The following is a 57671-nucleotide window of genomic DNA, read 5'->3' as shown; positions in this document are numbered from 1 at the left end:
TCTGCTGGAAGATTTTGTAGAGCAGTCTTTCCTTCCTTATCGAAGAAAGGTTTCCCATTGACCATAATTTGGTCTACAGCTTTTCCATTGACTGTAATTTTCCCATCATTGCCTATTTCTACTCCCGGAATTTGTTTCAGAAGCTCATCAATCTGGCTGTCTGGGCGTACTTTAAGAGCTGAAGCATTGAATTCTATGGTGTCATTTTTTACTTTCACCGGAGAAACGGTAATTTTCACCTCATCAATGTCAATAACTTTCTTTTTTTCAAGTGTTATATCGCCAAGAGATAGTGACTGCAGAATTTTATCGAGTGCTTTTGAATATGATAGCTTTTCGGTATCAATTTTTAGAAAGGAAGATTCTTTTACCTCATCAGTTTGTAATGAAAATTTACCTTCTTTATTGGTTGCTGTATAATTGATTATGGTGGAATCTTTTGCCTTCAGCAGATAGATGGTCGCATTTTCTACTGGCTTTTTTTCCGGATCAGATACTTTTCCATCAATATGGAGTCTTTGGCCATATGCAATCAGGAAGTTGCATACCAAAAACACGAATAATAAGATTTTCTTCATTGAGCGTTCCAAAACGTAAAAATAAAAAAACATCCCAATATAGGGATGTTCCTTGTGAATATTTCAAAAAATATTTTTATGCTCTTAAATATCTTGAATACGCATATCCTTCCTGACCGTCAGCAGTTTTTACTTTCCACCAGTCGTCAGAAGTCTGCTCAATTAAAGTTACAGCAGAACCTTTGGCAGCTTTTCCTACTACAGCAGCTTCAGTAGAAGGCTCCTGTCTAATGTTCAGATTAGACTCATCTGTAGCTACAGTAAGAGAAGCACCTGAAGCAAGACCTGCAACCTGTACATCGATATTGATATCTGAAGCAGAATAAGTAGAATCAATAGCTCCTAAAGCATTCCAAACTGCATCTTTTGCTGCTGTATTGGAAGCATCTCCGGAAACATATAAAATTCCGTCCTGTTCCTGAACCTGTAGGTTTGAGATCCCAGCAGACTGAGCTGCTGAAACTACGCTTGAATATTTATCTTGTAATGTACTCATCTTAATTTAATTATTTTACTGTGTAGTTAAATTTAACTTTACCAACTTTTAAAGCATCCACAGACTGCTTAATTTTTTTAGCCTGCTCTTTAGAAACATTTCCTGTAAGGGTAAGTTCGTTATTAATAACTTCTACTTTTACTGTTGGGAAATCTTTTACTGCATCCTGAACTTTTTTCTGAATGGCAGGATCTACAGCAGATTTAGTTTCAACAGGTGCCGGAGCCGGAGTTACTTCTACTTTAGACATATCCATTACGTCTTTTACTCCTTTAATTGCTTTTAATTGTGCAATCATAGCATCTTTAGACGCCTGATCTGCGAAAGTTCCGCTTAAGTGAGCCACACCTTCTTTTACTTCAACAGAAGCATTGGGATTAGAAGTTACCACAGTTGTAGCCTGAGTCTGAAGATCGGCATCAGAAACTTTTTTCTTACAAGAAACTGCCCCGAAAGATACAGCTACAGCTAATGCAGCCATTGCGATAGTTTTTTTCATATTGTATATTTATTAATGTTGTTATACAATCAAATGTAATAATAAAATTTGTACCAAAAGAATAAAAAATCAATAAATGTTTCTTAAATTTTTTACAATATTTTCGGAACCAGCGATTTAATTTTTATATTCCGAAAACTTAATATGGCCTTAGTATGATTAGAATAAAATATTCTGCCAATTCAAAAACCATTATATTTGCGCAAATTGAACTATATATATGAAAGGACAGAATAAACTTTTTATAGCAATTATCATCGCACTTCTTCTGGGAGTGGGAATTGGAGGAATTGTACACGTACAGTATCCGGAAAGTGCAGAACCTTTTTCCAAGAATATAAAATTATTGGGAACGGTTTTCATCAGGCTGGTACAGATGATTATTGCACCTTTGGTTTTTACTACACTTGTGGTGGGAATTGCTAAAATGAGTGATATCAAAATGATCGGAAGAGTAGGAACAAAGGCTATGCTTTGGTTTATCTCCGCTTCTTTGATTTCTCTTTTTATCGGGTTAATCCTTGTGAACTGGCTGGAACCGGGACACGTTACCAAACTACCGATTCAGGATGCAGCTTCTGCAGAAGATCTTTTGAAAAGCAGTAAAAGCTTTTCCTTAGAAGATTTTGTAAAGCATATGATTCCTAAAAGTTTATTTGAAGCCTTTGCTACCAATGAAGTATTACAGATTGTAGTATTTGCCATTATGTTTGGAGTTGCTTTAGCTAATTTAGGAGAAGAATATTCTAAACCAGTAGTAAAGCTTTTTGATATTATTGCCCATGCTATTCTTAAAATGGTAGGATATATTATGTGGTTTGCCCCGCTGGGAGTATTGGGATCAATTGCTGCGGTAGTAGCTACCAATGGTTTTGAAATTTTTAAAGTATATGCCATCTATTTAAGAGACTTCTTCTTTGCAATAGGAGTTCTTTGGCTGGTACTTTTATTAGTAGGATACTTTATCCTGGGGAATCGTCTTTTCGATTTATTGAAGAGAATTAAAGAACCATTATTGATTGCATTCTCTACAACCAGTTCAGAAGCGGTATTTCCAAAATTGGTGGAGGAACTTGAAAAATTCGGATGTAACAGTAGAGTAGTCTCTTTCATCCTGCCTTTAGGGTATTCTTTTAACCTGGATGGAAGTATGATGTATATGACATTTGCTTCTATCTTTATTGCTCAGATCTATGGAGTAGAAATGACTCTTGGGCAACAGATTACCATGCTTTTGGTATTGATGCTTACTTCAAAAGGAATTGCAGGTGTTCCAAGAGCTTCCCTGGTTATTATTGTAGCAACCTGTTCAATGTTTGGTATTCCACCGGAAGGAATTGCTTTAATCTTACCGATTGACCACTTCTGTGACATGGGAAGAAGTATGACAAACGTATTAGGAAATACATTGGCTACTTCAGCAGTATCAAAATGGGAAGGGCAATTAACTGAGCCTTTAGATAAAATTTAAATAATGAGTTTAATAAACTTAGAACCTTATAAAAGCCATATTGAAAAATATGGCTTTTCAGTTATAAATGAAGTATTCTCTGATGCAGAGGTTGCTGAAATTATCTATGTTCTGGACAATATAGATACCTCAAAAGAGAATTTCAGAAAGTCTGAAGACCTGTTTGCCATCAGACAGTTTTTAAAAGAAGTTCCGGAAATTAAAGACCTCATCTTTAATGACAATATCAGAACAATTATCAATGAAATCTTTGGTGAGCGGTATTTTGTAGTAAAGAGTATCTATTTTGATAAACCGGAAACCTCTAATTGGTATGTTGCCTATCATCAGGATCTGACAATTTCTGTAGATAAAAAACTGGAATTATCAGGTTTTGGCCCCTGGACTACAAAGCAAAATCAGTTTGCTGTACAACCACCGTTGGATATTTTGGAGAATATTTATACGATCAGAATTCATCTGGATGAAACGGATGAAAATAATGGAGCGTTAAAAGTTGTTCCGCAATCTCATGCTAAAGGAATCTACAGACCAGAAATGATAGACTGGACAGTAGAAACTGAAGAAATCTGTAAAGTAAATAAAGGGGGAGTGATGCTTATGAAACCTCTTACATTGCATGGTTCAAACAGAACAACCAATGGAAAGAAAAGAAGAGTGATTCATATTGAGTTTTCAGATAGGGAACTTCCGGAAGTTCTGCAATGGGCAGAAAGGATGAATTAAGATATTCTCAGAATAAAAAATAGCCTCTTCAAAAAACGAAGAGGCTATTTTTTATTGCCAGTGATCAGATATTACTTCTTTGTCTGGAATATTGATATTGTGTTTATTATAGAAAAGCAATATTAAATATTCTTTTTTCTTCGAAGTATCTCTATACATTGGTGTTTCAACTCTTATGTTTCTCTTCATAATTCCTTCAATTGTTTTGTCTTTGCTGCTAAAAGCTATAACAGGCGACATTCCTTTAATTTTAAAAGAGTCATTTAAGGTTACTTTGTATATCGCAAAAGGTTGTTTAGGATTGAAATTACTGATTTTTGAGAGTTCAGATTTAGGATTATCTCCTTGTTTTTCATCGTAGTAATAAACGAATTGAGCTCCTTTAAATCTGAATTTATTTTGATTTAAATAGGAAAAAACCTTGCTTAACGTTTCAAGTTGGGAATCCTCGTCTTTGGTAGCTTTATCTTTTAATCTGGACATAGGAGAACAGGATGAGATGCCGTATTGGTTGTTAGATCCATTTAATAAAATCAAATATCTTTCATTAGGTTTTACCTCTTTTTCACAGGCTGCTGAAGATGATTTTCCAATTAATCCCCTCACATTTAAAGTGGTGAATTTTGTCCCTTTGTATACTTTTTCAAACTCCACATCAGCTTTATAGGTTCTTTGTTGGGTATTTTCATCATATACTTTCAGAATTTTTATAACCCCTACAACATTAGCTTCTAAGTAATTTTGAGCTAAATTATTCATGACACAGCTACAAGCAGCTACTTTTAAAATACCTAATAATAGAAAGAGAAATAATGATAATTTTTTCATTGATATAATAGTTTTTATTTTACAGAAATTTCATCCACAAAGATATACGTTTCACCACCTTTTTTCTGATGCCAACCGGGAAGTTTTCCGGAATAATAAGCTTTTACTTTAAGATATCTGGCTTCGGTAGGAAGAATTTCAGTAGTAAAATCTTTGGTCTGAACTTTTTCATCTTTAGGATCAATGTCATTATCGATGGTATCTAACAGAAAATAGTCTTTAGCGTTCATTGAAGCATAATATTCCACTTTTTTAGGCATCAGGATCAATAATTTGTAGTCCTGAAGAAAAGTAGAGGAGATTTGAGTGATTTGCAAAGGCGACTGAAAATCAATGACTGTTTCAAAATTCTGCCCCAAATATCCCTGCCAGTCTCCTTTTTTCCAGTCTATATCACCTTTGATTCCATCAATTAATGCAAATTTTCCGGTAGCCGTATATTGAGGATTGACTTTTGAAAGAGTTGTGATCTCCCAATAATTAGGTCTTCTGTTGAAGTTTGCCGTGATTACTGAGCTTTTGTCTCCTTTTCTTTGTGCATATGCCTGAACCTGTGTTGTTCTACTGATGGTGAAAGACTTTTTGTAAACAGTGAATTTCTTTTTTTTGTTGGCATCACCGGTATCCAGCGTCATATAGTAGATTTTATCATTTGGATTTTGGGGAGTGATTTCAACTTTGGTAAAAAAATCAAAGATTCTGTCTGCTTTAATAACCGGAGGAGCAATAGCTTCCTGAGCAGTGGATGCATGGTCTTCGGTTCCTCTAGCAGCATTTATATCTTGAGAATAATTTTGAGCATCCATAATCTGGAGCATCAGTAAAGACAATACAAGAAGTCCTTTTTTCATGTTTGATAATATAAGATGAGATTAAATCAAGTACAGTACCAAATGGTGATTTGTGAAAATAAAATTAGGGATTGAATTGGGCTGGAAGCAGGAAGAGGGGGACTGGAAGTACTGTCAGGTTATGGAGAAGTTGTAACGAATTGGTTATAGATGAATTTACAAGTTTCGAAATCTGGTTAAAAAAATACTATTTGTTTGCTGGCTTCAATAACTCCTATCTTCCAGCCTCCATCTTCCTTTCTTTTCAAATGTAATAAAACTCAGCTGTTGCTTGTCTTATATAAAACCATGATTATCAAATTACATGAAGAAGATTTTACTTTCAGCAGTTATTCTGTTACCGGCAGCTCTTTTTTCTCAAACGATGACAGGGAAAATTTCTCAAAAAGGAAAGGCTGTTTCCTATGTTGAAGTGATCGCTGTAAAGGATCAGAAAAAACAAACTGCTATTTCGGATGAAAAAGGCAATTACTCACTGAAACTTTCTGAGAACGGGAATTACAATATTAAACTGATACAGGATGGAACGGAAGCGTCTGCTACAGATGTTACCGTACAGGGTGATGTAAAACAGGATTTTTTCATTGAGGAGAAAAAAGAAAAGCAGATTGAGGGAGTAACGCTCACTGCCAGAAAAAAACTGATTGAAAGAAAGGCTGACAGATTAATCTTTAATGTTGCTAATTCTGTGGCTTCACAGGGAATGGATGGAGCAGAGGCACTCGCCACAACACCATTAGTAAAAGTAGATGAAAATGCCGGGGTTTCTATTGCTGGAAAAAGTGGAGTATCGGTGATGATTAATGACAGGATACTCAATCTTTCTTCCACAGAACTTGTTACTTATCTTAAGAGTTTAAGATCTGAGAACATCGAAAAAATTGAGGTCATTACGTCTCCACCTTCAAAATATGAAGCTCAAGGAAATAGCGGGCTTATCAATATTGTCCTGAAGAAAAATCAGAATCTTGGCTGGAGCGGAAGTCTTACGACGAGTTTTCAGCAGCAGACTTATTCTGGGTTTTCCAACAGTGCAACCCTCAATTACCAGAATGAAAAACTTCGTTCTTCTTTAAAATTAAGACAAAGCAAATCTGAAAAGCATTCCTTTGAAAATTATAGAATGACAGGAATAGAGGGGCTTAAAAGTCATGATGACAGAAGAGATTTTGGAGATGGGCTTGGAGCGAATCTGAGTGTTGATTATCAGCTAGGAAAGAAATCCAACGTAGGTTTTATTTATGATTACGGATTTGGACATTCCAATATGGATATTGAAAATACTTCGGATTATTTTCAGAATGACCATTATACCAACACCTTGTCTACTTATGCAGAACATAGAGGAAAATCCATACAACAGACCATAAGTGCTTATTATGATGTAAAGTTTGGGAAACAGGACAATAAGTTAAGTATTACAGGAAACTATTTTTCTAACCTTCCCAAGACTACTATTGATTTTACAACGATAGAAAATTCCGGAGATCAATTTATTGTAAGATCACCATCGGTGGTGGATTACAAGATCTATTCCGGACAGGCAGACCTTACTTTACCTTATGAGTTTGCCAAAACAGAAGCAGGAGTGAAGTTTACTAATTTTGATAATAATTCCAGTATTTTTTATCAGAATTTTGAAAACGGAAACTATGTGACCGATGCTTTGAAGAGTAATGAGTTTAAATACAATGAGAAAAATTATGCTGTTTATTTCAGCCTTGAAAAATCATTTAGCGAAAAGTGGTCTGCAAAAGCAGGCCTTCGTTATGAATATTCTACGGTTAATGGAAATTCATTAACCTCTGGTCAGCAGTCGGAAAGTTCTTACGGAAAATTTTTCCCAACCGCGTATGTGATGTACAAAAGCAATGAGAGTAATACCTTCAGTGTTAATTATTCCAAAAGGATCAACAGACCCGGATTTCGTGCCATCAATCCTTATCGCTGGTATATCAATGTAAATTCTTATTTCACAGGAAATCCGTTTTTACAGCCATCTATCAATCATAATTTTGAATTTTCTCATGTGTATAAAGGGAAATTATCAACTACATTGTATTTCCAGAGAACATTAGACGGATTTGGCCAATTGGCTAGTCTATCCGGAGAGAGCAGAACCAGTACTTTTTTCAATTATTATCACCAGAACAGCATAGGAGCTACCATAAATTATTCGGACACCTTTTTCAAACGTTGGGAGGCCAATTACTCTGCAGACTTATCTTATACGGATATGGGCGTTTTCACTACTGATGCTTCGTCTAAAAAAGGATATGGTTATGATTTTGATATTCAGAATAATATATCACTCAATAGCAAAAAAACGTTTCAGCTTATTGCCAACTACTGGTTTCGCCTGCCCTCCAATTCAGGAAATATACGTTGGGATTTTGTAGGAAACTTTACGGCTGGAGTAAAGATGAATCTGATGGATAAAAATCTGCAGGTTAATGTTATTGTTTCAGATATTTTCAAACAATCAAGAAGTAAGGGAGAAATATTTTATACTACAGGGTCTCATTATTTTAATAACTATTACGATGCCAGAAGGCTTACTGTGTCTGCAACCTATACATTCGGGAATAAAAAGGTAAAAGGGGCGAACCGTAATGTCAATTTTGATGAGAAAAACAGAGCAAATTAAGGCGGGACGCTGAAAGTTAATGAATAATAGTATAATGGCTGTATTGGTTCAATTTAAATTTAACGCAAAGGTTTAGTTTCTTATATTATATTCTTAGGGGAGTAAAGAATGGAGGCTGTCTCAAAAGTGTCATTCTAAATGAAATGAAATGTAATGAAGAATCTCAAACAACTGACCAACAATGAGATTCTTCCTTCGTCAGAATGACAAAAGCCAAATTATTTGACTTTTGAGACAGCCTCTTTTTAAGCGGAGGCATAATCACATAGCTTCATAAGCGACACAGTCGCTCTCTTTGCTTGCTAAAATTATTTCATTCAAATTAATCTTTGCGTTTAAAAATATAAATGCAGACGGTAGAATAGAACATTTTATACAACACAGCCCATTGAAAGCCTGAAAGAAACTTCCAGCCTCCGTTTTCCAGCCCCCTAAACCTCTCCTTCAAACAAGTCATTAAGATATTCCACCTTGTGGCTTTCGTCCTTTGTTGTTCCCAGATACTTTTTCCATGCCTGAGACTCATGGTAAACAATGCCCATTTCCCATACACAATACGTTGGGAGGTGGGTCTTACTTCTGTCCCATATCTCAAATTTTCCGGTTCCGTTGTAATAGACACTTTCCCATAATTCGTTTTCACTTCGCCAGGTACAGACCAATAGAAGGTAGTTTTCGCCACATCGGTGCATAATTACAAATCCGAGATCTTCGATATTCTGAAAATTCTCTTTGGCATTTTCAATACATATTTTAGCAGTCTGAATATCCTGTATGGAAATTTCTGCAGGATCTTTGGCCAGATCATACCATTTGAACCTGGTTTTTCCTACAGTGAATATTTCTTTTGGTAATGCATATTTAGAAGGATAACTGGCGGTTTCCATAGATTTTATTTTGATGGCGGACGATTCCTCATGATGAAAAAACAGGATAAACAAAATTTTTAACGATCTGATTTATCACCTGATATTATAGATTTTATTGATTCTAAATTACCAAAAAAAAACGTAAATTTGTAAACAATTTATATTTATATGTTGACGAAAGAAAAGGTTCAGGAATTCCTTAAAGAAATAGAAGTAGACGACTTGGTGAATAATCTTCAGATTATGGGTAACGACGTTTATATTGACATGACTGCTCATTCACCAGCAATGCATGAAAAGAAAAAACTGGAAGCTGCCATGAAGCAGGCTTTTGCCAGTGAGTTTGGAGAAGAAGTTCATTTAAAACTTAAAATCGTTTCTCCGGAACCTAGTGAAATTCAGCAAAGTCAGATCAAGGGAAAACAGATTCCTGGGATTCAAAATATTATCGCTATTGCTTCCGGTAAAGGAGGGGTAGGGAAGTCTACAGTTGCTGCAAATATGGCAGTAACGTTGGCTAAAATGGGTTTTAAAGTAGGATTACTGGATGCCGATATCTATGGACCATCAGTTCCCACCATGTTTGATACAGAAGGGGCAAAACCAATTTCTGTAGAAGTGGACGGAAAGAGCATGATGAAGCCTATCGAAAATTATGGAGTGAAAATGCTTTCTATTGGCTATTTTTCAGGAGCTAACCAAGCGGTAGTGTGGAGAGGGCCAATGGCTTCAAAAGCATTAAACCAAATGATTAGAGATGCTGCATGGGGCGAATTGGATTTCTTATTAATAGACCTTCCTCCGGGAACAGGTGACATCCACTTATCTATCATCCAGGAAGTACCTGTAACAGGAGCTGTGATTGTAAGTACACCTCAGCATGTTGCTTTGGCAGACGTAAGAAAAGGAATTGCTATGTTCCAGATGGAAAGCATCAATATTCCGGTTCTTGGATTAATCGAAAATATGGCGTATTTTACACCGGAAGAACTTCCTGAAAATAAATATTATATCTTTGGAAACCAGGGAGCGCAATATTTGGCAGAAGATCTTGGGATTCCTGTATTGGGAGAGATTCCATTGATCCAAAGCATCAGAGAAGCAGGAGACGTAGGGAGACCGGCAGCTCTTCAGGAAAATTCTAAAATTGCAGAAATTTATACTGAAACGGCAAGAAAAATGGTAGAAAGTCTGGTAGAAAGAAATAAAAACCTTCCTCCAACTGAAGCGGTGAAGATCTCCACTATGGCAGGTTGTTCGCCAAAAGCAAAATAATAATAACTTTCAATCACATTTGAAAAAACCGAATTGAACTGAAAAAAATATGGAAACAAACATAACGCACGAAGATACAGTAACAAGAGTAATGGAAGCTCTGGAAAGCATCAGACCGTTTTTGAATAAAGACGGTGGTGACATTGAGCTTATTGACGTGAAGGATAATCAGGTTTTTGTAAAACTTCTGGGTAACTGTTCCGGATGTTCGTTAAATTTTTCAACCCTAAAATTAGGAGTGGAAAATACAATCAAACAACATGCACCGGAAATTGAAAAGGTAGTAAACGTAGAATAAGACTATATCTGAGATATTGAAAAGACAGGCTTTTTTATAAGGCCTGTCTTTTTTGTTTTTTTGAGTTACATATTGTCTTTTTTTAAAACGCAAAGAAAAAATGATTCTGATGTTATATTTCAGTGAGCAAAGGGGGCGACTTTGTCGCTGATTAAGTTGTATGGCTATACTTTCGCTTCAAAAGAATCAATGAAGTTGATTCCACTCTTTGCTCCCTTAAATATATAACAGCCTAAGAATAAAAACTTTGCGTTACATTTAAATTACTTTGGTATAAATAATATTGTACTAATTATTCAGCCTTAACAAATCATCAGGAAAATATAATTATGAATTCTGAGTGAGAAATTTATTATAGTTTTCCTCATTTTCAAAATAAGCCACCTCGCCTTCATCGCTTATCATAACAATATAAGCATCTGCCTTATCTACGGTTTTTCCGCTGTACGGATCAATAGCTTCTCTGGCTGTTTTATCTGTTGGAATACGTTTTACACACATTTCACAACAGCCATAGTAAGTTTTACCATTGTGAGGAACCTCTATCTGTTTCTTTCCCATATAAGCATTGTTCACCATGCAGACGGTTTCTGTGGGAACATGACTTCCTTTTACATATTTTCCGGAAGATGCTGTAGACTGAGGTTTCTGCACGGTTACAGATTCCGGACTTTTGGGTGTTTCTTTGTTACAAGCATATAAAACGGTTGCACTGAAAAGAATGATACATGCGTTTCTGAATATTGTTTTCATATCGATATTATTTAATTAAACTTCCTTCTACAATTTCTTCACTTCCTTTTTTGATGATTAGATCACCTTCCGATAGTTCTCCGAAAACTTCAATAGAATCATTGAGAATTCTTCCTTTTTTGACGGGAATGAATTTCGCAATTCCGTTTTCTTTTTTAATAATATAAACTCCCATATTACTTTCCACCAGAGCCGATCTGGGAATAAAAAATGTAGCTTCCTTATTTTGTAAAGGAATCATAGATTCTGCAATCATAAAAGGCTTTAATTCTCGGGAATGATTGATAAAATCTGCCTCTATTTTTTCAGAACGCAGCTTAAGGTCTAAAGAACCTGACTTTCTGGATATTCTGGCTTTAAAGTTTTTTTCAGGGAGTGCATGAACTCTGAATGCTATGGTATCTCCCACGTTGAGATAAGGAACATTTGCTTCCGAAACAGATAAACTAAGCCGAAGCTTTGAGGTATTTTGAATAACCATCAAAGGGGTTCCTCCCATGGGACCTACATACGCTCCGAGATCCACATTTCTTTCTGTAATGACTCCGCTGAAAGGGGATCGGATGACCAAATAACGATTAATATCCTGAAGTTCACGATACGCTGATCTGGCAGCATTCATCTGTGCTTCATCAGAAAGTTTTCTGGCCGTAATTTGATCCAGAGCATCTTTTGCAATAGCTCCTTTCGTTTCGTTGGCTTTGTACATTCTGTTATAACTTGATTTTGTAGAGGCATAAATAGCTTCCTGTGCCTGCCACTTTGCTTTGGCATTAGCCGCCTGAGATTGTATTTCAGGAGCTTCCAACACCATAAGAACCTGCCCGGCACTTACATGAGATCCAATATCAACATTGATCTTTTTTACATAGCTCTGCACTTTAGCAAATAATGCGGTTTCCTGATCCGGAACCAATTCACCGGGAAGTTTGAGCTCTACTTTGGGATTACTTTTTTTAATAGCTACAGTTTCCATGCTGGCCATCATCATAGGCTTGACTTCTTGTTTGGAAACTGTTTTTTCTTTGCTGCAGGAAGCCGGAATAATAATAAGACTAAGGATGGCAGCTGTATATAATATATTTTTCATTGAATGTAAAATTTATGGGTTTGAATGAGAATAATGGATGCTTTCTTCATCTTCAGGATCTAAAGAAGGAGAAATAATGCTTGCATTTTTTTGCATCCATCCAAAAACTAAAGGAAGAATAACCAATACTGAGAATGTAGAGAAGATAAGTCCACCAATTACGGCACGGCCTAATGGAGAAACCTGATCTCCACCTTCTCCGAAGCCTATGGCCATTGGTAACATTCCGGCTGCCATAGCCAGCGTAGTCATAATGATGGGGCGGATACGAAGTTTAGCTGCTTCAATGGCTGCACTTACAGCATCTCCGGTTGATTTTCGAATGGTTTCCGCATTGCTTATCAATAAAACGGCATTGGCAATAGACACTCCAACAGACATAATGAGTCCCATATAAGACTGAAGATTCAAAGTAGAACCTGTCAATTTCAGTAACGTCAGTGATCCTACAATGACAAAAGGAACGGTTGTTAAGATAACCAATGAAACACGGAAGGATTGAAAAGTAGCAGCAAGCATCAGAAAAATGACTGCTGCAGCGATTAGAAGTCCTGAGGAAAGGCTGCTCATGGTTTCATCCAATACAGGAGCCATTCCGGAAACTTCAATATTTACTCCTTTCGGAAGCTCACCAAGAGATTCAATGGCTTTTTTTACATCTTTGGAAGCCTGTTCCAGATCAGTTTTGTGAAGATTAGCAGTAACAGTAGTATAGCCCATAGTTCCTAGATTGTAACTTTCTCCCAATTCTTTTGCAGAACTTATAGTTGCCACATCTCCTAAGACAGGCCTGTCTGAGTTTTTGGATAGCGGAATATTAGCCAGTTCGTCTTTGCTGTTGAGAATATTCTGAGGAGTCTGCACCTGTACATCATAAGCAATTCCCATCATTCCGCCTACCCAGAAATTTTTGTTGGTATAGCGGGTAGAAGCGGTAGCGGTCACTAATGATTTAGCAATATCCTGTGCATCCAACCCTAATTGAGCCGCTTTTACCCTGTCAATATTAATCTGTAAAGCAGGATAGTTCATAGATTGTGGGATTTGCTGATCGCGCATGTATTCAATTTCTTTCAGTTTGGCTAAAAGTTTCTCAGCATACATTCGGTTCATCTTTTTCATCATCCCTGAAATTCTTATCTCAACAGGAGTATTGGTTCCCTGACTTAAAATCTTTTCAGTAAGTTCAATAGGCTCAAATGAAATTTGAATATCCGGCATTTTTTCCTTGTAATACTTTCGCAATTCATCCTTCAGATCATCAGAATTTCCATTGAACTCTTTTAAGGCAACCTGCATTAAAGCTTCATGTGGACCAGCATTATAAAGATAAATAGGACTAACCGCAAATGTGGAAGGGTGTTGTCCGATGAATACTGATGAAATAGCAATATTATCTTTTCCCACCTTATTTTTAAGATGTTCCAAGAATTTTTTAACCTTTATTTCAGTAACTTCAATACGGGTTCCTTCCGCTGCTTTTATACGAACCTGAAACTGTCGGGAGTTTACGGCTGGTAATACATCTTTTCCCGTTATCTGATAAAGCCCGATTCCTAAACACAAAATAGCTGCAAGACTTATACTCACAATGATTTTTCTTCGCTTCATCAAAGAAGATAAAAATACAGTGAAACGATCACGGAAGCGCGTAAACCAATTCGGTTTGTGATTTTCACATGTTTTAGGATCATGCTTCATTAACCAGTTGGCCATCACCGGAACAAAAGTCTGTGATAATATAAAAGAAACAATCATCGAAAACCCTATGGCCATTGCTAATGGCATAAATAGAGATCCGGGAATACCACTCATCATAAATGCAGGAGCAAATACCGCTAGAATACAAAGCATGATAAGCAGTTTCGGGAAGGCAATTTCTTTACACGCATCCCAAATGGCTTGTGCACGGCTTTTTCCCATGGCAAAATGCTGATGGATATTTTCAATGGTAACTGTGCTTTCATCCACCAATATTCCTATCGCGAGAGCAAGTCCGGATAAAGACATAATATTAATCGACTGTCCGAATAATTTCAGAAATAATACCCCTGAAATAATAGAAATCGGGATGGTCATAATAACGATAAGAGCAGCTCTTCGGTCATTTAGGAAAAGCATCACCATCAACCCGGTCAGTAAAGCTCCCAAAATCCCTTCCACTGCTAAACTCTTCAATGCATTTGAAATATAAACGGATTGATCGAATTCATAAGAAATCTCTACATCATCCGGCATATTTCGTTGTATTTTTGGTAGAGATTCTTTCAGCTTATTCACAACTTCCAGCGTAGAAGCATTGCTGGCTTTGGCAATATTAATGTACACAGAACGTTTTCCGTCTATTAATGCATATCCGGTAGCAATATCAGCTCCATCTTTCACGGTGGCAACATCCTTGACGTAAACATTGTCTGCACTTCCTTTAAATAGAGGAATATCTCCCAATTCTTCCACCTTTTTTACCGTATTGTTAGTGGGGGTAAGATAATTAGTCTCGCCTATATAAACATTGCCTGATGGTGAGGTGATGTTATTTCTGCTGATGGCCTCTACGATCTGCTCCGGAGACAATTGATGTGCCCGCAGTTTAATAGGATCAACATTCACCTCAATGGTACGTGGACTTCCTCCAAACGGTGGAGCGGTAGTAAGCCCCGGAATGGCAATAAGAAAAGGGCGGGCATTGAAATTGGCGATATCCTGCAGTTCATTGTTCGTTTTGGTATTGCTTCGGAAGACTAATTGTCCTACCGGTTGTGATGAGGAGTCAAAACGAATAATAAAAGGAGGCGGAGCACCAGGCGGTAAAAATACCTGTGAACGGGTAGACAGTGCATTGATTTGTGCAATGGCTTCTCCCATATTGGTTCCTTCATAGAAGTTCACCTTCATGAGGGTAAGCCCTTGGGTATTTTTAGATTCGATACTTTTAATACCATTGGTGAATAAAAGCATATTTACATACATTTTGGTAAAATATCCTTCCATCTGTTGTGGGGTATAGCCATTAAAAGAATGGGCAACATATACTACAGGAAGATTCATCTCCGGAAGAATATCTACTTTCACTTCTTTGGCAGCTTTGATTCCGAAAAACAACAGCCCCAATACCAATACCATTACAGATATTGGCCTGCGTAATGCAAACTTTATAAGATTCATGTTTAAATTTTTGAATTAATAGGCAATTGCTTGGGTAATCAGTGAGATATCTCCCTTCGAAGCGGCTATCAATACAACAGCCTGCCAGGAATTGTTCTGGGCAATTTCATAGTTGATCTCAGCCCGGTTCAGAAGATATAATGCCTGAGTAAAATCTACGATAGTGGTCAATCCGTTTTCGTATAATGCTTTTTGTTGATGAAAGGCATCGGTAGCAGCCTGTAACTGGATTTTGGATTCAGTAATTTTAGACAAAGCGTTTTTATATTTCAGATCCGAGAGATTCTGTTGATTATGAAGCTCTTGTTGTAGAAGCTGATAATCAAGATCTAAAGTCTTTGTAATGAGCTTCTGTTCATTGATTCTGGAATTGTTTCTATAAAAATCAGTAAGATTCCAGCTGAGATTTAGCCCTACAATATAATTCATTCTGTCTACGCCAATTCCTTTCAGATAAGAGGGTGAATAAGCAGCATTATCCTGAACATAATTCCAGTCGAAACCTGAACCACGCCCCTGGAATGTCCCAAAAAGAGAAAGAGAAGGCAGGCTTGAGGTATTCAGATAATTTTCCTGTTGCTTACTTTTATTAATTTTTTGAGCAACAAAAAGCGTAGTGGGATGGTTGTCAAAAGATGAGGTTTCCTGCATTAAAACAGGGGCGTTTTTACTGAAATAATGATCTAATTGATAATTATTAAAATTCTCTGCCAGAAGATCAGATAACTTTTGATTATAGTCGAGAACATGATCGTTTGCATTGATAATTGCAGTCTGTGCATTGGACATTTCTGCTTTTGCCAGTGATGCATCTACTTCTGGAATTAATCCACTGTTTGCTCTAGCCTGAGCAATCGTATAAATAACTTCTGAACGTTTGTGATTTTCCTGCTGTATACTTTCAAGACGCTGGCTTACTAGAAGGTTGAAATAGGCAGCCGCAGCCTTTATCTGATGTTGAAAAACTTCCTGTTTCAGATCTGCTTTTTGAAGCTCTACATCGGCAATTTCTATATTTTCTTTAGTTTTAAGTTTCCCAAAAGTATAGACATTCCAGTTGACGTTCGCGAGATACAAACTTCCAAAAGCAGCATTCCAGTTTTGTTCTGCCAAAGGCATGGAAGTAGACGAAATACCTGAACCTCCCATATTGTACATTGGGCCATTTTGAGCATTGATGGTTCCAAAACTCTGCTGAACAGCCAATGTCACTTCCGGCAAATAATACGTTTTCTGAAGCTTAAGTCTTTCTTGTGAAGCCTGTATATTGATTGATTTCTTTTGAATAGACTGATAATTCTTTTCGGCCCTGAGAAGTACCTCCTCTAAACTCGTCAACTGAGCAAAGGACAGTGCAGGGCAACTCAGCCATAAGATAAGTGCTCTGAATGATAAATTCATAGAATATTTTTAGAATTAAAATTGAAAAATAGTTGTCCCGATTGGGATCACGGAATGGTTCAATGTATTCTAAATTCTATAAACGCAGTGAAGAATGAAAAGGGGTGGGGAATGGGGATGGTATTTTGAAGGATCAAAATAAGAAGTATGGTTTTCAGGATCAATAGTTGATCCCAGTTCAAATACAGCGCCCAGATTGTAATACGGAATGGATGCTGATAAAAACTTTACAGGAGTATTTTTGTAAGAATGAGGAAGGTTGTCTTCTTTGCAGATTTTCTTTACTTCCAGTTTACAACATCCGTTATGATTTTTCTCTTTATTGGCCTTGCATTTCGAGCAATCCAGATCAGAGAGTTTTTTCAGACCTACATGTATTTCACTTGCATTTCCTTTACATATGTGTCTGCTTGTGGTAAATCCTGAAGAAACCACGATGTACAGAAGGATAAACAGTATGTGAAAGACTCTTTTCATTTCGTGGGATAAAATTAAAATGAATAAAAGTCTTGATGTTATATAATTATGGAAGAAGTTTATACTTTAAGGGATTCTTTCTTTTTATAAATTTATTTTAGGGTAATCTTCACATTAAAGTCTTCAAAAGTTTCGATTATTGCATTGAATTTACTTTTGAGAAGATTTTTACTTTTCTGATGGTTTATCCAAATTAATTCCGAAACAGATTCTACCCCAAAACCACCGCGAAGACAGTCATAAACAGCATATAAATTACGTCCGAAATACCCTCCCGGGCCATGGATTTCCTCACCTAAAGTACAGAAGAAACTATCCAGATTATGAAATTCATTTCCATCAATCCGAACTGTAATATTGGCTTTTGATGTATCATTACTTTTAGAGTTTAAAGCCCATACAAGCCATCCCTGCAGTTCATCTTTTTTGAAGGTCTTCCAAACATTTTTTTCAGTGATCTGATTATTGATTTTCATATCCAAAGCTTTCTGAAAACCTTTGGGATGCTGCCATACATGACCAATAAAAGTGACATTATTATGCTTGGATTTGATTATCCTGATATTGCTTATGAAAGTACGTGCTACAATGGTTTTTTGTTCATCCAATACACATATGCAGCCATGGTTGTCATAAGTTTTTAAAGAACTTTCTATAGCTGATTTAAAACTGGCTATATCATTAACATTGATGAGTTTTACCTTTTTATAAGCAATGGAGTGAGAACCTTCAATATTCTTTACATCATCAATAGTAGTAATGATTTGAGAATTTTCATCTTCGTCTAATTCAAATCCAAACATATAATTTATACTGATCGTTTTATTGTTTCACAACCTTATTTCCCACTCCTGTAAGAGAGGCATTAGGCTTTCCTGATTTTGTTCCTGAACTTCTGTAATATACGGTATTGCTGCCACCTTCTATGGCAACGTTATCTACTTTATCAATATATACCTTGTTGCCTGTTCCTGAAACCGAAACTTTTTTTGCATCTCCTTTGACGGTTACTGTATTATCACCTCCTGAAACTTCAACGTTTCCACCATTAAGGGTATAATTAAGTTTATGACCTACACCATCTACCTGTATTGTTTTACCGTTAGACTGTTCCACCCCTTTCGTCGATTCTGTTTTTCTGGATTGAGAAAATACAGTACCAGTTCCCAGTAACAGAATCGCTAAAATACCTGCTGTTTTAATACTTTTCATATTGAATTTGGTTTTTTGTTGTGAGTAAATATAAGTACAAAATAATTTTCTCATTGTTAATCAAAAGTTAAATGATTGCTTTTTTTGAGGGATGAAGAGAATCTATCTCAAAAGTGGGGGCAAGGGAAGATTCTTAGGAGACATCTTTGGATATCCTTGTCAAGGTTTAAAACCTTGACAAGGATGTTAGTAGTTTCAACCTTTCTTCCTTAAATTAAAGGTATAAGCAAAAAAGCTCCTAAAAATAGGAGCTTCAATCAAACCGTAAAATGTAGATTACTTGATAATAATTCTTTTAAGATGTCCTTCTGAGGTTTTCACAAGGTAGATTCCTGTAGAAAGATTGGACGTATTTATTGTTAAGGCATTTCTTTCTTTCCCAATCAGCTTTCCGGACATATCGTATAATTCGTAGTCTTGTTTTCTGTTGAAATATAAAGTGTTTCCTTTATTGACAGGGTTCGGAAATACATTAAAGGTAGCTTTTTCAGATTGTATTTCACTTGTTGCCAAAGTAGGGGGTAGAGCTACTTCATATATGGATAAAGTTCCGCTGATCTCGTTGGCAATAATAACATAACCTTTATGAGTAGTGGTATTTTCGGGAGCAATATAAATAATTCCTTCAGGACCGTTGTCTCCACCATATGCTGAGGTAGAACGGGAGTGTTTATAATCCGTAAAAGTAGGGCTGTTTGGGTTGGTGATATTGTAAACCATCACTCCACCTGTTCTTTCCAGGGTAATGAAGGCATAGGTTTGTCCGTTGATGGTTCCAAGAGCTACCCCTTCCGGTTCAGGACCTTTTGCACGGCTTCTGCTTTTAATGGTATTAGATTCATTATCTGCATTGAAAATTAACGGGTGCTTGGCTGCAATATATCTTTCAAACTGATCTCCACTGTCATAGACCTGCTGTTTGGTATCTGCATTGAAAATAGAGAATGAGCGAGCTCCTAAAGCCGCAATTTCTTCAAAATCTGCATCACCATCCGTATTTCCTGTAGCAGATGACACTCTGAATCTTCCCAGATTGTGAGAAGCCTTTAATATATTGGCATTAGGGAAAATTGCAGGGTCCAAAGTATAATTGCTAGCTCCTACAGTTGTTCTTTCGCTGTATCCGGAAAGATCTTTTTCATCACCTTCATTTGCTGTTAGGATGTAGTTCGTATTTCCTATCTTATAATTTTGTACTGCATCCGGAAGGTAATAGGCTTTTACAGGCCAGTTGGCAATAAGAATTTCACCATTGTTGTCTGAAGCATCAAAGCCATTCCCTGGAAGACTCATATCTTTTTTACCCAAGCCCCAGATTCCGGTGATGTTTTTAGTGGTAAGATCAACCTCAGCAATGGCATTGTTTTCCTGAAGAGTTACCCATGCTTTTTGACTGTCTGAGCTAATGGTCACATATTCAGGTTCCAGATCCTGAGATAAAGTATTGTTGGTTCTCACTTTTCTTAAACCTGTAGCAGTTAAAGCAGCAACTTGAGAATCAAAATTATTAAAGTTCAAAGTACTTACATTACTTTGCACAAGATTACCAATACCTCCTGAAATGTCAATGATGCTGATGGTTCCCTCAGGATCTACAGTGTAAGCATCATTAGGTTCTCCTTCATTAGCGGTAATCACTTTTGTTCCGTCCGGAGTAAAGGTGATCATATCCGGTAAAGCTCCTACAGTTAACTGTTTCAGGAAATTTCCATTAATATCAAAAAAGACTACAGAACCGTTTTGTTGTGGATTGGTGTTCGGAGATGCAGCTGCAATAATTCCATTTTTTACGGCAATGCTGGTGATTCCACCATATGCAGCCATATTGATGGTATTAACCACTGTTGGAATGTTGGGATTACTGAAATCAATAATATCAAAAACATCCGTAAGAGAACTGATGGTGAACAGTCGCTGGGTAGCCGGATCATGAACAACAATCTCCGTTGAGCTGTTATTATTCCCGGATGGATCAAAACTTCCGATATAATTCAGCTGAATTTCATTAGAAGGAATAGGTGCCGGTTTATCATTATCTACAATATAAATAGTGGCAGAATTGTCTCCTGATATTGTTGCTCCTGTTGGGTTTTCAAGACTTACTACAAAATATTCTGCCTTTTGTTCTTCCAAGGTATCATCAATAATAGGAATATTGACTGTATAACTGGTTGTGGAAGGTGTTATATTGATAGTTTGATTGGCTAAAGTAAAATCATTACTGTCAGCAGTACTGAAAGGTGCTGGTTTTAGAACAAGGTTTACTGTTGCTGCGGAAGGATTTGCTACATTAATTTTGAAAGCCAGTGTTCCTGAATTTTCATCCACCTTGATGAAATTTTTCTCAAGAGAAATAGAGGTTCCGGCAGTGGTGAATGTAGAGGAAGTGGCAGCAGTTACGGCATTGTCACTGAAATCCTCCACAGTATTGGGTTTAAGAGCCAGATAATATGCTTGGCCCGGCACTAAGCCGGAAGTTGGGATGATGGTGATAATGTTGCTGCTAAAAGCTGTGGTAAAGGGAATCTGAGTGCCTGTAGCACTTCCAAGGCGGAATTCTACAAGATTTTGTGCATTAGAATCGTTTATCGCGGAGTTGTCTGCCAATCTTACATTTTCGTTAAAGGAAATCGTAGGATTAACAACTGTTGAAGCATTATTGGTATTATTGAGAGGAAGGTAAGTGGTTGTAGGTGGAGTAGTGTCTATGCCTCCTGTGGGGGTTGCATCCACTGTAAAGTTATCAAAACGGTTGTTACCGCCTGTTCCACCTCCTGTTGCAGAGAATTCAACCTTTAATTTAAAGTTGGGGTTATTAGAGACTTCCGAAACTGAAGAAAAATCAAAATTAATCAACTGTGGGTTGGCATCCTGAGGAGTAACGGTCTGATAGGGAATAAAGGTAGTTCCGTCTGTTGTATAAGACCAGGTTTGTGTTCCGGCTCCCTGTGCAGATCTTCTCGTTGTAAATTTTACAATGACGCTATTAAAGCCTGTTGTTGGCAGATTAAACTGTAAACCACCGCCAATAGGATTGTTGAATCTTAAATGAGTTCCGGACGCATCTCCGTTTCTTGCATTTAAATTATCAATATTAAAATTTTGTCCGGTACCGCCTGCAAAATCTATGATACTTGTTCCTCTTGCTATGAAGGAAAGAGAACCATTGACCAACGTGGATGAAGGAGCAGTGATAGAAGCCTGAGAGGCGTTATTGTTAAAGTTCCAGTAATGGATAAGTGTCTGTCCGAAAAGCCCAGTCTGAAAAAAGAATGCGGCAATGACAGACCCTTTTAAAAGGTAGTTGTTGATCATTTTTGACTTTAATTAGATAAATACAAAAATGAACTTTATGGTTGGTAACTATTTTAATGGAATTTTAAGAAATGTTTAAAAAATAGGTTTGTTTCTGATAAAAGATAAAATTAGGATACCCTTATGGAGTTTAATATTCAGCTATTTTGAAGACTTTCCGGAAAAATTTAACATTGTTCCAGATTTAGCTCCTTCCAGAGGGTGTTTCTGCATATATAAAAACCCTGAAACTGCAGTCAGCAGCAAGAGTATAAAAATAACCAGAACAATTCTTTTTAACATACCTTTCATATCGCTAAATTTTTAATATCTCGAATTTCTAAAGTTGAAGAAGGGTACCCTTTTTTTACGGTATTGATCATAGCTTTTCCAATTTCATGTAAAGTTAATGATTTTGATGGTAAAAAAATAGGAAAAATCCAAATAAAAGGTTTGAAAAACCATTTTACATTGATCTGACCATCAACAGGTTTCATAAATCCGGGTCTGAAATTGTAAACACCTTTAAAATTCATCTTTTTTAAAGTATTTTCTGTTTTTCCTTTTACCCTTGCCCACATCAATTTTCCACTTTCTGTGCTGTCGGTACTTGCTCCGGATACATAACTGAATACCATTTCAGGATTTTGGTGTAAAACAGCCTCTGCAAAATGAATGGTGGTATCATAAGTGATTTTGGTGTAATCCTCTTCATTCATCCCCACACTGCTAATTCCGGCACAAAAGAAACAGGCATCATAGCCTTTGAGATTTTCATCATTACTATCGATGGATAAAAAGTCTGAAACGAGGTATTCTTTTAGTTTAGGATGCTTTTTTCCGGCTGGTTTTCTGCTGATACTAAGGATTTCAGAAACATTCGGATTTTCGAGACATTCCATTAAAACACCTTCGCCTACCATGCCTGTAGCTCCTGTAAGAATTATTTTGATTGGATTCATTGTTTTGCTATTGATAGTTGTATGACGAATGAGGATAGGGAATTACTTTAAAGATAAAAGATAAAAGATAAAAGATAAAAGTTCTTGTCGTTAAACAACTATTATCCGTGTATATATCCATGCGGATATCAACATCACTAGGGGCGGGCTTTAGCCCTGCCGCTCAATAAATAAAATAATCAAATTCCATTGGCTTTAGCCAAAACCTAAAATAGGGTGGTTTTACATGAAATATTTCTGATTATGGTAATGATGAGATTGCTTCGCTGCGCTCGCCATGACGGTGTGGAAAAAGAAAACCGGGCAAAAAGTGTCCGGTTTTGAATGAAATTATGATTTAAAAACTATTTCTTATGCTGTAACTGGCTGTAAATATTCTGGATCAAACCATCTGCTACTGAAATCTTCGGAACAAAAATTTTATTGATATCCGACCAGGCCATTACATTATTGAAAATACTTAAGGCATGAACCAATACATCGGCTCTGTCTTCCCTAAGACTATATTTTGTCATTCTTTCCTCTACAGAAAGTTCATTAAACTCTTTATGAACCTTTTTCAGATGAGTTAATGACATGGGATTTCCATCTTTGGTTTTGCTCATGGAGAATACCTTATTGATATTTCCTCCTGAGCCAATAGCCACAATTGGCCTTTTGCTGACAATATTATTTTTGATCTCATCCTTCATTTCTTTCCAGTTATCTAGAGTAACAAGATTGTTGAGAAGACGGATTGTTCCGATATTGAAAGATCTTTCATATACCATTTTACCGTTTTCATAGAATGTAAGCTCTGTGGAACCTCCTCCTACGTCAATGTATAAATAAGCAAATTCTTTGTCAAGACCTTCAGCAACATGGTTTTCATAAATTAGGGTAGCTTCTTCATCACCGGAAATAATTTCAATATTGATTCCTGAAGTTTCCTGTACCTGTCTGATGATTTCATCACCATTGGCAGCATCACGCATGGCGCTTGTTGCACAAGCTCTATAATGATCTACTTTGTAAATCTTCATCAGATCACTGAAGATCTTCATGGAATCGATAACCATTTTTTCTCTTTCAGGACCTATTTTTCCGATAGTGAACACATCCATCCCCAATCTAAGAGGGATTCTCAGAAGGTTCAGTTTGATGAATTCCGGTTTTTTATTGTTTATCTTTACTTCATTAATGAGAAGTCTGGCGGCATTACTTCCTATGTCTATTGCTGCTATCTTCATTTTTTGCTTGTTTTAGCCTTTAAATACTTATAGGTTTCTATTTGTGATCGACATTCTTTTTTATCATTCCTTATATATTCATTGCTCAGTTTTTTATCTAAAATTCTGGCTTTTACATTATCTCTGAGCTGGATATCAAGAATGTCTTTTAATTCTTTTTTAAGGTTCTTATCAGTTATTTTGGCAGCAGCTTCAATTCTATAATCAAGGTTTCTGGTCATCCAGTCGGCAGAAGAAATGTAGATGTCTTCCGCTCCCTTATTGTAGAAATACATTACTCTGGCATGTTCCAGATATTCGTCTACAATACTGATTGCCTTAATTTTCTCTTTAAATTCCTTTTGATTAACGGCACAGTAGATTCCTCTTACAATCAGTCTGATGGTTACTCCTACTGTGGCCGCATCATATAATTTTTCAATTAATGATCTGTCACTCAGTGAATTTGCTTTAACAATGATCTCTGCTTTTCTTCCTGCTTTAGCTTCTTCAATTTCCTTATCAATATGGTGAACAATCTTTTCACGCATAAATTGAGGGCAAACTAATAAATTTTTACAAGTTTTCAAAACCGGAAGATAATCATCTTTTGGTTTTTTCAGTACATTGAACACTTTATTGATGTCTGCCATAATACCACGGTCAGAAGTCAGAAGCAGATGATCTCCATAAATTCTTGCTGTTTTTTCATTGAAATTCCCGGTACTCACAAATCCATATTGAATGGTTTTGTTGTGGGCTCTCTTTTTGATAACACAAAGCTTGGCATGAACTTTTTTGTTCGGAAGTCCTACCAAAACGGTGATTCCTTCCGGCTCCAGCATATCTTTCCATTCCAGGTTGGATTCTTCATCAAACCTTGCCTGAAGTTCAAGCATTACTGTGACTTCTTTACCATTTCTGGCTGCATAGATTAAAGCATTAATGATCTTTGAATTACTTGCCAACCTGTAAGCTGTAATCTGTATTGATTTTACATCCGGATCCATGGCTGCTTCACGCAAAAGATCAATCACAGGGTTATATTTATGATATGGGAAAGTGAGCAGTACATCTTCTTTCATGATAACATCAGTCACTCTTTCTCCATGCTCAAAAGCCTGGTGGGTGAAAGAAGTTCTTTCCACAGGTCTTGCATAGGTTTCAAAAACATCAGGAAAGTCCATGAAATGTTTAAAATTATGAATCTTTCCTCCTGGAATAATACTGTCTTTCTTGGTTAAATTCAGTTTTCTGATAAGGAGTTCCAGCAAAGCTTTATCCATATCTTTATCGAAAACAAAACGGGTAGGTTTCCCTTTTCTACGGTTTTTAAGTCCTTTTTCTATTTTTTCTGCAAAATTGGTGCGGATGTCGTTATCCAGATCCAATTCTGCATCTTTGGTTACTTTAAAAGCATTGGCTGCAAATTCATCATACCCGAAATACGAGAAAATATGTGGTAAGTTGAAGGTAATTACATCTTCCAGAAGCATTACATTCTTTTCTTCCGGATCTTCAGTAGGAAGCAGTACAAACCGGCCCACAAATCGGGATGGAATTTCTATGATGGCATAGTTACTGGAATACTGCCAGTCTTTTTTTCTCATGGCAACTCCAAGATAGAGACTTTTATCTCTCAGATAAGGCATTGGAGTATTTTCATGGAGAAGAATAGGGATTACATTAGATTCTACCACCTCATCAAAATATCTTCTGACAAAATCCTTTTGTGGGGCTGTCAGGTTTTTAGAATTTTTGATGGAAACTTTGTGGTCAGCCATTTCTTCCTGAATTTTTTTCCAGGTTTTATCGAAATTCAGCTGTTGTCTCATCACAATGTCATTGATATGCTGAAGAATTTTGGAGGGTGGTTGATAAAAGGACTCGGCAATTACCTTTTCCTTAAAATCCATGGCACGCTTTAATCCGGCAACACGCACTCGGAAGAATTCATCCAGATTGTTGGAGAAAATTCCAAGGAAACGTATTCTTAAATGTAAAGGAACTTTTTCATCCATGGCTTCCTGCAAAACCCTTTCATTAAAGGCTAACCATGTAATATCTCGTGGATTAAAGTGTAATGACATTCTTAAATGTATATATTTTATCAAAAATAAGAATTCGTCCAGTTTCTGCCTCTATTTCTTAGGTTAAACTTTGATTAATTTTAACAATTTCATTGTTGTAGTTCTATTCTCCTATATTTCTACAGATCCTCATGTGGGTTTTCTATCAGTTTGACTATATTTTGACCTTTATTATATATTAAATTGTATAGATGATTATGTCTGAAAATAATATCAAAATCAGATTTACATGAAAAAATTTCAGTATTAAAAGAACAAAAACCCTTATTATTTCAGGGTTTTTGTCTTGATTGTGTCATTTTGTCACAAAACGGGATATGGTACAAATGTTGTGAAATAGTGAGTGTAAATTAAATATAAAAATTAGAAAAAATATAAAATATTATGAGTAAAATAATTGGAATTGACTTAGGAACAACCAACTCTTGTGTTGCTGTAATGGAGGGTAAAGACCCTGTTGTTATTCCTAACGCAGAAGGAAAAAGAACAACTCCTTCTATTGTAGCATTTACAGAAGACGGAGAAAGAAAAGTAGGAGATCCTGCAAAAAGACAGGCTGTAACAAACCCAACTAAGACAGTTTACTCTATTAAAAGATTTATCGGAACACACTTCAAAGAAGATGCTGCCGAAATCTCAAGAGTACCTTATAAAGTTGTTTCAGGTCCAAATGATACTGTAAAAGTAAAAATCGACGATAGAGAATATACTCCACAGGAAATTTCTGCAATGACGCTTCAGAAAATGAAGAAAACTGCTGAAGATTACCTTGGCCAGGAAGTAACAAGAGCGGTAATTACTGTTCCTGCATACTTCAACGATGCACAAAGACAAGCTACTAAAGAAGCTGGTGAAATTGCAGGTCTTAAAGTAGAAAGAATTATCAACGAGCCTACAGCTGCAGCGTTAGCTTACGGTCTTGATAAAAACCATAAAGATCAGAAAATTGCAGTTTATGACCTTGGTGGTGGTACTTTCGATATCTCTATCCTTGATTTAGGGGATGGTGTATTTGAAGTATTATCTACAAACGGTGATACTCACTTAGGAGGTGATGATTTTGATGATGTGATCATCAACTGGATGGCTGACGAATTCAAAGCTGAAGAAGGTGTAGATTTAAAATCAGATGCTATCGCGCTTCAAAGATTAAAAGAAGCAGCTGAAAAAGCAAAAATCGAATTATCTTCTTCTCCACAGACTGAAATCAACTTACCATATATTACAGCTACAGCTACAGGTCCTAAACACTTAGTAAAGACTTTAACTAAAGCTAAATTTGAGCAATTATCTGCAGATCTGGTAAGAAGATCTATGGAGCCGGTTGCCAAAGCATTAAAAGATGCAGGTTTATCAACTTCTGATATCGATGAGGTAATCTTGGTAGGAGGTTCTACAAGAATCCCTATTATTCAGGAAGAAGTAGAAAAATTCTTCGGTAAAAAACCATCTAAAGGAGTTAACCCGGATGAGGTTGTAGCTATTGGTGCAGCTATCCAGGGAGGTGTATTAACAGGAGATGTAAAAGACGTACTACTTCTAGATGTTACGCCACTTTCTTTAGGTATCGAAACTATGGGTTCTGTATTCACTAAATTAATTGAAGCGAATACTACAATCCCAACGAAGAAATCTGAAGTATTCTCTACAGCTTCCGACAACCAACCAGCGGTAAGCATCAGAGTAGGACAAGGGGAGAGATCTATGTTCAACGATAACAAAGAAATCGGTAGATTCGATCTTACAGATATCCCACCAGCACCAAGAGGAGTTCCTCAAATTGAAGTAACTTTCGATATTGATGCGAATGGTATCCTAAGTGTATCTGCTAAAGATAAAGGAACTGGTAAAGAACAGACTATTAAAATCCAGGCTTCTTCAGGTCTTTCTGACGAAGAAATCGAAAGAATGAAGAAAGAAGCTCAGGAAAATTCTGCAGCTGATGCTAAGAGAAAAGAAGAAGTTGAGGTTTTCAACAAAGCTGACGGATTGATCTTCCAAACTGAAAAGCAATTGAAAGAATTCGGTGAGAAACTTTCTGCTGACAAAAAAGCAGCCATTGAAGCAGCTCACGCAGAATTAAAAACTGCTTTCGAAGCTAAAAATGTTGATGACGTAAAAGCTAAAACTGAAGCGTTAGATGCAGCATGGATGGCAGCTTCTGAAGAATTATATGCAGCTGGTCAACAGCCAGGTGCTGATGCAGGTGCTCAAAACGCAGGTGGAAACAACGCTGGAAGTGAGGATGTACAGGATGCAGACTTCGAAGAAGTAAAATAATTATTGATTAATACTAATTAATAAAACATATAAAACCGCTATAGACACCTGTCTATAGCGGTTTTTCTTTTTTGATATTTGCTTGCTGATTTTATATTTTTATCAGATTATAAAATTGTTAGATTATCAGTCATAGTGAACTATCTGCGACTAAAAAAAGTATACACTGGTATCTGATATGATTTAAATTTCTCCAGAAGTTTAAGTGATATTTTTGTATAATTGTTTAATCTATTATAAGTAGTAAATGAAATTAAAATTATCTTGTATTTTGATTGTATTTTTTATAACAATCAAGGCACAATCAAAAAATGATTTAAATTCTGAAGAAAAAGAATATATTTCAAAGTTTATATATCCAATCAAAACTTTTAATCCGGACGAAAGGGATACTAGTGATTTGCTAATCTTAAACAAACTCATTGGAAATTCTACAATAGTAGGATTAGGAGAATCTACTCACGGTTCAAGTGAAGTGTATCAAATGAAATATAGAATAAGTGAATATTTGATAGCTAATAAAAATTTCAACGTCTTTTCGCTAGAAGCCAATATGCCTGAAAGCTTTTTAATGAATCAATATATTCAGGAAGAAAAAGGAGATCCTAAAGATATTCTAAAGGGAATGTACTTTTGGCTGTGGCAAACCCAAGAAACTTTAGCTTTTGTGGAATGGTTAAAAAAATACAATGAAAATCATAATCCAAAAGTTTTTTTTGATGGTTTCGATATGCAGTTTGCCAAAGGAGCAATAGATCAAATAAGAAAAACATATCAAGAAAATCACTTGTCCGAACAAGAGATTAATGACCTGGAAATAGCTTTAAAGGAAAACAACAGAGGCTTCAGAACTTACGCTAAAAAAAGTCAAAAAATTATAGCTGAGTACCTATTTTTAATAAAGCAAAAATCTATCTCCATAAAAAATCCAGAAGAAAAATTGCGTTTCCTGCAAAATATAGATATTATAAGACAATATAGCGAACTCAATTTTATTAGGAGAGACCAATTTATGGCGGAGAATATTAAATGGATAAAAGAAAACTATTTGAATTCTAAAGTAATAGTCTCGGCTCATAATTATCATATTGCAAAATTAAAATCAGATAGAATGGGGTATTGGCTCAATGAAAGGTATGATAACGATTTTGTAAATTTTGGATTTGCCTTTTATGAAGGTACTTATTCTGCAAGTATGGATGGGAGGCTCGGTACTTATAATTCAGAAAAAGCAGGTCCCAAAACATTAGAATATAAGCTTAACTCACTTAACATTCCAATTTTTATTTTAGATCTAAAAGCAATCAAAAAAGATGGGAACAAACTTGGCAATTGGATCTTGGAAGATATTCTATTTCGAAAAACAGGATCAGGTACGGATAAAAATGAATTTACAAAAACCAATGTGGCTCACTCTTTTGATTATTTGATATTCATAAATAAGTCAACAAATTCAAAATTATTAGTTGGTAACTCAAAATAAAGAATGTAATATGAAAGTATAACGAATTGATTATCTTTATTATAGTAGAATAATTGAAATGATAAACGTAACTAACATTTAATGTATAAAACAACCCGGCGGTAAACTCTGTTTACCGCCGGGTTGTTTTGGGTCAAAAGAGTTCAATGTCAAAAAAATAACGTTAATTATATACAATTTTACACTGACCCTAATATTTTACTATTTTGACCCTGTCATTCTGAATACAGACTGAAGGCCTGCGAACGTAGTTCAGAAGTGAAATGAAGAATCTAAGCCAAATATGAGATTCTTCCCTCGTCAGAATGACAATGGTGTAAAATTGTATATAGACTCCAAAATAACCATTACTATTTGATTAGTAATAACTTTTTAAGAGGTTTATCAACAGGTATTTTATTTTGAACTTCTGTTAATATTAAAAATTAATTATTTGTTTATATTTATCGCATTTATTTTTCATGATGTGTTTGTTAGCAAAATAATATGAAGTATATTTTTTGTTTCTATTTATGTTTTATAAGTCTGATTGTAACAGGAACTGAGACAAAAGAAATGTCATCTTTATTATCTGTCTCGGAAAACTTTAAAACCAATCTGTCTTCATCCTTAATTTCATCTGATGATTCTTCAAAAGAGGGAACCGATATTAATGATCTACTGAATCTGGCTGATAGGTTTATGTTCAGGGATTATAAAAAATCCTTAAGCTATGCTAAGAAAGCAAGTTTGCTTGCCGAAAAAAAAGGAGACTCTGAAAAAAAGGTATTGTCGTACTATTATATCATCCGGAATTTATTTTTTTTACGTGAGTTGAAAGAGGGGTATTCTTATATAGAGAAAGGTATGAAAGAAGAGGCAATTACAGCCAATCCACTTTATAAAGCGTTATTTACTGAGGTTACAGCAAACTATTATGGTCTTATATCTATGCCGAATAAACAGCTGGAAGAAGAATTTAAAGTCCTAAAGCTGATCCCTCAAGGAAAAGATATCTATTCTAAAATTCTGGAAGCGAATACTTATATGACTATTGGGGATGCTTATATAGATATGGAGGATTACCCGTCAGCTCATGCATATGCTGATAAATCTATAGCTTTTATTGAAAAGATTCCTGAGAAAGAATACCTGAAGGTTAAACGAATATATTGGCGTAAAGCTTATATCTATTTTTATAAAGCCTGGATCTACTTACAACAGAATAAGCCTCAGGAAGCCTATCCGTTTATTAAGAAAGCTTACGATCAATCGTTGATTGAAGATCTTGCTTACCAGTCTCCTTTTCTGGAAGTTTATGGCGATTATTATTTTCAGATGGGTAATTATCATAAAGCCATTGATTATTATTTAAGGACCATAGATAATAAATCCCAGATGGGGCATTCTGCAGAATATGTTGAATCTAAAATAGCTTCGGCGTACAGAATGTTGGGTGATCATGATAAAGAAAAAGCTTATTTAAAAAAATCTACTGATCAATTTAAAAAAAATGCTTCAGAAGATAAGATGCATATTCAGGAAGGACTAAAAAATATGCAAAAAGAGCAGGAGCAGAAAATAACTGAAAAAGAACAAGAAAATAAGACGATTCTGATTCTGGTGATTGCTATAGCTATTGCAACCATTACTATACTGATAGGGGCACTTATCCGAAATCTTAATATCCGGAAGAGAAAAAAGGAAATTATTAAAGAAAAAGAAAATCAACTTCAGCATCAGAATATGATGATTACAGAAAGAGAGGACACTATTGAAAAGCTCCAGTTGCAGGTTAATGAATCATTTGCTGAACTGATACACATGGCTAAGGAGAATTCCCCACAATTCTTTGCCCGTTTTCAGGAAGTATATCCGGAAGTGTATGAAAAAATGCTGGAGATTAATCCCAAAATCAAAGTTTCGGAACTTACATTTTCTGCTTTTTTATATCTTGGATTTTCCACCAAACAAATAGCAACATATACCTCGGTAACTGTTCATGCTGTAGAAATACGGAAAACCAGATTCCGGAAAAAATATAATATTCCTTCAGATATAGATTGTAACGCCTGGATGAAGAACTTAGTTAAATAAGACAGGTTGATTTTTAAAATTATAAAATCATGATTACTATGAAAAAGAATCTTTTAAAAAAGGAGGCTGCTGATTTCATTATTGTAAGGGTTAAGAACTTATCGGTAACCCATCAGCCTCAATGGGGAACCATGACGGCTAGTGAAATGCTTCTTCATTGTAATTCCTGTAACCGGCAAATCTTAGAAGAAAGCAGAGGATATAATAAGACTCAAATAAAGCAATATTTATTGAGAATCCTTGCCCTTTATATTGCCCCCAATTTTAAAAAGAATATTCAGAGTGAACTGGAGCATCATACCAAAGGAAAAGCCAATGAGCTTGATTTTGAGGAATATAAAAATGAATTTATCCATTTAATTAATGAATTCCCTGTCAATACTCATCCTTTAACCCTTTCTCATCCTGCTTTTGGAAATATTTCAACTCACGAATGGGGAATAGCGGCATACAAGCACATGGATCATCATCTGAGACAATTCGGAGTATAACTTTTTAGGTAATTATATACAATTTTACACTGACCCTAATATTTTACTATTTTGACCCTGTCATTCTGAATACAGGCTGAAGACCTGCGAACGTAGTTCAGAAGTGAAATGAAGAATCTAAGCCAAATATGAGATTCTTCCTTCGTCAGAATGACAAGGGTGTAAAATTGTATATAGACTCCACTTTTTATTTCAGCGATTGATATTTTGGTTATCATTATTATTTTTTAGGTAAGGAGTAATTGATGAGGATTTTATACGTGAGGAGGTAAAATAAAGATGCAATAGTCCTGATCTTATCATATTGCTGTATATTTATCCTCTTAATTTTATCCTCTGAAATACAAAATATATGAAAAAAATCATCGGTGTAATAGGTCTGCTGGCAGTATTAATAAGCTGTAACAATTCTGAGCGTAAAGAACATCAAAAAGGGGAGCTAAAAGAAGAAAAATCTTTATCCAAAGAAGAAGAAAAATCTAAAGAATCGTCTAAAGACAGAATTTCTAAAGAAGAAGCCGTAAAGTTAGCCGTGAAACAATTTGAAGCCTATTTACCTAAGATTCTTAAAACCTATGATGATGGAGTGATTGATCTTCAGGATCCTCATGTTGGTGACTTTACCGGTGATGGGATAGAAGATGTAGCCATTTATTGGAATATTGCCCCAGAAGGCGGAAACGCACTCATAGGGCAGGGATTATCATTGTACAAGAATGATGGGCATGCCGTTAAAGTGATTGCCGGTTATGAACCGGATTATCTTTTTGCTTTTGATACCATCAAAAATGGAAAAATCATTGTCGAAAAACTGGAATATACAGAAGAGGATGGAAGATGCTGCCCCTCAATAAAAACCAAACATACCCTCACTATCAAAGGAAGCAAAGTATATTAAACAGAGCTAACATCTTAAGAATCTGAAAGAATAAGTCAGGTTTTTAAGATGTTATTTTATTTTCCAGAATGTTTTTACCCCAATCATTGATATTATCCAGCAACGGAATGAACGAAGTGCCCAATTCCGATAAACTGTAAACTACTTTCACAGGAGGTTTTGTTCCGAAAACAGTTCTGGTAATCAGTCCGTCTCTTTCCAGTTGCCTCAACTGAAGACTGAGTGTTGTCTCCGTGATAAAGGCAAGTTCTTTTTTGAGTTCTCCAAACCGTTTATCACCATTTTTTAAATGACATACAATTACTCCTTTCCATCTTCCGCCAATAAGATCCATCACAAAACTTACGGCACAGGGATAGGATTTTTCACCGATATTGATATAGGACGTCTCACATTCTTTTTCCATCTTTTTTATAGTATCTAAATTGATAGTTATTTTATACTTATGCTGCAGAGTTTATTTTTACACAATAATAGACATAAAACAGCAAATAATAAAATGTATCAATTAGCACAGATTAACGTAGCCAAGATGATAGGCGTGAATATTGAAGATCCGGTAATGAAAGAATTTGTAGAGCATTTTGATTCAGTGAATCAACTGGCAGAAGAGAGCAATGGCTTTGTCTGGAGATTAAAAGATGAAGATAATAATGCTACAGGTTTTAATCCATTTAATGATGAACAGATTATCATCAATCTCTCCGTATGGAAAGACAAAGAATCATTGGAGTACTTTACTTATAAAACCTTTCATGTGGATTTTTTACGAAGAAGAAAAGAATGGTTTCAAAAATATGGGAAAGCGTATTATGTGCTGTGGTGGATTAAAGACGGTCAATATCCCAGTGTAGAAGAAGCGCTGGAAAGATTAGAATATCTTCAGAAGAACGGGCCATCCGAATATGCTTTCAGTTTTCAAACTGCATTTCAGAAACCGGGATTAAATAATAAATACTAAGATTCTAAATTTTGTATCTTGTCCGTTTATTACCAATCTAAAATTTTAATACGATGCATCAACTGAAATTTCTCTTTGTAATACTAAGCTTTTCATTTTTATTTCAATCATGTCAAAGCCAGGGTTTTGATTTAGAAAAAATGATGCTTCCCGTTAAGCAGGCAGATTTAAAAACATTGGGTTTGAAATCGTATGGAATCGGAGTGGGAACACCAGCTGTTCAATATTCCGTATACAAAGCGGATATAGTTAATGACGGTAAGTTTCCTATCAATTTTGGCGGAATTAATATTGAAGACGCTCCGGATTCAGAGTTCTATACTCCAGGTATGCTTTCTTTTTATGGAAAAGATAAAGGAGCTCAGTTAGAAGGATTTAAATTGACTCTTGAAAATCCGGACAATTTTCAAAAAGTATTGGACCATCTGTTGAATAAGAAAGATAAGTTCAAACTGGTTTTTGATAACGGGAAAGATGATGTAGAAAGAGCCAGAGTTTTTAGTGGCAAACAGAATAATATCACCTATCTGGTATTGTCTATGGTGAATGAAAAAGGAAAGAAAGTGGGATATGTAGAAGCTATCAGTGCCAAGGAAACACCTTTGTTAACATCCAGATTAGGCGGAGTATTCCAATATTATAATGATTATCTGCAATATCGCAGAAACAAGGCTGCTAATTTCAGTTATCTTGATTTTATTAAAGAAACAGACGATAAATTTTATAAGGAAAATAATAATCTGAAGTAGAAAAATAATCTGCTATGAAAAGTATTCCGGCTTTATTGTGCGGTCTTTTATTTTCAGTGTCAATCCATGGGCAGGCAGGTAACTCTGCTCATGGAATCTCCACTCAGGATAAGATTCTTTTGCAAGAATTCTGGAAAGATTTTGCGGATGCTGTTATCAGAAATGATAAAGCCAAATTAGAAACACTTTGTGAATTTCCCTTCTATTGCAGACCGTGCCTTGATTATCTTAAGTCTAAAAACAGTAACCTTGTCACAGTGAAGGTAGCCAAGGAATTATTTTATAAAGAACATTATAAAATCTTTTTTGAGAAAGAGTTAAAAGCTGAAGTTAGAAAACATCAGAAGTTTACTATACAGTTTTTCCATCCTTATTTTAATGAAGAAATGAAGCAACACGGAATTTCCTTTTTATATACCCTGGTTCCGCCTTCGGAACATTGGGAAGGTACTCAAGGAATGATTACTTTGAGGAAAACTGAGGGGAAATTTAAAATAACAGGAATTGATGTTATTCCATAATTGCATCTAAGCTGGAAACTGAGAATTACCACACTCCTAAAGAATTGCTATAAGTTGATTTTATGATAATCATTCATGATAAGACTAAAAGTAACTTCCAGCGTCCTTCTTCCGGTTTCCAGCCTTCTCACAGACGGTGCTGGTGAGGCCAGGGCTTGCCTTTGCCGGTTTCACAAAGCAATTTTAAACTTCTCAGAAATTGTCCCCAGGTATAATTGCATTCAGCAAACATAGGTGAATAGGTATCCCAGCCCTTGTGGTGAAAAATTAATAAGGTACCGCTGTCATATACCAATTGCTCAATTTGGCCTTCCATTTCCGGATGCATTTTACGCAATGTTTCCTTATCGCCGGATAAAAGATGAAAAGAAATATCAGTTCCTATCCACTCATGAGCGCCTGAAACACAATGCCACTGAATTTCTTCAAAAGGGCTAAGCTTTACGAGTTTCATTTCCTTAAAATAATCCGGGCCAAAAGAGAACCGGGCAATACTGCCAATTTCAGCACTGGTTTTGGCCTGCGGTGTCCACCATGCAGATAATCCGGACTGGCTGCTGATAGCGTGATAGACTTTTTCCCTTGATGCTCCAATGAGTAAAGAATGATAAATATTCAGCATGTTCAATGATGAGTTATAATGGTTTGGTTTTTAATTGAATACTAAAAATACAAAATAAAAATAAATCATAAGATGAAAGAAAATGAAAATCAGAGAGAATAGTATTCTAATACACTGTTTTTTGTACTTTAGCACGGATAAATAAAACGATTTTGGTTGAGGACAAAATAACCTTTGCTTTTGAATCGAAGCGTTTCACACCATGTAAGCAAAACTAATGTATGAGGTATTTTTCTATTGTACTTGTTATCATTCTATTGCAGGCCTGCAATAAGAAAAAAGAGGAAAAACTCACCGTGTCATCTAAAACTGAGCTGAAAGAAAGTAAGGGGAAAGTCGATTCAACGGGAGATAATTCAAAAGAGATTTCAGAGGAAGTAAAAGACGGGCAGGATGATGTCATGCTGGCAGAAGACATACGGTTCAATGGTAAGGCCGAAAGAATTTTTGATCTTAAAGATTTTGAAAAGGTTTTTGGAAAACCGGACAGTATCAGGCTTATGGCTGATGAGGATCCTTGTGCTTACATCTTTGATGAAGGGACTCCGGAAGATAAATACCTGTATAAAAACGGATCTTGTTTTGAAAATAGTAAAGAAAAGGTAGGCGTTAATGAATTTAGGTTTCTCAATGGAAATTTCATTCTGTATAAAGGGAAAAGAATAGATTCTAAAACTAGGCTGGAGGATATTAGAAAAATATTTCCTAACTCTGTACGAAATATTGATCATTTGGAGATTTCCGGTGAAGGAGAGCTTCCGGTTATCAGGTTAAGAGAGGATAAAGAGGGAATTTCCGACGGACACATTAATATATATTTTAAAAATAACTTAATACATTCAATCCGGTGGTGGTTTCCTTGTTAAAAATATAAAATGTCATTAGTCTGTGATTGTAAAATAAGAACCAAAACAAATAGTAAAATGAAATTAAAACAATACCTGTCATTACTTTTTATAGGCTTTCACCTGATAAGCTACGGACAGAAAAAAGATAACGAAGAACTACAGTCTAAAGCTGAACAGTTTACTCAAAAAGTAATTCATCTGATTACTGAGAAAGATTATACTGCCTTGAATCAGTTAACAACCTCAAAAGTATATTGTTCTCTGTGTGTTGATGAAACACCGGGAAAAAGTTATTTTGTAGGAAAAGATGCTTTTTACAAGAAACATATCCGCACTATTTTCAACAAAGAATTACTGGAAAGATTAGGGCGTAATGAAATAAAATTTTCTTTTGACGGCTCTGATCCCGGATTCAAAGACAGAGATTATATCGTACTGTATACTACTTATCGTCCAAATGAGTTTGGAGACGGTCATGAAGGAGCTCAATTTGTCTTTTGGCTAAAGGATGAAAAAGGAAACTTTAAGCTTTCAGGTGTGGAAACGGTCCCTTAAATATCAAAAAACTTATAATGAAAATACGATCAGTTCTTTTATTTTTTGCCATAATTATTGGGTGCAGTTGTATTAAAGCGAAGGATTATTCTGTTAATACACTTATTTCCAAAGCCTATTTCAAGGGAGGTTCTCAAGATACAGATACATTACGGGTTTATCAAAATGATCCTGCGGTTTTCAGAAAAGAAGAATTGATTGTAAAACATCCTGAAACTAAGCCGAAGCTAACAATACATTATGAATTGCTCAATCCGAAGGATGGAGCTTACTATTTTATTTATAATGACAAGAAACAGTTAGTAAAAGAAGGAAAATACACGGCTCAGTACAAGTATGAAGGAATTACTTATGACCAGGGAGGTTTTTATAATTCAAAAACGTATTTATATAAGAAAAACGGTAATCTGGAGACCATCCATTATCAGGAAGACGGCAGAAATCTGAAGACGGAATTTTTTAATAGTGATCAACAATTAACCAAAATAAAATACTTCCATAAAAAAACATCAGATACCAATACAATTGAAATATATAAAAAAGGGAAATTAAAAGAAACCCATATTTATAAAGGTTTTAATACCTATTATACCATAAAAGCAGGAGCTTAATTTTTCACTTCTGCTTCAGTTTACAATCTACTTCGGCCATATATCCGGCTTCCTTTTCAATCCAGTCCATCAGATCCAATGTATCTTTTTCTGACACTATGAATACTCTGTTCCATGTTTTTCTCTGAATTTGCCCGGTAGCAATAGGCTGTTGCGTTTGATTGTTTACCATAACAACCGTATCACCTTCTTTACCCTCAAAATAAATATGATTATTACGGCCATAATAGTCTTCAATACCAATTCCGTGAAGAAAATAGACACCTATTCCAAATAATATCGCCAATACAATAAACAGGATTTTTAATGTGCGCTTAAATAAAAGAACACCTACAAGTAAAAAACAAAAAAGTAAAACGATCAGGATCATAAATTACGTACACTATCAAGCACCCAGCTGCAAAAGCCATCACCACCTGTCCATAAGCACGAGATATAAAGAGCAGGAATAAAAAAGCATAATAGAAAAGGAAGATCAGTAAGAGCTGTTTGATACTCTTTCTTTCTCAGTCTGATGATGAAATCTGCCATAAAGCCTATAAACAGGATGATTAGAATAAACGCCAGTAAAAGCATTATTCCTAAACCAACATCTGTAGGATGCTCCTTTTTCCGGTTATTCTGAAAAGCTACTTCAGCAAAAATAAATAAACAAACCAAGGGAATAGCAGTGATGAGTAGGCGTTTCAAAAAAAGTGTAAGAATTTTCATATGAATATTATATTGAGACGTACTTTAAAATTAACCGATCTTTTTAGGCCTTATAAGATAGTAAAGCTGGCGTTCTTCATCAATGAGCAGCATATAATCTCCATTTTTAGGCTGGTATACAAAAAAAGTAAAAGGATCTCTTACATAGTTGTCGGGGTGCTCTATGAAAGCATCCTGTTTGTAATGCAGTGTCTTTTTGGGCATTTTGATGGAAAAATAAGATGTTCCTGTCCATCCATTGCGGCCCGAACCATTTCCGGTTCCCCAGCTTAGATTTTTTAAACTCCAGAAAGTACGGGCATTCCATTCTTCTTTTTGAACATGATCTCTTTGAATAAGCCCTGTAGATTTGTCTACCTCATAGCCGGCATTGCTGAAATCAACAGCTTTTTTGTTGGGTATATTTTTAGGATAACCGTGCCAGTCTTTTTCAGCATAAAAATAATTCCAGACATTGTCTTTAAATACTGTCAATTTATACTTATACTCATTTCCAGAGGATTCAGAGTGAATAATATCATCATACATATAATCCCTGTCTGCAATGATGTTTTCAGTTTCTGCTACTGAGAATATTTTGGTGTCATCTATATTTTTATAAGGATAATGAGTTGTATCACCATCTTTCAGCCAATTACTGTAGGTGTTCTGATCTACATCCACAATATAATCATTGAAAGTCTGATAATTATGAATGCCGTTTTCAGTATTGTATTGATATTGAAGGCTATCTGTTATCTGCCCTTTCAGATTTATTTTATACCATGTATAGATATTATTGGCACTTTCTTTTTCAGAATCATGATCTCTTTTGGTAATGATGACAATTGTACTGTCGTTTTCCTGAATAACAGGTTCATGGATACCACGGGATAGTTTAATGACTTCATAGTCATTATCTTTCAGGCTATCCAGTGTAGTATATGGTTTATATTGTTCCGGGAGTTTTTCAGATCTCAGTTTATATTGTTGATAATACATTTCAGAATCCGGTAGGATAATCACTGCAATGATCGCAATGCTCCAGAGTATGACAGTTTTCTTTTTAATATTTATTTTCATCGTATTGGTTTTTAGTTTTTTATATCAGATTAAGCATGAGATTGTAATCAAAAAGATTAGAAAATAATGCCCAGACTTTATCCTGATTCCAATATTTTTGAGGGGAAGCAAAATACAATAAAATAAAGAATATTGAAAATAAAATGTTGTCTAAATCTTTTATTGAATAACAGACTCTTTACAAAATCAGGGGATTACGTGTTTTCACGAAGCTTATGATTCAGCAATACCAATAATTCTTTTTTTTCAATGTCTAGAGTTTCTGTATCTATCCACAGTGATTCAGGTTTGGAAGAAAAAAAACTGCCAATGAGTTGTAGAGGATTATTCATCCATTGGTCTTTGTATTTTGCGGGATCCTTAGAATGAATAAAAATATTTGTTGTTCTGTAAAAACCGGCTTGAAAACTTTCAATATCATTCCAGTCTATAAATACAGATTGTAATGAAGTATGGTTGGTGATTCCTTTATTACTGATTTCCAATCCAGGAATTCCCTTATTAACTTTAACCAACTGTCTGTATTTGATGAAAATAATATAGAGTACAATAAAAACCCATAAAATGGAGATTATTTTTACTACAAAATACTGAGTTAGCAACAAATAAACAAAAAAGAAGAATCCCAGCAAGCAAAGAATGATGCTGATGATTATATTGCTTTTTCTGAATTTAATTTCAGCCATATGGTATATTTTTCCTTAGATAAATGCCTTATTCAACATAAGAAATCGGGTATCTGTTCTATTTCAAAAGTTTCAGAAGTTCTATATTTTTATTGGCTTTAGCCATTTGTAAGGCAGTCTTTCCGTTCACAGTACCACTATCAATTTCAAAGCTAATTCTTGATTTTTTATCAGCACCCTGAGACAGAAGATATTTTGCAATTTCAGTATCATTCTTTTCTACGGCAAGTAATAAAGCATTATATCCATCATAATTATAAAAATCCATTGGTGAATCTTTTCCTTTTAGAGGAATTTTTTTGATGAATTCTAAGTCCTTATTTTTTACAGACAGTAATAAAAGATTTCCAAGATCTTCATAATTAATAATCTGAGGCTGGTGGTTCAGATAGAGCTCTTTGGCAATACCAAAATTTTCATAGAAGATGGCAGTGTATAATGCATTTTTAGCATAAGCCCCTTTTTTGATAAGGTAGAAAGTAATTTCCGGACTTCCATATTCAATAGCACCATCTACTAATTTTTTCTCAGCAGAAATGTTGGCTCCTTTTTCAACCATATATTCAACCATAGGGAAATTTTTTTTCCAGATCGCTGCCAATACCGGTGCTGTTTGCCCCGGAAGCATGACTTTAATAGGGTATCCTTGGTCAACCATTTTTTTTACCAGTGGAAAATTATTTTCGCGGATGGCGTTATAGAAAGCATCAATCTGCTGCTTGGTTTGGGCACTTAATAATGAGGAAAGGCATATAAGAACGGATATTCCGAATTTTTTCATTCTAAATATAATTTTAATAAGGTGTAAAAAGTAACTAATTCAAGGATTACAGTGAAACAGGAGGTTTATAGGAGTTCATTTTTCCATTCCTGAGCCAATGCTTCCACATAGTCTGCAAAATAGGTGATGTTGTGGAATGTATGAAAGGTGTATTCCGGTTGATTTTCCAAAAAATCTACATTGTCAAAAGCATGATCGTGGGCAAAAAGGAAAACTTCTTTTGTTTTGGGGTCATAAACCGTAGCATTTCCATTAGCCTCAATAACAAAGGTGATAAAGTTTTTAAAATCTATTGGAAGCTGGTTTTCATTGTTACATAAATCTTCATAATGATCGTCCCAATCATTAATTCCCAGCGAACATTCTGATCCAAGGAACATAAACTCCTGATTATTTGATAAGCTTGGATGAGGTTGATTAAAAGACTCCCGGATTCCGCCAATTTCGTCCAGTAGTAACCTGTGCTCTTCAATAAATGGAAGGGGTGAGGTAAAATCAGGTTCTGTTTTGTTTAACCAGCCGAAAATTTCATGGTTTTTATTCGTCCAGGAAAAAAGACGGTGAGGCTGATGGTCAATGTCCAGATTCAGAACTCTTGCCTGAGATATTAAATCTGTGAGAATAGGAAATGTATCTGTGAATTTTGGAGATAAACTGATTTCTGCTTCTGAAACGGTATCAATTTGGGAAGGATGAATCAGCCACGATAAATGTTCTTTAAAAGCTTCAAGATCTTTATTCATGATGTAATTTGATAGTCAAAGATACATTTTTTAGGATGAATAAGAGAGCAAAAAGGGGTAAACCTATGATGAAGAATGCTTTCACCACAGGTTTTATCATAAAATGAATGACCAGATTAAAGGATTTCCACCTCTTCCGGAACGATGAACAGAATAATACAGCCATTTTCTGAAGTAACAGAATGTTTGAAGCTAGGCGGAGTATACAAATAATCTCCTTTTTCCAGATTTCCACCTGCAATAACCGCATCACCTTCCAGGATGAAAAGTTCCTCGCCGGCAGGATGGTTGTGATAAGGATAGCTTGCTCCAGGTTCAAACTTTAAAAGGATTGTGGTAGACCGGTTTTGCTCAGGATCAAATTTTAAAGATTTTACAAAAATACCTTCGTAGTGAATTCCTTTCTCAATTAAAGGATGCCATTCTTTTTGTTCTGTTTTTACGATGTAATCGTTGATACTTGTGCTCATGATATTAAATTTTAAATGATGATTAATGTGAAAATTGTTCTAAAGACCATAGATAACGAGGAAAAGTACTCAGTAAAAATGCTCCGGCACTGAACACAAAGACAGAATAATCCAAAGGTTCCTTACAGCCAAAAGAAATGCTCATAGCTATGGCAAAGAGTAAGGTTAAAACAGATGCAGAAAGCGCTGTTCTGCGGATCTGAAATCCTACCAAGAGTAGAATGCCAATCGTTAATTCCGTAATGGTAGATAAGACAGCAAGGGTTGGAGCCCATGAAATAGGTAAAAATGAATTCACTTCAGCAGTATAATGAACGAAATTTTTCCATCCTGAAGATTGTGCTCCCCAAAGATTCAGCCGGCTTGCTACTGCTGATAAAAATCCGATTGCCAATGCTATTCTTAGCATAAAAACGGCGATGTCCTGTCTTGTTTTCATAAGAGTAATTTTAGGTCTTAATGACAGGTACAAAGTTCAGAGAAAGGGATCATCTAAAGAATAGACAATTTCCGGAAAAGGATGTAATATTTGATGAAGCTTAGGATTTGGGTTAATACATTATATTAGACCAGTTTCAAAAAGTTGAGGAATATAGTATTGTTTATATTGAATCTGCTTTTAATTGATACGCAAAGTCTTAAGAAACTTATGTTTTATTTTTAAGGAGGCAAAAGTGGAACCAACGGAGTTGATTTGATGAAGCAGCTGGATAATATTGGCTTCATCAGAATTGATTAATCAATTCCTTCTTAGCCCGCTTAAAAATAATGCGTATTTTAAATAAAAACTTTGAGTGAAAAAACAGCAAAAACTTTGAGGGTAAAAGATTAATTATTTTGGTTCTTTACATTCATTAAGTTTTTTAGCACTGATTCATTATTGCAATATGGACTTCAGAAACTTCCGGCTTCCTGACTTTATTTCTAATTCTTCACTGACTTTTGATAGTCTTTTGGAGAAAGGGAGGTATGTTTTTTAAAGAAGTTTGAGAAATAAAAAGGATCATTAAATCCAAGCTGGTAGGCAATTTCTTTAACGCTCAGTTTTTCATAAAGCAATAATCTTTTGGCTTCGGAAACCGTAAGGCTGTAGATGACGTTTTGTGCCGTTTTATGGGTATGAAGCTTAGAAACTTCATTTAATTTAGCTTCAGTGGTTGCCAAAGCATCAGCATGATAGGATACAGGATGATTATTTGAAAAATTATTTCGGACACTTTCCAAAAATTTTAAGAACAGAGCATCCGGTTTCCATATTTCATCACCATTGGCAATTTTACTGCGGTTAATCTCCACCAATAATAATTCTACCAAAGAATGGGTGGAAATTAGGTATTGATAAGGTTTTTCCTGAATTTCCTTTTCAATTAGATTGAGTGTTTCTGTAAAAAATGAGGGGTGCTGAACAGTAATCATTTCATTCATTCCAAAGTGGCAGAATAATCCGTTGTGAAAAATCAGTTCAATATCACTGTCACTTTTACAGAAAAAATCTAAGGTGAATTCAAGAGCAGTAAGTTCACCTTCCACCGAGACCAGCTGATGAAACTGCCCGGAAGTAATGGTAATGGTTTGGCTGCTTTTCAGGATGAAAACATTTTCGTCAATCAGAACTTCAGCAGTTCCTTTACTACACCAGAACAAAGTATATTTTATAACCCTTCTTGGTTCGGGATGTCCTGACTGGTTAGAATATTTTTTTACTTCAATCATTTTTTGTATTGATTAAAAATGGAAATAATATTAATTTATTAAAACGAAATTACAAAAAATGATCATGTTAAATATAGATTTTATACGGTGAATTTCAGTGAATATAAAAGAGAAAAATTCCTACATTCGTACTGCATAAAATAAAATTCAATGAAATATTCAAAAATTATTGTGGTCGTTGCACTATTATTGTTTCAGCTGGGTGTAGCACAGGAAAAAAGCTGATGTTGTATTAAAGAAAGCATCTATTGAGGCTAAAGAAAGCAAGAAAAATGTTTTATTAGTATTTCATGCTTCATGGTGCAAATGGTGTAAGATCATGGAAAAAAATATGAATCTTCCGGAAACACAACCTATTTTCGGGGATAGATTTGTTACGGCTTATGTAGATGTTCAGGAAAGAGGAGAGAAGAAGTCGCTTGAAAATCCTGGTGGACAGGAATTGATGAATAAATACAAAGGAGAAAATGCAGGACTTCCATTTTGGCTGATCTTAAATCCAAAAGGAGAGGTGATGGCAGACTCATTTAATGCCAAAGGAGAAAATTTGGGATCACCTTCAACTCCTGAAGAAGTAGCCACTTTTATCGCCAAGCTTAAGAAAAGTTCAAAATTGAGTAAAGAAGAGATTTCAAGCATTGAAAAGGTATTTACCAAGAAGTAAAAGTTTTGATATGTGAACCAAAAAATCGCCTCAAATACTTTTATTTGAGGCGATTTTTTATCTATTGAATTTTATTTTCCAAAGTAAATCTGATCCTGCTTCTGCTGTTCATTATAAATGATCTGGAAACTTACCGGCATATACTGGTAAAGAAGCTTCCAATGGGCAATTTTAGCATGTTTTTTAAAGCTTTCAAAAGATCTTACAAAGATATTTTCGATCATTGTTCTTACATAGGAGTTTCCATTTCTGTAAAGTCCGTCCATCAGTTTGATGTGATGGGCAATAATGTTGATCTTCGATTCCTGCAGCAGACCTTTCAGATAGTTAACGGTCGCCTGCATAATTCCTGCAAAATTATCCTGAACAGATAACTGTATGATCTCTTTGCGAAGTCGCGGATAGAAAAATTTTAAGTATTCAACAGCTATTTTTTGATTAATAGTTTGCATTTGTACTTTCATCATAATTAAGAATTTTTCAAACACTTTATATTGCAGCGAAATGTATACCAAAATTTAAAGACATGCTGCAAAAATAAAAACACCAACAATCACAGCGATGTGGGTGAGTAATATCTCTGTATTGTGTCTGTTGGTCGTGTTTTTCAATGTTTTCCAGTCGGAAATTCTTCTGATTTTATTTTTCATAATCTATTGATTGTGAGTTATTTTTAATTTTGTTTAATTTAAACACTTTGTAATGAAATCGTTTAAAAATGTAATAAACACTTTATAAACCATGACTGTAAATTTGTCTCGAATAGCTCTTTTTCAGGTCAGAAGAAATGTGACTGAAGATCATTTGACGGTATTCTTTGCTGCAAAACGCGGTAAAATTGTCCAGAGAGTAAATAAAAGTGTTCTCAATGGCGTTTTTTAACAGCGTGTCACCATGATTGTACATTTTGTCTATCTTTTGTAAACTTTTGAATAGCAGATTACTGTCATTCTGGCGAATCATATTTTTAATACGTTCCGTGAAAGTCCGGATCACACTGTAGGAATTTGGACTTTTGGTTTCATTCAATTCCGTTTCAAAGTCAGGAAATAGTTCCGTGATTTCCTGTACAGCCTGTAAATAGTTCATAGTATATATTGTGTTAAATGTGGTTTTGCTCCAATAGTTTAATGAAGGCTCCAAACATGAAAATGATTAAAAAAGCAATAAAAAGAAGGTGATAAGGCTTCAGCCATTTAGGCGTTTGTGGTCCTCTGCTTTTTAATCTTCTTAATTTGTCTATTCTGTTCAATGTTTTCAAGTCCATTTTTTTATGTTTTGAAAGTAATGATGCCAATGGTGTACCTTTGAAATTTTATTTCGTATAATTAATTGGTAAACAGTTATTTGTGTGTTTTTGTTTGAAGTTTGAAAGATGAAAAAACATTTCAAAATGATAAGGATTTTATCAAATTGGAAAAGATGGATAGGAACCATTAAGATGTATCAAGATTTCAAGAATAGTAAGAGAGGCTTCACTATAGCCACGAATAGTTGAAAATATATCAAAATCTTGAGCTTGTAAGTTTATTATACACAAAGGATTTTATAAACCACAAAAGTGGCAAAAGGATAATAACACTTAAGTTATTTTAAGTGACAAGGTTTATGTATAAGAAGTACACCTAAGTTTTGAAAATCTAAGATTTTCATCTTTCGTGAACTTTTTTGCAGTCTAATTTTAACATTCTAAAATGAACTAAAGTGTTTTAAAATAAAACTTTTGTGTCTTTTGACTTTGTCGAAATAACATTCATCGACTGAAAGGAGATAATCTTCGATTTGTGGTTCAAAAACTCAAAGTACTTCAAAACAGAACCAATCCTAATTTTCAGTTTCATAGAAAGGATAGAATGAATATCTTTGCAGTCCAAATATTCAGAAGATGTTTTCAAAAATCATAGTACACAGAGTCGGAAATAAGATCAACGGAGATTCTCTAACGCTTTCCCAGGAGGAATTGAAGTTGGAGGAAGGAATGGCAGAAATGCTTGAGGATTACTTTTTAGGATCATTCAAGTCAGAAGAAACTTTTCATTTTTACAGTGATACCTATTTGGTGAATAACCCGGTTTACAGTGCTGTATCTGAAATTTTTGAAGATAAGTCTAAATTTATCTGGGAATCTGAGAATATTGCCAAACACCTTTTCGAAGCCGCTGAAAACCCTAGAGTTCAGAGTGGAGAATTGTTTATTGTACTTTTTGAAGACGAAAGTGACCGTCCGGACAGAGTAGATAAAATCGGGATCTTTAAAACGGAGAAAAGAGAATCATTCCTGAAAATTAATCCTGCAGAAGAAACATTTGATATTGAAAAAGATCAGGGAATCGGTTTATCCAAAATTGATAAAGCCGCTTTAATCTATAACAATAATAAGGATACAGGATATGTACTTTCCGTGGTTGACAACAATAAAAACGGAGATATGTACTACTGGTTTGAAGATTTCTTAAAAGTAAAACAGCGTGATGATGAGTATTTCCACACGCAGGAAGCATTGATGGTTTACAAAGATTATATCACGAAACAACTTCCACAGGAATTTGAGGTTTCAAAAGCTGACCAGGCAGATTTCTTGAATAAATCCATCAATTTCTTTAAAGAAAAAGAAGAGTTCAAACTGGATGAATTTGCCAATGAAGTATTAGGTGATGAGCATGTAATTGAAAGTTTTGTGAACTTTAAAACGGATTACGAACAGGACATGCAGGTGAATATTGCTGAAGAATTCCCAATCAGTGAGGCTGCAGTAAAAAAAACTCAAAGACATTTTAAAAGTATTATCAAACTAGATAAGAATTTCCATATTTACATCCACGGAGACCGTCAAAAACTTGAAATGGGAGAGGATGACAAAGGGAAATATTACAGACTTTATTTTGATAAAGAGGTATAATTGAGAAGAGCTTTAGAAAGTAGGCAGCTGGAAGTTATGAAGGACATAAGAACTGCTATTTATTTGTTTTTATCTTCTTGTTTTTATCTTCTTTTAGGTGAAATTTTAATTAGGTGGTTGACGGTCAGTTATCATTACTGATAATCCGCGATGATGAATAGACACTAAAGCCGAAAAAAGAAAGAGCAAACTTGCATTTGCAAATTCGCTCTTTCACATAGTATCATTTTTAGCGTTCTTCGTTTATCCACCTTTTTTATTGAAAAATAAGGCTCTGTTGTATTCAAAATTCATTCTGGCAATATTCAGAACGGAGATTCCCTGAGGACATTCCACTTCACAGGCTTCCGTATTGGAACAGTGCCCGAATAATTCAGTATCCATTTGGGAAACCATATCCAGAACACGCTTGTTTCTTTCTTCTTTACCCTGAGGCAGCAATGCCATATGAGAAATTTTGGCAGAAGTAAACAAAGCAGCACTTCCGTTTTTACAGGTGGCCACACAGGCACCACATCCGATGCAAGCAGCAGAATCAAAAGCTTCCTCTGCAGTCTGATGGGTAACCGGAATAGCCGTGGCATCAGGAGCCTGACCTGTATTCACTGATACAAAACCTCCGGAAGAAATAATCCTGTCAAATGCAGAGCGATCTACCTTTAAATCTTTCTTCACCGGAAAAGCTTCCGCTCGGAAAGGCTCTATCAAGATGGTTTCCCCGTCTTTAAAAGAACGCAGGTGAAGCTGGCAGGTGGTAGTATTTTTTAAAGGACCGTGAGCGATCCCGTTAATCATCATTCCACATTGTCCGCAGATTCCTTCACGACAGTCGTGATCGAATTCTACAGGCTCATCTCCTTCAACGATCAGCTTTTCATTTAAAGTATCCAGCATTTCAAGGAAAGACATGTGAGAATTTAATCCTTTCAGGTCGTAATTAACCAGTTTTCCCTCACTTTGTTTGTCTTTCTGTCTCCATATCTTAAGGTGTAAATCCATAATTTTTGTTTTTTTATTTGTAACTTCTTACCGTTGGCTGTATTTCTTCAAAGGTTAAAGGCTCCTTAACCAGTTCAGGTTCGCCATTTTCACCTGTCCATGCCCATGCAGAGATAAACTGATATTCTGCATCGTTTCTCATCGCCTCACCATCCGGAGTCTGGTATTCTTCACGGAAGTGAGCCCCACAGGATTCATTACGGGTTAATGCGTCATAGCACATCAGTTCTCCAATTTCAAAATAATCGGCAACACGGCCTGCTTTTTCCAGTTCAGCATTCATTGTATTACCCTGTCCGGAAACTCTTACGTCTTTATAGAACTCCTGCTTTAATTTTCTGATCTCCTGAATGGCATATTTCAGTCCGTCTTCATTTCTGGCCAGTCCGCAATAGTCATACAATAGCTTTCCCAGTGTTTTATGAAAATAGTCAACGGTTTTAGTTCCTTTGATATTCATTAAATCCTGAATCTGGTTTTTAACAGCATTTTCAGCCTGTTCAAATTCAGGAGCATCCGGTGAGATTTTTCCGGTGTGAATTTCGTCTGCTAAATAATTGGCAATGGTATACGGAGCAATAAAATAACCATCAACAGAAGCTTGTAATAATGAATTGGCTCCCAGTCTGTTGGCTCCATGATCTGCAAAATTAGCTTCTCCCAATGCAAATAATCCCGGAACGGTAGTCATCAGTTCATAATCAACCCATAGACCTCCCATAGAGAAATGGGCAGAAGGGGAAATCATCATTGGTTCTTTGTAAGCATCATATCCGGTGATTTTAAGATACATCTCGAATAAGTTTCCATATTTCTCTTTGATCTTATCTTTTCCCTGTTCTTTAATTGCTTTGGAAAAATCAAGATACACGGCATTTTTCAAAGGCCCGATTCCAAATCCTGCATCAATTCTTTCTTTAGCTGCACGGGATGAAATATCTCTTGGCGCTAAGTTCCCGAATGCCGGATATCTTCTTTCCAGATAATAATCTCTTTCATTTTCCGGAATGTCGTTCGGTGCTCTGTTTTCATCCTGTTTTGCTGGTACCCAGATTCTGCCGTCATTACGCAATGATTCAGACATCAATGTTAGTTTAGACTGATAATCTCCGGATTGCGGAAGAGAAGTAGGGTGTACCTGAATCCAGCTTGGCGAAGCCATTAAAGCACCTTTTTTATGGGCTCTCCAGATGGCGGAACCATTACATCCCATAGCCAATGTAGACAGATAATAAATTTTTCCATAGCCTCCGGTTGCTAATATGACAGTATGAGCCGCATGTCTTTCAATGTCTCCGGTATCTAAATTTCTTACGATAATTCCTCTTGCTTTGCCATCAATAGTGACTAAATCAAGCATTTCATGCCTTGAAAATAATTGCACAGAACCTTTTCCAACCTGTCTCATTAAAGCTTGATAGGCTCCTAAAAGCAATTGCTGTCCGGTTTGTCCTCTGGCGTAAAAAGTACGGCTTACCTGCACTCCACCAAAAGATCGATTATTAAGGTAACCACCATATTCACGACCAAAAGGAACGCCTTGTGCTACAGCCTGATCGATGAGGTTTAAAGAACATTCTGCCATTCGGTATACATTCGCTTCACGGGCTCTGAAATCTCCTCCTTTTAAGGTATCTACGAACATTCTGTAAACACTGTCGCCATCGTTTTTATAATTTTTAGCAGCATTCACTCCACCTTGTGCGGCTACAGAGTGTGCACGTCTCGGGCTGTCCTGAAAACAGAATGCTTTCACATTATAGCCCATTTCTCCTAAAGAGGCAGCAATAGAACTTCCTGCTAGACCTGTTCCTACAACAATCACATCAAGCTTTTTACGGTTGGCCGGGTTTACAAGCTTGGCTTTCTTTTTATAATATGCCCATTTCTGTTCCAATGGGCCTTGTGGTATTTTTGAATCTAAAATCATGATGAGGTCTTTTTAATGATAAGTAAAGAATACATAAACAGGCATCAGGGCAAAACCTAAACTGATAATGATAGAGTAGGCTGTTCCAGCGATTTTAACCCATTTCACGAACTTAGGATGATATAATCCAAGTGTTCTTACGGAGCTGTACAACCCGTGAATCAGGTGATAGCATAAAGCAATCATAGAAAGCACATAAATAACTACGTACCACCATTCTTTAAATACAGTTACTACTAAAATATATAAGTCCTTGTTTCCATTCTCATCCAATGGCGGATTTCCGAATTTATAGACATACCAGAAGTTCTGGAAATGAATCACCAGAAAGATCAGGATTAAGGTTCCGAGGATACCCATATTTCTGGAAGCCCATTTACTGGCCCTTCCACGTCTGTCGTTCTGATAACTGCCACCGGATTTTTTATTTTTCAGGGTAATCACCAATCCATCTACAGCATGAAGAATGATACTGGCATACAAAACATAAGAAACTATTTTGATAATGATATTTCCTGATAAGAAATGCGAATAGGCATTGAATTGCAGATGAGCCTGCTCCTGAGGGAGAAAAAGTTGAAGATTTCCGAGGAAATGAATCAACAGGAAGAATCCCAAAAAGAGTCCTGTAAGGCACATTAGCATTTTTCTTGACAATGTTGATAACATAGAGTTGATTTAATAATTAATAATATCCTAAAACTTTCATCCATAAACCTCCTACAACCATGTAGATAATTAAGAGTACGATTCCTGTTTCAAGACCTCGAAGCCACCAGATTTTCAAATCTACATATCCGCTTCCAAAGAATACCGGTGCTGGACCGTGTCCGTAATGAGTAAGCACTCCATAAATTGAGCCCATAAAACCTAGCATCATTGCTAAAAGCATAGGTGGAATTCCTAAAGAAACACCAACTCCTAAAAGAGCTGCATACATCGCCGCTACGTGAGCGGTAGCACTGGCAAAAATATAGTGACTAAAGAAATAAACGACAATAATAACCGGGAAGGCTACCTGCCAGCTCAATCCACCAATCTGAATTTTGATAAGGTTACTGAACCAGCCAATGAAGCCTAGTTCATTCAAAGAACTTGCCATCATCACCAGAACAGCGAACCAAACGATGGTATCCCATGCTCCTTTTTCACTTTTTACATCTTCCCAGGTTAATACTGAGGTTAATAGCAATAATGTTAATCCGATGAATGCCGTAGTGGTGGCATCAATAGAAAGCGCTCCCCCAAAAATCCAAAGGAATAAAAGGATAAAGAATGCCAATAGCATCAACCATTCATTTTTGGAAATAGGTCCCATTTCTTTTAATTTCTGAGCTGCCATTTTCGGGGCATCACCTGTTTTTTTCAATTCAGGCGGGTATAATTTGTATAAAACCAAAGGAACTACAAAGAACGCTACCAAACCGGGTACAAAACCTGCTGCAGCCCAAGACATCCATGTGATATCAATACCAAGATTAGCCGCAAATTTCTGACACATCGGGTTACTTGCCGTTCCGGTTAAGAACATAGAAGAAGCGATGAGATTCATATAGTAACTGTTCAATGTTAAAAATGAGCCCAGTTTTCTATGGGTTTCCGGTTTTTCTGGAACGGAATCAAAGCTTATGGCCATAGATTTCATAATTGGGTAGATAATTCCTCCACCTCTTGCTGTATTACTTGGAATAGCCGGAGCCAGACAGACATCTGCAAGTCCTAATCCATAAGCCAATCCTAATGAGCTTTTACCGAAAACTCTGATGAATAAAAAGGCAATACGGTTTCCAAGACCTGTTTTGATAAATCCTCTGGCAATAAAGAATGAAATCCCGATCAGCCAGATCACTTTATCTCCAAATCCGGAAAGCGCTTTGGTAATAGATTTTCCGGCATCACCGGGAGCAACAACCTGTGTAAGTGCTGTAAATCCGATGGCCATCATACACATCGTTCCCATAGGTGCAGCTTTCAGAATAATTCCTAAAATGGTTGCTGCAAAGATGGCAAACAGATGCCATGCATTCTGAGCAACCCCTTCAGGCGCTGGAATGAACCAGATGATTAACGCAACGACAAATGTGATCGCGACGTTTTTAATATTAATTTCTTTCATGATATTCTATTTAATCCTTAAAATCTGCTCTGTACCTGCACAATGAACAGGTTGTTATTGTATTGATTGGTATTTTCTACCTGATATTTGTAGCGGTCGAATTGCACGCCAAGCTGAATTCTTGCCCCGTAATTTTTCAGGAATTCAAGTCCTACCATTGGAGTGATGGTCTGTCTTGGGTTGGATGCCATTCTAAAGTTAGTATCCAGATATTCATATCGGCAAGACAATTCGAAAGCACTCAGGTTTTTGTGGTTGATCTCATATCTCAGATTCGGAAGGAAGTAAACCCCGCGAGTCAGATATTGATCCGGATTATCAGGTCTCACTTCAGGAGCGATGGAGTTGTAAAGAACATGGTTGGTAGCCTGTTTAGCTTCCAATTGCATATCAAGACTCCATCTTGGATCAAACTGAACCATTGAGCTAAGGTCAATCCCTACAGCATATACTTTTTTGCTGAAAACTTCACCGATACCTCCATTCAGACCCACATTGAAATTGTATTTCTTGGATAATCCGAAAAGTAAGCGGGTAGAATACTGTTTTCCGTTGTCGTTATCATTAACCTGGTTTTTTCCGTTTCCGTTCACAACAGACACTGCATATTGAAGCGGAATTTCTCCCAGCTTTACCTGTCCTGTGGCAGAAAGCCCGATCTGGAAGCTTGTCCAGCCTAGTTTCCCGAACTCAGAATACTGATTAGACCAGTCCAGAGATTTGATAATATCGATAGGATAAGTCTCTTCAATGCCGAACCATGGTCTGAATTGTCCTACAGTAAATGCCAACTTGGGACTGAAGGTGTATTTCAGATAGGCATTTTCAAGAACTTTGCTTTTAGGATCATTTTTAAAATCTGCTAGGTTGGCCAACGCAACAACTTCCGTACGTTTACTAATCTGTGCTTTTACCTGAACCCTCATGTATTTCAGCATAAAATTGTTACTGGTTCCTGATCCGTCAGTATGATGAAGGCCGTTTACATCAACATCCTTGCTCATTCCTACCAGATAGCGCGCCTGAAAAAGCCCTTTGATTTGAATCTGTGGATATTTCACATGATCTTCTTCCTGTGGTTTGGGTGTGGGCTGTAAAGAATCCTGTATCTGTGCATTTGCTGAAAACCATCCCATCAGGATGCACAGGATCAGGCTTCTCTTTTTTAGTGAAAAAAAGGCCATATCTATGTATTTAATTTTTGTTTTTTGAAATTTTAACTAAGCATAAAAGTTCCTATCTCTATCCTTGAAAAGTTGAGGTAATGCACTGAACGTGCCCATAAAATGATAAAAACTTTTGCTGCTTAAATCCTTCCGTTACATCTGCAATGTATGCTTCTCCAGAGGATGGAAATGATCTTATATCTCATCCTGAATATTATCATTCATGATTTAATCTTTTATTCTAAGCCTAAGAATTTGAAAGATGGAGTTTCTTTGAAATCAGTATTTGATTTACCGTGATACGTCTGATAGTTGCTCAGATCCAGCTTCATTACTTTTCCCTTTGTACTCAGATCAAAATCTTTAAGATCTACCCAGAATGTGTTTGGCGTAAAAACGGTTTCAAAATAATACACCAGATTTTTCTGATCCGAAACAGAACGCCATCTTGTAGAAGAAATATTAGGCTCGGTAGGTGAAGAAATTCCGTACGGTACGGAGCAGTTTCTGATGACACTGAATACGCTGGCTACAGCAGTGCGGGTATCAGCAGTTTTTGGAATAGCATCAATGTAATAAGAAGCTCTTACAAAGCGGTCTGCAGCACGGTTGGTTCCCGGCAGCATTACAGTACCCGGAATCCCTTTCCAGTAGTTGTTAAGAGCAAGCTGCTCATCAAAAATAGGAGAGTTGGTCATTACCGTGTAAGACGGATCATGATGAATAACCAGTTTCCCATTGATGTATTCTAAAACCGCATTGTCTCCTGAAGCATCGGAAAGAGAAAGATGAATGGTCGTAAATCTTTCTGTTCCCGGAATATTATCACTAACTACTACGAATGGTTCTTTTCTTGAAAATTCTACAGCTTCTTTTACGGTTGAGAAGTTGTCAAGATAATATTGTGCCCATAAAGAGATAGCAAGTCCCTTTTTTCCTCCTTTGGGATCAAATTTCGGATATTGAGATTCTCCTAACCATAGCATATTCGCTACTAAACCTTTTTCATTCATTCCATCTGCAGAAGCAATATCCCATGTAGAACTGATAACGCTTCCGTATTTGGAGGTCCATTTTACAGATTTAGGACCGGTTTGGCCATTGCGGTCTATTCCTTTAGGGAAAACCCAGATATTAGCAGGAATCTCATCACGCCAGTCCATAGAACGGGCTGTAAGAATAGTATTTTGCAGACCTTTGTACACAACGCGGGTACACGCTTCAGACGGATTCCATAATCCTATTGAAAGGGTAAGAGAACATAAAATTAATGGGAACTTTTTCATAGTAGTATTATTTGTATTTAAAATTTATATTGAATTCATTGTGAATAATTCAATTGTTTTCACATCATATTCCTTATTTGGTGATATAAATTTAGTTAAATTTGTTTAAATAACATAATTATTTTAGCTGATAAACAGCATTTCATGTTATGAATCATAGTTTAATGGTTAAAAACACTTTTATTGAAAAATTTTTCGTATATTTTAGATATGTCATATAAAAATCGATTGAAAATGAATAATTTTTCAATGAAAATATATGCTGTTTTTTTGCGTTGTAATTCTCTATTAAAAGGTTGAAAATTAAATAGCAAACAAGAGAAAGCAGTTAAAAAAAAGCGCTATATTTGATTGATAGACTGATGAATTATATGAATCTTGTAGAATGTCACGAAGAACCTATCCATATTCCAGGCTCTATACAAAGTTTTGGTTATCTGATTGGCATTGATGCGGAATCCCGTTCCATTACTTTTTTCAGCAGGAATATATCGGATATTTTTAAAATTGGAAACCAGGATGGGTTATTCGACAGAAAGCTTACGGACTTTCCTGAAAGTTTTCAGAATATTATTGATTCGGATATTTATACCTCGCTGGATCGCTTTACTAGGCGTGAAAATGAGACGTATTTTGATAAAATCTTTATTGATGAAAAAGAATATCACTTCTCTGTTTTCAGAAGTGGTGGGTATATTTTCCTTGAATTTGAAGAGGTCCTGATTAATCCTGATAAACGGATCTCCAATAAATATGATAATTTTTATGTGATTGATGATGAACAGGAGCTTTGGAATCATCTTCTGGAAACGCTTTCTAAAGTGGTAAATTATGACCGCACCATGGTCTATAAATTTATGATGGACGGCTCCGGAAAGGTAATTGCTGAAAAGAAAAATGAAGAGATGGAAAGTTTTCTCGGACTTCATTATCCTGAATCTGATATTCCGAAACAGGCACAGGAACTTTATCTTAAAAAAAGGAAAAGAATCTTCAGTAATGTCTATGCAAATCCGGTTCCTATCATAAGTAAAACTCTTAAGGATATTGATCTGAGTCTTTCCGCGTCGCGGGCTATGTCTCCTGTTCATGGGCAGTATCTTAAAAATTCCGGAGTTTCTTCCAGTTTTAGTGTGTCCATTATTATTGATAATCATCTTTGGGGGTTAGTAACCTGTCAGAATGTGGAACCTAAGCATATAGACCTCGAAGATAGGGTGCAGGCCGGAATTTTCACAGCATTGGCTGCCAATGCCTATTCTTCTTTTAAATCAAAAAATGAACTGAATTACCGTCTGGAACTGAATGAAAGAATTTCTCATCTTAAAACGGGATTTTTAAAGCATAATAATCTGTTTGATTCTTTACGGGAGAGCAAAACTGAAATAATGAATTTGCCGGAAGCAGATGGCCTTGCCATTGTATCCGATGAAAATATAATCACTGAAGGAGCAACTCCAGAACTGGATTGCATCAGCAGAATTGTAAACTGGGCTTTGGAAAATACACTTGACAGAATTTATGTCAATCGAAGTTTTCTTAAAAACCACGGGAAAGAACTGGAGTTGTCTGAAAATGCTGCAGGAATTATCATTTATTTCATTGAAAGGGATAAAAATGAGATGTTGATCTGGTTCCGTAAAGAATTTGATGAACATATTGACTGGGCGGGAAATCCGGAAAAGAAAATAGGTGTATTTTCTCAAAATGGAGAAGACAGACAAATGATTTCTCCAAGAACTTCGTTCCGTATTTTTACAGAAAATATTAAAGGGCATTCCAAACGATGGAATTCCAGAAATGTGAGCGCTGTACAGGCGGTAAGGGACCTTATTTTAGAAACGTCTCATAAGAATTATAATGCCATCAAAAGGCTTAATGATGAACTGAAAAAGGTGAATGAAGAACTCGACAGCTTTTCCTACACCATTTCTCACGATCTTGGAACTCCTTTAACAGTGATGAAATTGAATGCACAAATGCTTTTGGGAAATCTTACGGATGGTTCTGAAAAGAGTAAGACAAAAATCAATACCATTATTGAGGAAATTGACAGCATGGCTGAAATGATGAAGGATGTCCTGCAGCTTAGCCGGGCAAAGCATAGCGAAATACAGCTTGAAACCCTGAAAACGGGTCACATCATTCAAAAGATCTCTG

58 protein-coding genes (2 of these 58 running past the window's edge) are annotated in these 57671 nt (G+C 35.8%); 19 read left to right on the top strand and 39 right to left on the bottom strand.

Annotation, left to right across the window (positions count from 1 at the left end):
• The 3 genes from CHSO_RS20285 to CHSO_RS20275 all read right to left on the bottom strand — a co-directional run.
• Positions 1–578 carry the 5' end (the start) of a TonB-dependent receptor gene (locus CHSO_RS20285; RefSeq protein ID WP_045500169.1) on the bottom strand. It extends 2131 nt beyond the left edge of the window, so 578 of the gene's 2709 nt are visible here — the first part of the coding sequence; it begins with the start codon at positions 576–578; its stop codon lies beyond the left edge, outside the window.
• A gap of 76 nt (positions 579–654) precedes the next feature.
• The gene (locus CHSO_RS20280; RefSeq protein ID WP_045500166.1) at positions 655–1074 is read right to left on the bottom strand and encodes an SH3 domain-containing protein; all 420 of its coding nucleotides are present in this window, start codon (positions 1072–1074) and stop codon (positions 655–657) included.
• 10 nt (positions 1075–1084) lie between these two features.
• The gene (locus CHSO_RS20275; protein WP_045500163.1) at positions 1085–1573 is read right to left on the bottom strand and encodes a BON domain-containing protein; all 489 of its coding nucleotides are present in this window, start codon (positions 1571–1573) and stop codon (positions 1085–1087) included.
• Positions 1574–1793: 220 nt separating this feature from the next.
• Between CHSO_RS20275 and CHSO_RS20270 the strand changes: the two genes are divergently transcribed.
• Both CHSO_RS20270 and CHSO_RS20265 read left to right on the top strand, forming a co-directional pair.
• The gene (locus tag CHSO_RS20270; protein ID WP_045500160.1) at positions 1794–3044 is read left to right on the top strand and encodes a dicarboxylate/amino acid:cation symporter; all 1251 of its coding nucleotides are present in this window, start codon (positions 1794–1796) and stop codon (positions 3042–3044) included.
• Between the two features lie 3 nt (positions 3045–3047).
• On the top strand, positions 3048–3770 hold the full coding sequence (locus CHSO_RS20265; RefSeq protein WP_045500157.1) for a phytanoyl-CoA dioxygenase family protein: 723 nt from the start codon (positions 3048–3050) through the stop codon (positions 3768–3770).
• A gap of 51 nt (positions 3771–3821) precedes the next feature.
• On the opposite strand, the gene CHSO_RS20260 is transcribed toward CHSO_RS20265, so the two are convergent.
• Positions 3822–4598, bottom strand: a complete 777-nt coding sequence (locus CHSO_RS20260) for a hypothetical protein (protein WP_144428996.1) — start codon at positions 4596–4598, stop codon at positions 3822–3824.
• A gap of 14 nt (positions 4599–4612) precedes the next feature.
• Complete coding sequence (locus tag CHSO_RS20255) at positions 4613–5449, bottom strand: FN3 associated domain-containing protein (protein ID WP_045500152.1); 837 nt, start codon at positions 5447–5449, stop codon at positions 4613–4615.
• 304 nt (positions 5450–5753) lie between these two features.
• Between CHSO_RS20255 and CHSO_RS20250 the strand changes: the two genes are divergently transcribed.
• The gene (locus tag CHSO_RS20250; protein ID WP_052480672.1) at positions 5754–8096 is read left to right on the top strand and encodes an outer membrane beta-barrel family protein; all 2343 of its coding nucleotides are present in this window, start codon (positions 5754–5756) and stop codon (positions 8094–8096) included.
• Positions 8097–8527: 431 nt separating this feature from the next.
• Here CHSO_RS20250 and CHSO_RS20245 read toward each other — a convergent pair whose 3' ends face one another.
• Positions 8528–8983: a hypothetical protein gene (locus CHSO_RS20245; protein ID WP_045500150.1), complete on the bottom strand. Its 456-nt coding sequence runs from the start codon at positions 8981–8983 to the stop codon at positions 8528–8530.
• Between the two features lie 150 nt (positions 8984–9133).
• On the opposite strand from CHSO_RS20245, the gene CHSO_RS20240 reads away from it, so the two are divergent.
• Both CHSO_RS20240 and CHSO_RS20235 read left to right on the top strand, forming a co-directional pair.
• Positions 9134–10240: an Mrp/NBP35 family ATP-binding protein gene (locus CHSO_RS20240; protein ID WP_045500147.1), complete on the top strand. Its 1107-nt coding sequence runs from the start codon at positions 9134–9136 to the stop codon at positions 10238–10240.
• Between the two features lie 49 nt (positions 10241–10289).
• Entirely contained in the window at positions 10290–10538 is a 249-nt protein-coding gene (locus CHSO_RS20235) for a NifU family protein (protein ID WP_045500144.1), read from the top strand.
• Positions 10539–10865: 327 nt separating this feature from the next.
• Here the strand turns inward: CHSO_RS20235 and CHSO_RS20230 are convergent, their stop codons facing one another.
• The 12 genes from CHSO_RS20230 to ppk1 form a co-directional block, all read right to left on the bottom strand.
• A complete protein-coding gene (locus tag CHSO_RS20230) occupies positions 10866–11291 on the bottom strand; it encodes a hypothetical protein (RefSeq protein ID WP_045500139.1) in 426 nt (141 codons plus the stop codon).
• Between the two features lie 7 nt (positions 11292–11298).
• On the bottom strand, positions 11299–12381 hold the full coding sequence (locus tag CHSO_RS20225) for an efflux RND transporter periplasmic adaptor subunit (RefSeq protein WP_045500136.1): 1083 nt from the start codon (positions 12379–12381) through the stop codon (positions 11299–11301).
• A gap of 12 nt (positions 12382–12393) precedes the next feature.
• On the bottom strand, positions 12394–15546 hold the full coding sequence (locus CHSO_RS20220) for an efflux RND transporter permease subunit (protein WP_045500134.1): 3153 nt from the start codon (positions 15544–15546) through the stop codon (positions 12394–12396).
• 15 nt (positions 15547–15561) lie between these two features.
• Entirely contained in the window at positions 15562–16947 is a 1386-nt protein-coding gene (locus CHSO_RS20215; RefSeq protein ID WP_045500131.1) for a TolC family protein, read from the bottom strand.
• A gap of 69 nt (positions 16948–17016) precedes the next feature.
• Complete coding sequence (locus tag CHSO_RS20210; protein ID WP_045500128.1) at positions 17017–17424, bottom strand: HYC_CC_PP family protein; 408 nt, start codon at positions 17422–17424, stop codon at positions 17017–17019.
• 92 nt (positions 17425–17516) lie between these two features.
• Positions 17517–18227 (bottom strand): barstar family protein, encoded by a 711-nt coding sequence (locus CHSO_RS20205; protein WP_045500125.1) that lies wholly within the window; start codon positions 18225–18227, stop codon positions 17517–17519.
• A 19-nt stretch (positions 18228–18246) separates the two neighbouring features.
• Positions 18247–18636, bottom strand: a complete 390-nt coding sequence (locus CHSO_RS20200; RefSeq protein ID WP_052480747.1) for a DUF3060 domain-containing protein — start codon at positions 18634–18636, stop codon at positions 18247–18249.
• A 276-nt stretch (positions 18637–18912) separates the two neighbouring features.
• Positions 18913–21951 carry a choice-of-anchor I family protein gene (locus CHSO_RS25185; RefSeq protein ID WP_052480671.1) on the bottom strand — a complete coding sequence of 1013 codons (3039 nt, stop codon included), beginning with the start codon at positions 21949–21951 and terminating at the stop codon, positions 18913–18915.
• 141 nt (positions 21952–22092) lie between these two features.
• Positions 22093–22242 (bottom strand): hypothetical protein, encoded by a 150-nt coding sequence (locus CHSO_RS26045; RefSeq protein WP_171817672.1) that lies wholly within the window; start codon positions 22240–22242, stop codon positions 22093–22095.
• Complete coding sequence (locus CHSO_RS20190) at positions 22239–22892, bottom strand: NAD-dependent epimerase/dehydratase family protein (RefSeq protein WP_045500122.1); 654 nt, start codon at positions 22890–22892, stop codon at positions 22239–22241. The genes CHSO_RS26045 and CHSO_RS20190 overlap by 4 nt, the downstream gene beginning before the upstream one ends.
• A 344-nt stretch (positions 22893–23236) precedes the next feature.
• On the bottom strand, positions 23237–24121 hold the full coding sequence (locus CHSO_RS20185; protein WP_045500119.1) for an exopolyphosphatase: 885 nt from the start codon (positions 24119–24121) through the stop codon (positions 23237–23239).
• The gene (ppk1, locus tag CHSO_RS20180; RefSeq protein ID WP_045500116.1) at positions 24118–26190 is read right to left on the bottom strand and encodes a polyphosphate kinase 1; all 2073 of its coding nucleotides are present in this window, start codon (positions 26188–26190) and stop codon (positions 24118–24120) included. The genes CHSO_RS20185 and ppk1 overlap by 4 nt, the downstream gene beginning before the upstream one ends.
• 384 nt (positions 26191–26574) lie before the next feature.
• Here ppk1 and dnaK point away from each other — a divergent pair, with 384 nt between their 5' ends.
• The 5 genes from dnaK to CHSO_RS20155 all read left to right on the top strand — a co-directional run bounded on the left by dnaK (position 26575) and on the right by CHSO_RS20155 (position 33418).
• On the top strand, positions 26575–28470 hold the full coding sequence (gene dnaK, locus CHSO_RS20175; protein WP_045500113.1) for a molecular chaperone DnaK: 1896 nt from the start codon (positions 26575–26577) through the stop codon (positions 28468–28470).
• Between the two features lie 247 nt (positions 28471–28717).
• Entirely contained in the window at positions 28718–29953 is a 1236-nt protein-coding gene (locus CHSO_RS20170; protein ID WP_045500109.1) for an erythromycin esterase family protein, read from the top strand.
• Between the two features lie 486 nt (positions 29954–30439).
• Positions 30440–32029, top strand: coding sequence for a tetratricopeptide repeat protein (locus tag CHSO_RS20165; RefSeq protein ID WP_084221037.1), 1590 nt, complete (start codon positions 30440–30442; stop codon positions 32027–32029).
• A 38-nt stretch (positions 32030–32067) separates the two neighbouring features.
• Complete coding sequence (locus CHSO_RS20160) at positions 32068–32520, top strand: DUF1569 domain-containing protein (RefSeq protein WP_045500106.1); 453 nt, start codon at positions 32068–32070, stop codon at positions 32518–32520.
• A gap of 352 nt (positions 32521–32872) precedes the next feature.
• Positions 32873–33418: a hypothetical protein gene (locus tag CHSO_RS20155; protein ID WP_045500104.1), complete on the top strand. Its 546-nt coding sequence runs from the start codon at positions 32873–32875 to the stop codon at positions 33416–33418.
• Positions 33419–33461: 43 nt separating this feature from the next.
• Here the strand turns inward: CHSO_RS20155 and CHSO_RS20150 are convergent, their stop codons facing one another.
• Positions 33462–33824 carry a winged helix-turn-helix transcriptional regulator gene (locus tag CHSO_RS20150; RefSeq protein ID WP_045500101.1) on the bottom strand — a complete coding sequence of 121 codons (363 nt, stop codon included), beginning with the start codon at positions 33822–33824 and terminating at the stop codon, positions 33462–33464.
• Positions 33825–33917: 93 nt separating this feature from the next.
• Between CHSO_RS20150 and CHSO_RS20145 the strand changes: the two genes are divergently transcribed.
• The 3 genes from CHSO_RS20145 to CHSO_RS20135 all read left to right on the top strand — a co-directional run bounded on the left by CHSO_RS20145 (position 33918) and on the right by CHSO_RS20135 (position 35649).
• Positions 33918–34379 (top strand): DUF3291 domain-containing protein, encoded by a 462-nt coding sequence (locus tag CHSO_RS20145; protein ID WP_045503048.1) that lies wholly within the window; start codon positions 33918–33920, stop codon positions 34377–34379.
• Between the two features lie 140 nt (positions 34380–34519).
• Positions 34520–35128: a hypothetical protein gene (locus CHSO_RS20140; RefSeq protein ID WP_144428995.1), complete on the top strand. Its 609-nt coding sequence runs from the start codon at positions 34520–34522 to the stop codon at positions 35126–35128.
• A 14-nt stretch (positions 35129–35142) separates the two neighbouring features.
• A complete protein-coding gene (locus CHSO_RS20135; protein WP_045500096.1) occupies positions 35143–35649 on the top strand; it encodes a hypothetical protein in 507 nt (168 codons plus the stop codon).
• A 127-nt stretch (positions 35650–35776) separates the two neighbouring features.
• On the opposite strand, the gene CHSO_RS20130 is transcribed toward CHSO_RS20135, so the two are convergent.
• Positions 35777–36271 carry an SRPBCC family protein gene (locus CHSO_RS20130; RefSeq protein WP_052480670.1) on the bottom strand — a complete coding sequence of 165 codons (495 nt, stop codon included), beginning with the start codon at positions 36269–36271 and terminating at the stop codon, positions 35777–35779.
• A gap of 221 nt (positions 36272–36492) precedes the next feature.
• Between CHSO_RS20130 and CHSO_RS20125 the strand changes: the two genes are divergently transcribed.
• Genes CHSO_RS20125 through CHSO_RS20115 form a run of 3 tightly spaced genes read left to right on the top strand, consistent with a single transcriptional unit; the run spans position 36493 to position 38285 of the window.
• Positions 36493–37137: a hypothetical protein gene (locus CHSO_RS20125; protein WP_045500091.1), complete on the top strand. Its 645-nt coding sequence runs from the start codon at positions 36493–36495 to the stop codon at positions 37135–37137.
• A 57-nt stretch (positions 37138–37194) separates the two neighbouring features.
• Positions 37195–37674 carry a hypothetical protein gene (locus CHSO_RS20120; protein ID WP_045500088.1) on the top strand — a complete coding sequence of 160 codons (480 nt, stop codon included), beginning with the start codon at positions 37195–37197 and terminating at the stop codon, positions 37672–37674.
• Positions 37675–37691: 17 nt separating this feature from the next.
• Positions 37692–38285, top strand: coding sequence for a hypothetical protein (locus CHSO_RS20115; RefSeq protein WP_045500085.1), 594 nt, complete (start codon positions 37692–37694; stop codon positions 38283–38285).
• Positions 38286–38289: 4 nt separating this feature from the next.
• On the opposite strand, the gene CHSO_RS20110 is transcribed toward CHSO_RS20115, so the two are convergent.
• The 9 genes from CHSO_RS20110 to CHSO_RS20070 all read right to left on the bottom strand — a co-directional run bounded on the left by CHSO_RS20110 (position 38290) and on the right by CHSO_RS20070 (position 44451).
• The gene (locus CHSO_RS20110) at positions 38290–38571 is read right to left on the bottom strand and encodes a hypothetical protein (RefSeq protein ID WP_144428994.1); all 282 of its coding nucleotides are present in this window, start codon (positions 38569–38571) and stop codon (positions 38290–38292) included.
• Between the two features lie 28 nt (positions 38572–38599).
• Positions 38600–38722, bottom strand: a complete 123-nt coding sequence (locus CHSO_RS26680; RefSeq protein ID WP_410493411.1) for a hypothetical protein — start codon at positions 38720–38722, stop codon at positions 38600–38602.
• 304 nt (positions 38723–39026) lie between these two features.
• Positions 39027–40058, bottom strand: a complete 1032-nt coding sequence (locus CHSO_RS20100) for a hypothetical protein (RefSeq protein WP_045500076.1) — start codon at positions 40056–40058, stop codon at positions 39027–39029.
• 194 nt (positions 40059–40252) lie between these two features.
• Positions 40253–40744: an STM3941 family protein gene (locus CHSO_RS20095; protein WP_045500074.1), complete on the bottom strand. Its 492-nt coding sequence runs from the start codon at positions 40742–40744 to the stop codon at positions 40253–40255.
• 58 nt (positions 40745–40802) lie between these two features.
• The gene (locus CHSO_RS20090) at positions 40803–41525 is read right to left on the bottom strand and encodes an ankyrin repeat domain-containing protein (protein ID WP_045500072.1); all 723 of its coding nucleotides are present in this window, start codon (positions 41523–41525) and stop codon (positions 40803–40805) included.
• A gap of 65 nt (positions 41526–41590) precedes the next feature.
• Complete coding sequence (locus CHSO_RS20085) at positions 41591–42268, bottom strand: hypothetical protein (protein ID WP_045500070.1); 678 nt, start codon at positions 42266–42268, stop codon at positions 41591–41593.
• Positions 42269–42384: 116 nt separating this feature from the next.
• Positions 42385–42738, bottom strand: coding sequence for a cupin domain-containing protein (locus CHSO_RS20080; RefSeq protein ID WP_045500068.1), 354 nt, complete (start codon positions 42736–42738; stop codon positions 42385–42387).
• Between the two features lie 22 nt (positions 42739–42760).
• Positions 42761–43177 carry a DoxX family membrane protein gene (locus tag CHSO_RS20075; RefSeq protein ID WP_045500065.1) on the bottom strand — a complete coding sequence of 139 codons (417 nt, stop codon included), beginning with the start codon at positions 43175–43177 and terminating at the stop codon, positions 42761–42763.
• A gap of 485 nt (positions 43178–43662) precedes the next feature.
• Positions 43663–44451, bottom strand: a complete 789-nt coding sequence (locus CHSO_RS20070) for a helix-turn-helix domain-containing protein (protein ID WP_045500062.1) — start codon at positions 44449–44451, stop codon at positions 43663–43665.
• A gap of 247 nt (positions 44452–44698) precedes the next feature.
• Between CHSO_RS20070 and CHSO_RS20065 the strand changes: the two genes are divergently transcribed.
• Positions 44699–45115, top strand: coding sequence for a thioredoxin family protein (locus tag CHSO_RS20065; RefSeq protein WP_232509215.1), 417 nt, complete (start codon positions 44699–44701; stop codon positions 45113–45115).
• A 71-nt stretch (positions 45116–45186) separates the two neighbouring features.
• On the opposite strand, the gene CHSO_RS20060 is transcribed toward CHSO_RS20065, so the two are convergent.
• The 4 genes from CHSO_RS20060 to CHSO_RS26040 all read right to left on the bottom strand — a co-directional run bounded on the left by CHSO_RS20060 (position 45187) and on the right by CHSO_RS26040 (position 46382).
• On the bottom strand, positions 45187–45582 hold the full coding sequence (locus CHSO_RS20060; RefSeq protein WP_045500057.1) for a hypothetical protein: 396 nt from the start codon (positions 45580–45582) through the stop codon (positions 45187–45189).
• A gap of 51 nt (positions 45583–45633) precedes the next feature.
• Positions 45634–45765: a hypothetical protein gene (locus CHSO_RS26460; RefSeq protein WP_262483758.1), complete on the bottom strand. Its 132-nt coding sequence runs from the start codon at positions 45763–45765 to the stop codon at positions 45634–45636.
• A gap of 82 nt (positions 45766–45847) precedes the next feature.
• On the bottom strand, positions 45848–46204 hold the full coding sequence (locus CHSO_RS20055; RefSeq protein ID WP_045500056.1) for a hypothetical protein: 357 nt from the start codon (positions 46202–46204) through the stop codon (positions 45848–45850).
• 13 nt (positions 46205–46217) lie between these two features.
• Complete coding sequence (locus CHSO_RS26040; RefSeq protein WP_164464455.1) at positions 46218–46382, bottom strand: hypothetical protein; 165 nt, start codon at positions 46380–46382, stop codon at positions 46218–46220.
• 618 nt (positions 46383–47000) lie between these two features.
• Here CHSO_RS26040 and CHSO_RS20050 point away from each other — a divergent pair.
• A complete protein-coding gene (locus CHSO_RS20050; protein ID WP_045500055.1) occupies positions 47001–48014 on the top strand; it encodes a nucleoid-associated protein in 1014 nt (337 codons plus the stop codon).
• Between the two features lie 243 nt (positions 48015–48257).
• On the opposite strand, the gene CHSO_RS20045 is transcribed toward CHSO_RS20050, so the two are convergent.
• From CHSO_RS20045 to CHSO_RS20020, 6 genes are all read right to left on the bottom strand, one after another.
• On the bottom strand, positions 48258–49013 hold the full coding sequence (locus CHSO_RS20045; RefSeq protein WP_045500053.1) for a succinate dehydrogenase/fumarate reductase iron-sulfur subunit: 756 nt from the start codon (positions 49011–49013) through the stop codon (positions 48258–48260).
• Between the two features lie 13 nt (positions 49014–49026).
• Positions 49027–50943, bottom strand: a complete 1917-nt coding sequence (locus tag CHSO_RS20040; protein ID WP_045500051.1) for a fumarate reductase/succinate dehydrogenase flavoprotein subunit — start codon at positions 50941–50943, stop codon at positions 49027–49029.
• 12 nt (positions 50944–50955) lie between these two features.
• Entirely contained in the window at positions 50956–51612 is a 657-nt protein-coding gene (locus tag CHSO_RS20035) for a succinate dehydrogenase cytochrome b subunit (RefSeq protein ID WP_045500048.1), read from the bottom strand.
• A gap of 16 nt (positions 51613–51628) precedes the next feature.
• Positions 51629–53059 carry an anion permease gene (locus tag CHSO_RS20030; protein WP_045500045.1) on the bottom strand — a complete coding sequence of 477 codons (1431 nt, stop codon included), beginning with the start codon at positions 53057–53059 and terminating at the stop codon, positions 51629–51631.
• 17 nt (positions 53060–53076) lie between these two features.
• On the bottom strand, positions 53077–54243 hold the full coding sequence (locus CHSO_RS20025) for a porin (RefSeq protein WP_045500042.1): 1167 nt from the start codon (positions 54241–54243) through the stop codon (positions 53077–53079).
• A gap of 218 nt (positions 54244–54461) precedes the next feature.
• Positions 54462–55511, bottom strand: coding sequence for a linear amide C-N hydrolase (locus tag CHSO_RS20020; protein WP_045500039.1), 1050 nt, complete (start codon positions 55509–55511; stop codon positions 54462–54464).
• Between the two features lie 347 nt (positions 55512–55858).
• On the opposite strand from CHSO_RS20020, the gene CHSO_RS20015 reads away from it, so the two are divergent.
• A protein-coding gene (locus CHSO_RS20015) for an ATP-binding protein (protein ID WP_232509102.1) crosses the window boundary here: on the top strand, positions 55859–57671 show its 5' portion. It continues 410 nt past the right edge of the window; only the first 1813 of its 2223 coding nucleotides appear in the window; it begins with the start codon at positions 55859–55861; its stop codon lies beyond the right edge, outside the window.

It is taken from the genome of Chryseobacterium sp. StRB126 (assembly GCF_000829375.1).
GTDB lineage: Bacteria > Bacteroidota > Bacteroidia > Flavobacteriales > Weeksellaceae > Chryseobacterium.
The sequence above is the reverse complement of the archived record's forward strand: the minus strand, read 5'-3'. Positions and strand labels throughout refer to the sequence as shown.

Excerpts from the sequence above, each read along its gene's own strand:
- CHSO_RS20280 (WP_045500166.1), bottom strand. The coding sequence starts at position 1,074 with ATGAGTACATTACAAGATAAATATTCAAGCGTAGTTTCAGCAGCTCAG.
- CHSO_RS20275 (WP_045500163.1), bottom strand. The coding sequence starts at position 1,573 with ATGAAAAAAACTATCGCAATGGCTGCATTAGCTGTAGCTGTATCTTTC.
- CHSO_RS20270 (WP_045500160.1), top strand. The coding sequence starts at position 1,794 with ATGAAAGGACAGAATAAACTTTTTATAGCAATTATCATCGCACTTCTT.
- CHSO_RS20265 (WP_045500157.1), top strand. The coding sequence starts at position 3,048 with ATGAGTTTAATAAACTTAGAACCTTATAAAAGCCATATTGAAAAATAT.
- CHSO_RS20260 (WP_144428996.1), bottom strand. The coding sequence starts at position 4,598 with ATGAAAAAATTATCATTATTTCTCTTTCTATTATTAGGTATTTTAAAA.
- CHSO_RS20255 (WP_045500152.1), bottom strand. The coding sequence starts at position 5,449 with ATGAAAAAAGGACTTCTTGTATTGTCTTTACTGATGCTCCAGATTATG.
- CHSO_RS20250 (WP_052480672.1), top strand. The coding sequence starts at position 5,754 with ATGAAGAAGATTTTACTTTCAGCAGTTATTCTGTTACCGGCAGCTCTT.
- CHSO_RS20245 (WP_045500150.1), bottom strand. The coding sequence starts at position 8,983 with ATGGAAACCGCCAGTTATCCTTCTAAATATGCATTACCAAAAGAAATA.
- CHSO_RS20240 (WP_045500147.1), top strand. The coding sequence starts at position 9,134 with ATGTTGACGAAAGAAAAGGTTCAGGAATTCCTTAAAGAAATAGAAGTA.
- CHSO_RS20235 (WP_045500144.1), top strand. The coding sequence starts at position 10,290 with ATGGAAACAAACATAACGCACGAAGATACAGTAACAAGAGTAATGGAA.
- CHSO_RS20230 (WP_045500139.1), bottom strand. The coding sequence starts at position 11,291 with ATGAAAACAATATTCAGAAACGCATGTATCATTCTTTTCAGTGCAACC.
- CHSO_RS20225 (WP_045500136.1), bottom strand. The coding sequence starts at position 12,381 with ATGAAAAATATATTATATACAGCTGCCATCCTTAGTCTTATTATTATT.
- CHSO_RS20220 (WP_045500134.1), bottom strand. The coding sequence starts at position 15,546 with ATGAATCTTATAAAGTTTGCATTACGCAGGCCAATATCTGTAATGGTA.
- CHSO_RS20215 (WP_045500131.1), bottom strand. The coding sequence starts at position 16,947 with ATGAATTTATCATTCAGAGCACTTATCTTATGGCTGAGTTGCCCTGCA.
- CHSO_RS20210 (WP_045500128.1), bottom strand. The coding sequence starts at position 17,424 with ATGAAAAGAGTCTTTCACATACTGTTTATCCTTCTGTACATCGTGGTT.
- CHSO_RS20205 (WP_045500125.1), bottom strand. The coding sequence starts at position 18,227 with ATGTTTGGATTTGAATTAGACGAAGATGAAAATTCTCAAATCATTACT.
- CHSO_RS20200 (WP_052480747.1), bottom strand. The coding sequence starts at position 18,636 with ATGAAAAGTATTAAAACAGCAGGTATTTTAGCGATTCTGTTACTGGGA.
- CHSO_RS25185 (WP_052480671.1), bottom strand. The coding sequence starts at position 21,951 with ATGATCAACAACTACCTTTTAAAAGGGTCTGTCATTGCCGCATTCTTT.
- CHSO_RS26045 (WP_171817672.1), bottom strand. The coding sequence starts at position 22,242 with ATGAAAGGTATGTTAAAAAGAATTGTTCTGGTTATTTTTATACTCTTG.
- CHSO_RS20190 (WP_045500122.1), bottom strand. The coding sequence starts at position 22,892 with ATGAATCCAATCAAAATAATTCTTACAGGAGCTACAGGCATGGTAGGC.
- CHSO_RS20185 (WP_045500119.1), bottom strand. The coding sequence starts at position 24,121 with ATGAAGATAGCAGCAATAGACATAGGAAGTAATGCCGCCAGACTTCTC.
- ppk1 (WP_045500116.1), bottom strand. The coding sequence starts at position 26,190 with ATGTCATTACACTTTAATCCACGAGATATTACATGGTTAGCCTTTAAT.
- dnaK (WP_045500113.1), top strand. The coding sequence starts at position 26,575 with ATGAGTAAAATAATTGGAATTGACTTAGGAACAACCAACTCTTGTGTT.
- CHSO_RS20170 (WP_045500109.1), top strand. The coding sequence starts at position 28,718 with ATGAAATTAAAATTATCTTGTATTTTGATTGTATTTTTTATAACAATC.
- CHSO_RS20165 (WP_084221037.1), top strand. The coding sequence starts at position 30,440 with ATGAAGTATATTTTTTGTTTCTATTTATGTTTTATAAGTCTGATTGTA.
- CHSO_RS20160 (WP_045500106.1), top strand. The coding sequence starts at position 32,068 with ATGAAAAAGAATCTTTTAAAAAAGGAGGCTGCTGATTTCATTATTGTA.
- CHSO_RS20155 (WP_045500104.1), top strand. The coding sequence starts at position 32,873 with ATGAAAAAAATCATCGGTGTAATAGGTCTGCTGGCAGTATTAATAAGC.
- CHSO_RS20150 (WP_045500101.1), bottom strand. The coding sequence starts at position 33,824 with ATGGAAAAAGAATGTGAGACGTCCTATATCAATATCGGTGAAAAATCC.
- CHSO_RS20145 (WP_045503048.1), top strand. The coding sequence starts at position 33,918 with ATGTATCAATTAGCACAGATTAACGTAGCCAAGATGATAGGCGTGAAT.
- CHSO_RS20140 (WP_144428995.1), top strand. The coding sequence starts at position 34,520 with ATGATGCTTCCCGTTAAGCAGGCAGATTTAAAAACATTGGGTTTGAAA.
- CHSO_RS20135 (WP_045500096.1), top strand. The coding sequence starts at position 35,143 with ATGAAAAGTATTCCGGCTTTATTGTGCGGTCTTTTATTTTCAGTGTCA.
- CHSO_RS20130 (WP_052480670.1), bottom strand. The coding sequence starts at position 36,271 with ATGCTGAATATTTATCATTCTTTACTCATTGGAGCATCAAGGGAAAAA.
- CHSO_RS20125 (WP_045500091.1), top strand. The coding sequence starts at position 36,493 with ATGAGGTATTTTTCTATTGTACTTGTTATCATTCTATTGCAGGCCTGC.
- CHSO_RS20120 (WP_045500088.1), top strand. The coding sequence starts at position 37,195 with ATGAAATTAAAACAATACCTGTCATTACTTTTTATAGGCTTTCACCTG.
- CHSO_RS20115 (WP_045500085.1), top strand. The coding sequence starts at position 37,692 with ATGAAAATACGATCAGTTCTTTTATTTTTTGCCATAATTATTGGGTGC.
- CHSO_RS20100 (WP_045500076.1), bottom strand. The coding sequence starts at position 40,058 with ATGAAAATAAATATTAAAAAGAAAACTGTCATACTCTGGAGCATTGCG.
- CHSO_RS20095 (WP_045500074.1), bottom strand. The coding sequence starts at position 40,744 with ATGGCTGAAATTAAATTCAGAAAAAGCAATATAATCATCAGCATCATT.
- CHSO_RS20090 (WP_045500072.1), bottom strand. The coding sequence starts at position 41,525 with ATGAAAAAATTCGGAATATCCGTTCTTATATGCCTTTCCTCATTATTA.
- CHSO_RS20085 (WP_045500070.1), bottom strand. The coding sequence starts at position 42,268 with ATGAATAAAGATCTTGAAGCTTTTAAAGAACATTTATCGTGGCTGATT.
- CHSO_RS20080 (WP_045500068.1), bottom strand. The coding sequence starts at position 42,738 with ATGAGCACAAGTATCAACGATTACATCGTAAAAACAGAACAAAAAGAA.
- CHSO_RS20075 (WP_045500065.1), bottom strand. The coding sequence starts at position 43,177 with ATGAAAACAAGACAGGACATCGCCGTTTTTATGCTAAGAATAGCATTG.
- CHSO_RS20070 (WP_045500062.1), bottom strand. The coding sequence starts at position 44,451 with ATGATTGAAGTAAAAAAATATTCTAACCAGTCAGGACATCCCGAACCA.
- CHSO_RS20060 (WP_045500057.1), bottom strand. The coding sequence starts at position 45,582 with ATGATGAAAGTACAAATGCAAACTATTAATCAAAAAATAGCTGTTGAA.
- CHSO_RS26460 (WP_262483758.1), bottom strand. The coding sequence starts at position 45,765 with ATGAAAAATAAAATCAGAAGAATTTCCGACTGGAAAACATTGAAAAAC.
- CHSO_RS20055 (WP_045500056.1), bottom strand. The coding sequence starts at position 46,204 with ATGAACTATTTACAGGCTGTACAGGAAATCACGGAACTATTTCCTGAC.
- CHSO_RS26040 (WP_164464455.1), bottom strand. The coding sequence starts at position 46,382 with ATGGACTTGAAAACATTGAACAGAATAGACAAATTAAGAAGATTAAAA.
- CHSO_RS20050 (WP_045500055.1), top strand. The coding sequence starts at position 47,001 with ATGTTTTCAAAAATCATAGTACACAGAGTCGGAAATAAGATCAACGGA.
- CHSO_RS20045 (WP_045500053.1), bottom strand. The coding sequence starts at position 49,013 with ATGGATTTACACCTTAAGATATGGAGACAGAAAGACAAACAAAGTGAG.
- CHSO_RS20040 (WP_045500051.1), bottom strand. The coding sequence starts at position 50,943 with ATGATTTTAGATTCAAAAATACCACAAGGCCCATTGGAACAGAAATGG.
- CHSO_RS20035 (WP_045500048.1), bottom strand. The coding sequence starts at position 51,612 with ATGTTATCAACATTGTCAAGAAAAATGCTAATGTGCCTTACAGGACTC.
- CHSO_RS20030 (WP_045500045.1), bottom strand. The coding sequence starts at position 53,059 with ATGAAAGAAATTAATATTAAAAACGTCGCGATCACATTTGTCGTTGCG.
- CHSO_RS20025 (WP_045500042.1), bottom strand. The coding sequence starts at position 54,243 with ATGGCCTTTTTTTCACTAAAAAAGAGAAGCCTGATCCTGTGCATCCTG.
- CHSO_RS20020 (WP_045500039.1), bottom strand. The coding sequence starts at position 55,511 with ATGAAAAAGTTCCCATTAATTTTATGTTCTCTTACCCTTTCAATAGGA.